Source organism: Dietzia psychralcaliphila (genome assembly GCF_003096095.1).
Taxonomy (GTDB): Bacteria; Actinomycetota; Actinomycetes; order Mycobacteriales; family Mycobacteriaceae; genus Dietzia; species Dietzia psychralcaliphila.
Map to the genome: position 1 here is coordinate 343,179 of NZ_CP015453.1, position 57,671 is coordinate 400,849.

The following is a 57,671-nucleotide window of genomic DNA, read 5'->3' on the forward strand; positions in this document are numbered from 1 at the left end:
AGTTGCTGCCGACGGCGCTGCCCAAGGTGCGGGCGATGCGCGCGGAGTTCCCCGACGCCGTGGTGATCCCCTCGGCCGTGGACCTGCCCGCGCCCTCGGGTGCCCCGGCCGGGATCCACTCGGAGCCCCGGGGCAGGGTCCGCAAGGCCCTGGCCCTGGCCAAGGGGCTCTCGCACACCCTGAGCCGGGACGACAAGGTGCACCACGAGGTGCCGCAGGCGAACTTCCCGCCCGTGGAGGCGCGCTGGTACTCGCTGAGCCGGGTCGACGGCGCCACCGTCACCACCGCCGACGGCCGCGGGGTGGTCTACCGCAAGCGCGACCGTGAGCAGGCCGCGTCCCTGTTCAAGGAGTCCGTGGCCGTACACCGAGAGCTCTATCGCCGGTTCCCGGAGATGCGTCGGCGCTACCGTGACGCGCACACCGATCTCGTGACCAAGGAGGCCTGGGGCCGTGTCTTCGACGCCTGAGACCGCGTCCGGGCCGGCCGGCCCCGACGACACCGGCGGGGCCGGCCCCACGGTCGACATCCCCGTTCCCACCGGCGAGGTCAGGTTGCTGGCCGGGATCCAGCGGCGGCTCCTCGCGGTGCCAGGGTTGCGTGAGGCGGCCGTGACGCTCTCGCACGTCGGTGAGCACGCGCTGGGCTGGATGGCGATCGCCGCGGTCGGCGTGGTGGCCGATCCGGCCCGTCGGAGCCGGTGGGCGATGGTCGGTGTCGGCAGCTTCGGTGCGCACGCCACCTCCGTCGTCATCAAGCGGGTCGTGCGGCGTCGGCGGCCGGACCACCCCACGGTCACCGTGGGGGTGGGTACCCCCTCCTCGCTCAGCTTCCCGTCCTCCCACGCCACCTCGACCACCGCCTTCGCCCTGCTCGCGGGGGCCGTGAGCGGCGTGCCCGTGGCCCCCGCACTCGTTCCCGTCATGCTCGCGTCCAGGCTCGTGTTGGGCGTCCACTACCCTTCGGATGTGTTCGCCGGCGCCGCGGTCGGCGCGGGTTGTGCTGCGCTCACCCGCGCGGTCTGGCCCACGGATCCCGTCCAGCGCGTGCTGCCGGAGGCGCTCCGCGACGGCGCGCCCGGACCGCGCATCACCCCGACCCCCGAGGAGAATCGATGACCGATCAGACCGGAGTCCCGGCCTCCCGGGGCGGGGGCGAGCACCACCTCCTCGGTGCGGAGCCGCACACCGCCAACGAGATCGACCTCGCCGAGGCCGAGGAGGAGGCCCAGGGTTCGCCGCCCAAGAACCTGCTCGACGGCATGATCAAGGCTCTCCGGCCACGTCAGTGGGTCAAGAACGTCCTCGTGGTCGCGGCGCCCGCCGCGGCCGGCTCGCAGACGCTCACCGACACCTCCGTCCTGTTCTCGGTCTTCATCGCGTTCGTGGCGTTCTGCATGGCGGCCTCGAGCGTGTACCTGATCAACGACGCGATGGACGTCGAGGCGGACCGCGCACACCCGACCAAGCGTTTCCGTCCCATCGCGGCCGGTGTGCTCCCGGTCGGGCTCGCCTACGGCATGGCGGTGGTGCTGATCATCGCGTCGATCGGCATCTCGGTGCTGTTCACGCATCCGGCGCTGGCGATCGTCGTGGCCGTGTACATCGTGCTGCAGCTCATGTACTGCTTCGGGCTCAAGCACCAGCCGGTGCTCGACATCGCGTTCGTCTCCTCCGGCTTCCTGCTGCGCGCGGTGGCGGGCGGCGCGGCGGCGGAGGTCGAGATCTCGCAGTGGTTCCTGCTGGTCATGGCGTTCGGTTCCCTGTTCATGGCGGCCGGCAAGCGGTACGCCGAGCTGAACCTGCACCTGAGGACCGGGGCCAAGATCCGCAAGGCCCTGGAGAGCTACACGCCCACCTACCTGCGGTTCGTCTGGACGCTCTCGGCCACGGTCCTGGTCCTCTGCTACGCCCTGTGGGCGTACGACCGGGGTTCCGACCCCACGCAGCCGTCCGGGTCGGCCGTGTGGCTGCAGATCTCGATCGTGCCGTTCACCATCGCGGTGCTGCGGTACGCGGTCGACGTCGATGCCGCCCAGGCCGGCGAGCCCGAGGACATCGCGCTCGGGGACCGCGTCCTGCAGGTCCTGGCCGGGCTGTGGGTCCTGACCGTGGTGATCGGCGTCTACATCGTGCCGTCCATCGCCTGACCGGGGTGGGCTGGTGATGTCGGAGGTGAGAGCGGGGCGTTCGGCAGCGGGAGGTTCGGCGGCGGGGCGTTCGGCGGCGGGGCGTTCGGCACCGGGTGGTTCGGCGGCGAGAGGTGCGGCATCGGACCCGACGCCGACCCCGACCCCGACCCCGACCCTGGCCCGGGCGTCCGGGGCCCCGCGGGACCCGGTGCGGCCCAGGGCCGAGCCGGCGGTGTTCTGGGGCGGACTCGTCGTGGTGGTGGCGGTGTTCCTCGCCGGCGCCTGGCAGCGCCGGTGGATCGCCGACGACGGGCTGATCGTCCTGCGCACGGTCCGCAACCTCATCGCCGGCAACGGCCCCGTCTTCAACGCGGGGGAGCGGGTCGAGTCCAACACCTCCACCGTGTGGACCTATCTCGTCTACCTCACCCACGAGGTGGTCGGCTACAGGCTCGAGTTGATCGCCCTGGCGCTGGCGCTGACGCTGAGCATGGTCGCGGTCGCGTGCGCGATGCTCGGTACCCGCGTGATGTACCAGGGCACCCGGCACGCCCGCGTGGGCGGACCGATGTTGCTGTTGCCCCTGGGTGTGGTGGTGTACATCATGTTGCCGCCCGCACGGGACTTCGCCAGCTCCGGCCTGGAGACGGGGCTGGTGATCTGCTGGATCGGCGTCATGTGGCTGGGCCTGCAGCGGTGGGCGCGGGCCCCGCACCGCGAGGGGCGGTTCGGCCTGCCCTCCGGGGGTACGGCCGCGATAGCGTTCGTCGCCGGGCTCGGTCCGCTCGTCCGCCCCGAGTTGGCGTTGGCCTCCGTGGTGTTCCTGGTACTGCTGGCCGCGTCCCGGCAGTCGTGGCGGCACCTGGGCTGGTTGGTGGTCATCGCGGGAACCGTCCCGGTGGTCTACCAGATCTGGCGGATGTCGTACTACGCCCTGCCCTACCCCTTGACGGCCGTCGCCAAGGATGCTGGCGGGTCCAAGTGGGACAAGGGCGCCGAGTACCTGTGGGACCTGCTGTCGCCGTACGTGCTGCTGTTGCCGCTGGTGGTGGTCCTGATCGCCGGCCTGGTCTCGTGGTGGGCCGTGCGCCGGTCCAACCCCGCCGCGCAGGGAAATCCGCTACTCCGCCTGCCGCTCCGCTACCCGCATCGTGGTAGCGGATCACGCGGGACGGTAGCGGATTCGGGGGATGCGGGTGGGGGCGACGACGACGAGGCGGGCGGCCTGCTCCGCCTGCGGAACCGGGTCCGCTCGACCCCGGTCGTCACGATCGCCTTCCTCGTGGTGGCCGTGATCATGCTGGCCTACGTCACCCGTGTCGGCGGGGACTTCATGCACGGCCGCGTGCTGCTGCCGTCCCTGTTCCTGTTCCTGCTGCCGGTCTCCGTGGTGCCGCTCCCGGTCGGGCCCGCCCGCGGTGCGGATGACGCCCGGGTGCGCCGGGTGGCGGTCCCGGTGGTCGCCGGTGCGTGGCTCGTCGTCGTCGGATGGGCGGTGACCGTCGAGGTGGTCCAGGACCCGTTCCGCGCCGAGCCGGAGTCCATCACGGCGGCGGGGATCGTCGACGAGCGGCAGTTCTACATCCAGCGCACGGGCCATAAGCACCCGCTGCTGGCCGACGACTACCTGGATTTTCCGCGGATGCGGGCCCTGGTGCGGGACGTCTCGTCCAACCGGACGGGGGCGGTGTTCCTGCCGGTTCCCGGCTTCCAGGACCGGTGGGACGTGGTGGCCTACGACCGCCCGATGCCCGGACTGGCGCCGTTCGAGCTCCCCGACGATCCGATGAAGACGGTCGTGTTCCTCAACCTGGGCATGACCAGCATGAACCTCCCTCTCGACGTGGACGTCTACGACACCGTGGGCCTGGCCTCCCCGTTGGCCGCGCACACCGACCGCATGGAGGACGGGCGGATCGGTCACGACAAGTTCCTGCCGTACGACTGGGTGCTGGCGCGCACCGGTGTGGTCGAGGACCCGGTCAATTTCCCGAGATGGATCGACGTCAACTGGGTGAACCAGGCAGAGGTGGCGCTCCAGTGCCCCGCCACGCAGGCGTTGATCGATTCCTACTCGGGCCCGTTGACCCTGGAGAAGCGCTGGTCCAACGTGGTGAATGCATTCTCATTCGCCGAGTACCGGATCAACAGAATCCCTGCGTACGAGGTGCAGCGGTGCGGGTTGCCCATGCCGGAGGAAGTGGAGAAGTACCAGGGCACTCGGTAGGGTGGCGGCTACTGTTGTCTCGAATCGATAACAGTCGGGGATCGATCAGGTCCCCGACCTGTAACACCTGTCCCAGAATGAGCGACAGTAACGATGTCGCAGTTCCGGTCCTCCCCTGGTGGGGCCGGTCCGATGGACGTCACCGATGCCCCGGACACCCTGGGGCACCAGGAACGAACAAAGGAACCCACGAATGTCCCAGACCACCCTCCGGCGCAAGTTCGCCGCCGGGCTCACCGCCCTGGCGACGGCTGCAGGCCTCGTCGTCGGCGCCCCGGCCCTCGTCGGCGCCCAGGCCACCGAGCAGGGCTCGTCGGCCAGCCTCGGTTCCGCCGGATCGGCAGGATCGGCCGGATCAGGCGATGCGCCGAACACCGCCCCCGCGTTCCAGCCGGCCGCCGGCAACGAGAATCCCGTGGGTTTCCGCAACTGGCTGCGCCCCGGGTGTAGCTGGGATCCGGTCGCCTCGTGGGTCCAGCTGTGCGACGTCTGGTCGCCGGCGATGAACCGTCACATCAAGGTCCAGGTCCAGCCGGCCCGCTTCGGCGGCAACGCCGGGCTGTACCTCCTCGACGGCCTTCGCGCGCGGGACGACTGGAATGCGTGGACGCGCGACGCCCAGGCGCAGCGCATCTTCCTCCAGGACAACATCACCCTGGTCATGCCGGTCGGCGGCCAGGTGTCCTTCTACACCGACTGGGATCGGCCCATCAACCTGGGCGGCAACCTGGTCGAGTACAAGTACGAGACCTTCCTGACGGCCGAGCTGCCCGGTTACCTACAGCAGCACTTCGGTGTCCGCACGGACAACAACGCCATCGCCGGCCTGTCCATGGGCGGGTCCGCGGCCGCGACACTCGCCGCCAGGCACCGCGACCAGTTCAAGCAGGTCTCGGTGTTCTCCGGCTACATGAACCCCACCGCCCCGGGCATGTACACCATGATCCCGCTGGCGATGTTCGACCAGTGCAAGTGCGACCCGTTCGCCATGTGGGGCCTGCCGGGCTCCCCGCGCTGGGGCCAGAACGACCCGCTGCTCAACGCGGACAAGCTGCGTGACATCCCGATGTACATCACCGCGGGTTCGGCCATCCCCGGCCGGTACGACCAGCCCTCCAGCCTGCAGGCCGTGTTCAACACCTTCAACGGCATCATCCTCGAGGGCCTGTCCCGCGGTTCGACCATCGCGTTCCAGAACACCCTCAACGCCCGGCCCAACCAGGCCACGTTCGACTACCGCACCACCGGCATCCACGGGTGGGGTTACTGGAACGATGACCTGATCGCGGCCCGCTCGGCGCAGATCCTGCCCGTGATGAACGCCCAGGCGTGGTGATCAGGACCGGTTAGCCGACGAATCGGGCTCCGCTCAGCGAGTCCTCACCCGTCACACCGGGGCCCCGTGCGTAGATTCTCGTGCGGGGCCCCGGTTGCTTGCGTGACCACCGGGTTCGGCCGCGGGAGGGGAGCCCGCGGACGGACGACGGACCAGGGCCCCGGGCAGAAGCTGTCCGGGTCGCGCTCGCGGCCCGTTCACCGAGACGTTCGGCGACGACGCGGCAAGGAAGAGAACCTCACATGGCGACCCCCAGCGCACACGCGAGCCCCCGCACCCGGTGGGCGTCACTCCTGGCGGCCCCACTCGTGGTGGGAATGGTGGGCTCCGGTCTCATCGTCCCTCCGGCTGCGGGCGCTCAGGAGACGCCTGCTCGGGTGACCCCGGCCCAGGAGACCCCAGAACAGGAGGCTCCGGCCCAGGGGACTCCGGCACAGGGTTCCCCGGCCCAGGGGACTCCGGCCCAGACCGGACCCGGCCAGGAGGACCCGGCCCGGTCGACGACCGAGAACCGGGTGGATTCACCGTCCCTGCGTGTGCCGACGACCCTCCCGACGGGAGTCCGTCTGGACAAGGTCGAGTGGAAGGCGGCCAACCGGGTCGCGTTGTGGGTGCAGTCCCCGGCCATGGAGCAGGCCATCCAGGTGCAGCTCATGCTCCCCGCGCAATGGAACGCCGAGCCGGAGCGCACGTATCCGTCGCTGCTCCTGCTGGACGGGCTGCGGGCGCGGAACGACGCCAGCGGGTGGACCCTTGAGACCAAGATCTCCCAGTTCTTCGACGCCAAGAACGCGATCATCGTGCTCCCCGTGGGCGGCGAGTCGAGTTTCTACACGGACTGGGTCGCGGACGCCAACGGTTCTGCGTACCAGTGGGAGACGTTCCTCATGGAGGAGCTGCCGCCGCTGCTGGCGCGCGACTGGCGGGTGAACGACAAGCACGGTGTGGCCGGACTGTCGATGGGCGGGACGGCCGCGATGATGCTCTCGCAGCGATACCCCGAGCACTTCCAGTTCGCGGCCAGCTACTCGGGTTTCCTCGACACCACCAGCTTCGGCATGCCCGAGGCCATCAAGGTGGCCATGCAGGACGCCGGTGGGTACCAGGCGGAACGCATGTGGGGGCCGCTCGGTTCGGCCCGCTGGCAGGAGCAGGACCCCAAGCTCCACGCGGACAAGCTCCGCGACCAGAGCATCTACGTGTCCGCGGGTAGCGGCAACACCGGGCCGTGGGACCAGCCTTCGGGGCTGCCGGACATCCCCACCAACTTCCCGGGCTACGGGCTCGAACTGCTGTCGCGGATGACCACCCAGACCTTCGTCAACAAGGCCCGCGGGGCCGGCGTCGAGGTGACGGCCAACTTCCGGCCCTCCGGAACCCACACGTGGCCGTACTGGCAGTTCGAGATGATGCAGGCCTGGCCCCAGTACGCCGGCGCCGTCGGGATCGAGAACGTCGAGGCCCCGTGCGCGGCGGAAGGGGAGATCGCCCGGGTCGCCGAGCGTCAACCCGGCCTCGGCCCGTGCCTGACCGGCGAGTACGACGTCAAGGGCGGCAAGGCCACCGACTTCCGTTTCGGCCGCGTCTTCTGGTCGCAGCAGACGGGCGCACACTCGGTGCTCGGGGCCATCGGCGCCGCCTACCAGGCCGAGGGCGGACCGGACGGGCCGCTGGGGCTGCCCACCTCCGGCGAGACCACCACTCCCGACGGCAGGGGCCGGTTCACCCAGTTCCAGAACGGCGTCATCTACTGGTCGCCGACCACCGGGGCGCACGCGATCCGCGGGGCGATCCGGTCGATGTGGCAGGAGCGTGGCGCCGAGCGCGGCGACCTCGGCTACCCGACCACCGACGAGATCACCAACCCGAACAAGCCCGGCGTGGTCCAGGGTTTCCAGGGCGGCACCGTCTACTGGTCCTCTGACACTGGCCCGAGGGTCGTCGAGGGCGCCATCCTGAGTACCTACCGGGAGGCCGGCGCGGAGAACTCGGAACTCGGGTACCCCACCACGGACGAGATCTCCCTGACCACCCGCGGCGGCGCGTTCAGTCGCTTCCAGGGCGGGGCGATCTACTGGTCCCTGCGCACCGGCGCGCACGCCGTCCCCCGCGGGCCCGTGTTCGACGCCTGGGGCACGGTCGACTACGAGCGCGGCCGGCTCGGCTACCCCACGAGCGAGCTGCGTAACACCCGGGACGGCCAGGTCATGGAGTTCGAGGGCGGCCGGATCACGGTGACCGGCGGCCGGGCGGAGATCTCGTGACGCGCAGGGCGGCGGCGCTCGGAACGGCACTGGTCGTGGTCGGTGGGATGCTGACCGCCTGCGGCGGCGGCGACTCCACGGTGTCGGGCGTCCCCGACTCCGAGACGTTGGCCCCGCCCCCCGGCGGCGCCGCCACCTCTCAGGCCCGCGTGCCCGCCAGCGAGGACTCGGGGCGCTTCACCGAGGCACCGGCGCCGGTGGACTCGGACTCCCCGGGGTACACGGCCCCGGTCGTGGGCGCGCGGGAGCGCGGCTACCTCGCGGCCCTGGAGGCCCAGGACATCGAGACCACCGAATTGTCGGACTCGCTCGTGGCCGCGGGCAACACGATCTGCCGGATCCGGACCACCGGCGGGGCCGCGGGGGAGACCACCACCATCGCCGACGCCGTGGCGGGCCAGATCTCGGTGGGCGACTACTCGGATCGTGACGTGGACGAGATCTCGCGGATCGTCGTGGACGCCGCCGCCGGGCAGCTCTGTCCGTGAGGCAGCGCTGCTCGTGAGACAGCTCCGCCCCTGAGGCGGCTCTGCTCGTGAAGCGGTTGCTCCCCGGGGCGACCCGGGGTGAGGCGTGACACGCCCTACGGCCCCTCCGGAACCCGGCGGCCCTGTGGCACGTTGGACGTGTCGTCGGCCGCCCGCTGACTCGTGTCGGGCGCCCGGGAAGGAGTTCGTATCGTGGCTCGTGGATCGCGTCGTGGAGGTGGCCGCCGTCTCGGGTGCTCGCTCGGAGCGCTCGTCATGGTGGTCCTGCTGGTGCTGGGGATCGGCTGGTGGATCGGGAACCAGGGACTGCCCACCGGCCCCGGTGACGGGCCGGGCCGCGAATCGGACGAGCCGGAACTGACCCAGCCCGCGGACTGCCCGGACGTCCAGATGCTCGCCGTGCCGGGCACCTGGGAGAGCAGCCCCACCGACGATCCGTACGCGCCGTCGTTCATGCCCAACGCGCTGCTCAAGTCGATCACCGACCCGCTGGGGCAGGAGTACCCGGCCGAGCGTCTCGAGGTCTTCACGGTCCCGTATGTCGCGCAGTTCCGGAACCCGCAGCGACCCGACGAGATCACCTATGACCAGAGTCGGGCCGAGGGCACGGATCGTGCGCGGGCCGAGCTCGTCGCGATGCACGCCCGCTGCCCGTACACCTCCTACATCCTGCTCGGCTTCTCGCAGGGAGCGGTGATCGCCGGCGACCTCACCAGCGAGATCGGTACCGGCAACGGGCCGGTCCCGGCGGACCTGGTGCGGGGTTCGGTCCTCATCGCCGACGGGCGGCGCCTGCCCGGCGAGGGCCAGTCGCCGGGGCTGTCCCCGGGGACGGGTCAGGGGATGGAGATCTCGCTCCAGCCGGTGACGGGCTTCACCCAGCTCATCGCGGGTGCCACCATGACCGGGCCCCGGCCCGGGGGCTTCGGGGAACTCGCCGACCGGACCGCCCAGATCTGCGATTCCCGGGACCTCATCTGCAACGCCCCGCTCAACGTGGTGGACGGAGCGGCCCGGTTCCAGGAATTCGTCGCCAACAACGCCATCCACGCCATGTACGCGACCAACCCGGACGTGATCATGGGGACCACGGTTCCGGAGTGGACCATCGGACACACGCGCGAACTCGTCGACGCGGCACCGGAGATCGCCCACGGCTGACGGCCCGACCGCGTACCGTGCATGGGCGCGACACGCCTGGCCGGGTCGGGGATTCGGAGTTCGGATGTGCGCCGGGGCACGCTGTAAGATCGACCAAGCTTGTCGCCCGGTATGTCCGAGGTCGGCGACGTCGACCATCCAGTCATCGGTTCGGAACGGAGCAACGTGGAGTTCGAGCAGTACCACGACGCCAGCGGGGCGATCGTCATCCCTGATCGCACCACCCTGGTCGACTTCGTCGAATCCAACGTCTCCGCAGCACGCCGGGACCCCGCGGCGGACGGGCTGATCTATCGCTACATCGACTACTCGTCGTCGCGCCAGGGCGAGGTCGCCGAGCTCTCGTGGTCGGACTTCGGTGACCGTCTCTACGCGATCGCCGCACGACTGCAGCAGGTGGCGGAGCGGGGAGACCGCGTGGCCATCCTCGCGCCCCAGGGGCTCGACTACATCGTCTCGTTCTTCGCCGCCATCCACGCCGGACTCACCGCCGTCCCGTTGTTCGACCCGGACGAACCCGGTCACCACGACCGACTCCACGCGGTCCTCGGCGACTGCACGCCGTCCGTCATCCTCACCTCCACCGAGTCGGCGGCGGGGGTCCGCAAGCTCTTCCGCGACCTGCCCGCCCGGGAACGACCGCGCACCGTCGCCGTCGACGCGATCCCGGCCGAGCTGGGCTCGGGGTGGACGCGCCCCGAGCTCGGCGCGGACGACATCGCCTACCTGCAGTACACCTCCGGTTCGACCCGCGTCCCGGCGGGCGTGGAGATCACGCACCGCAACGTCGTCACCAACGTCATGCAGCTCTTCGACGGTCTGGGCCTGACCCGGGCCTCCCGCGGCGTCACCTGGCTGCCGCTGTTCCACGACATGGGTCTGCTCACCGTGATCCTGCCCGCGATGGGCGGCGCCACCATCACCGTGATGAGCCCCCGGGCCTTCGTCCAGCGGCCCGGCCGCTGGGTCACCCAGCTGGGCGCCATGTCGGACGGCGACGGTGTCTTCGCCGCCGCACCCAACTTCGCGTTCGAGCACGCGGCCCGCCGTGGCCTACCCCGGGAGGGCGAGTCGCTCGACCTCTCGGGCGTCACCAGCATCATCAACGGTTCCGAGCCGGTCACCCCCGCCTCGATGCGCGCGTTCAACGAGGCGTTCGCCCCGTACGGACTGGCGCCGACCGCGATCAAGCCCTCCTACGGCATGGCGGAGGCGACGCTCTTCGTCTCCTCCCCCCGCAAGGACGACGAGGCGATCGTCATCCACGTGGACCGGGAGGATCTCAACAAGGGCGTCATGACCGTTCTCGATCCCGACCGGGTGGAGGGCAACGAGGACGCCATCCCACAGGTGGCGTGCGGGTACGTGGCACCCAGCCAGTGGGCCGTCATCGTCGAGCCCGGTGTCGACGAGACGACGGGCGAACACGACGGCAGGGGACGCGAACTCCCCGAGGGGCGGGTCGGGGAGATCTGGCTGTACGGCACCAACGTCGGGCGGGCCTACTGGGGCCGGCCGGACGAGTCCGAGGCCACGTTCGGGAACATGCTCTCGGAGCGACTCCCGGAGCACTCGAGGACGGTGCGCGAGTTCGGCACCGTCCCCGAGGACGCCCGGTGGCTCCGCACCGGTGACTTCGGCGCCTACGTGGACGGGCAGCTCTACATCACCGGGCGGGTCAAGGATCTGGTGATCGTCGCCGGGCGCAACCACTACCCGCAGGATCTCGAGAACACCGCCCAGGACGCCTCCGCCTCGCTGCGTCCGGGATTCGTTGCCGCGTTCTCCGTCCCGGCCAACCAGCTCCCGATCGACGCCCGTAACGGCGCCGTGATCCCCACCGATGACTCCTCGGAGACCCTCGTGGTGGTGGGCGAGCGCGCCCCCGGCGCGGGCAAGGCGGATCCCGGCCCCATCGCGGACGCCGTCCGCTCGGCCATCTCGGCGAGACACGGCGTCACGGCCCAGGACGTGATCCTGGTGCCCGCCGGGTCCATCCCCCGTACCTCCAGCGGCAAGATCGCCCGCCGCGCCTGCAAGACCGCCTACGTCGACGGCACGCTGCGGGGAGGTCACCAACAGACCGCCTTCCCCGACGAGCCGGCGGAGTAGTTTCGGGGCCGGTTCACGGCACCACAAGTGCTCGGCGGCGACGGGCGGGCACTCCGGACGAGACCCGATGGAAAGGCGATCCCCACGATGGCACAGAGCGAGATGACCGTAGTAGAGCTCCGCGACTGGTTGCGGGGTTGGGTCTCCCGGGCCACCGGGCTCGACGTCGCCAAGGTGACCGACGATCGCTCCCTCGAGGAGTTCGGACTGTCCTCCCGCGACGCCGTGACGCTGTCGGCGGATCTCGAGGACCTGCTCGGTCGCCCCCTGGACGCCACGGTCGCCTACCAGCACCCCACCATCGCCTCCCTCGCCGAGTACGTGGTCAACGGACCGGCCGAGCTCGACGAGCCCGCCGACCTGCACACCTTCCGCCACCGTGGGGCCGGCATGGAGTTCGACGTCGCCGTGATCGGGTTCGCCACCCGGTTCCCCGGGGGTGCGGACTCGCCCGAGGCCACGTGGGAGCTGCTGGCCGAGGGTCGGGACGCCACCAGCCCGCGCCCGGCGACCCGCTGGTCCGAGTGGGCGGGTGACGCCTACGTCCAGCAGGTCCTCGCCGAGGCCCCGGACCGGGGCGGGTGGCTCGACGACACGGAGGTGCGGGACTTCGACGCGGAGTTCTTCGGCATGAGTCCGCGCGAGGCCGAGATGGTCGACCCGCAGCAGCGTCTCGCGCTCGAACTCACCTGGGAGGCCCTCGAGCACGCGCACCTGCCCGCGAGCAACCTCAAGGGCCACGAGGTGGGTGTGTTCATCGGCTCGTCCTCCAGCGACTACCAGGTGTTCCTCACCTCCGATTCCGCCGCCGCCTCCCCGTACGCGGTCACCGGTGCCTCCAACTCGATCATCTCCAACCGTGTCTCGTACACGTTCGACTTCCGCGGCCCCTCGATGACCCTGGACACCGCGTGCTCGACGTCGCTGGTCGCGATCCACGAGGCCGTCAACTCTCTGCGGCTGCACGAGTCCGACCTGGCCGTGGCCGGGGGCGTCAACATGATGCTGGCGCCCGCCGCCACCATGGGTTTCGCCAAGACCGGCGCCGCGCTCAGCCCGGACGGCCGCATCAAGGCCTTCTCCTCCGACGCCAACGGGATCTGCCGCGCGGAGGGTGGGGGACTGTTCATCCTGAAGCGCCTGTCCGAGGCCGAACGGGACGGGGACGAGGTCCTCGCCGTCATCAAGGGGTCCGCCGTCAACTCCGACGGTCGTTCCAATGGCATGACCGCCCCCAACCCGGACGCCCAGGTCGCGGTCCTGCGCCAGGCCTACGCCGACGCCGGAGTGGACCCGAGGGACGTGGACTACATCGAGGCCCACGGCACGGGCACGATCCTCGGCGACCCCATCGAGGCCACCGCCATCGGACAGGTGCTCGGCCGCGGCCGTGACGCCGACCGGCCGACCCTGCTGGGGTCGGCCAAGACCAACTTCGGGCACATGGAGTCGGCGGCCGGCGCCGCCGGACTGGCCAAGATCATCCTGGGGATGGGTCACGATTCGCTCCCGCCCACGCTCAACTTCGCCGGCCCCAACCCGTACATCGACTTCGACGCGGCCCGGCTGAGCGTCGTCACCGAGAACCGTCCGTGGCCGCGCTACAGCGGACGGGCGATCGCGGGCGTCTCCGGGTTCGGTTTCGGCGGCACCAACGCGCACGTCGTGGTCTCGGAGTACCAGCCCACCCCGGTCCGGGTCCCGGATGCGCCGGACGCCGAGGTCGACGCGGCCCGGGTCGCCGAGGCCCCGACCGCCGACGCGCAGTCCGCGTCCACGGGAGGCCGGACCGCCGACACCCCGGCCGCCGCGCCGGAGGACGACGTGGCGCGCAGTGTCGCCGAGGCGGTCCGCCGCAATGCCGAGGACCTCGCCACGACCGGCACCTCCGCCCCCGGCCCGTCCGCGACCGTGTTCGTGGTGTCCGGGTCGTTGCCCTCACGCCGCAAGTCCACCGCCGGACAGCTGGCCGACTGGCTCGAGACGCAGGACGACTCCGTGGACCTCGGTGCCGTCGCGCGCACCCTCGCCACGCGCAACCACGGTCGCTCCCGCGGTGCCGTCGTCGGTCACACCCGCACCGAGCTGGTGGCCGGGCTGCGCGCTCTGGCGGCCGGTGACCCCGGCCCCGGTGTCTTCAGCGCGGACGCCCCCGCCGGCACGGGCGACGTCTGGGTGTTCTCGGGCTTCGGCGCCCAGCACCGCAAGATGGCCAAGGAGCTGTACCTGTCCAACCCGCTGTTCGCCTCGTGCCTGGACGCGGTGGACGAGCTCATCGACTTCGAGGCCGGCTACCGGATGGTCGAGATGTTCCTCGACGACTCGGTCACCTACGAGGTGGAGAACGCCCAGGTCGGCATCTTCGCCGTCCAGGTCGCGCTGATCGACACCCTCAAGGCGCTGGGCGCCAAGCCGGAGGCCGTCATCGGCCATTCCATGGGCGAGGTCGCCGCCGCCTACGCGGCCGGCGGTCTGAGCCTGGAGGACGCGGTGCGCGTGATCTGCGTGCGCTCGCGCCTCATGGGCGACGCCGAGCAGCAGGTCTCAGACGAGGACGCCGGCGCCATGGCGCTGGTCGAGTACTCGGCCGAGGAGATCGCGCAGATCATCGCCGACAACCCGCAGTTCGCCTCGATCGAACCGGCCGTCTACGCCGCTCCCACCCACACCACGGTCGGAGGCCGGGCCAAGCCCGTCGCTGAGTTCGTGGCCTGGGTCGAGGAGCAGGGCAAGTTCGCCCGCCAGCTGCAGGTCCGGGGCGCCGGGCACACCTCCGACGTCGACATGCTGCTGGGCGAGTTGGCCGCCGAGATCGCGGGCCTGGAGCCGCGCGAACTCACCTCCGGTCTGTTCTCCTCGGTGGACCGCGAGACCTTCTACCGCGCCGGCCACGAGCCGATCCACGCGGAGGAGTACTGGGTCAAGGGCATGCGGCACTCGGTGTGGTTCACCCACGCCGTGCGCAAGGCGGTCGAGGCCGGGTACGTGACGTTCCTGGAGTTCGCGCCCAACCCGGTCGCCGCGATGTCCGTGGCGGCGACCTGCTTCGACGCCGGCCTGATGGAGCCCAACCTGCTCCACACGCTCAAGCGCAAGGAGTCCGAGGCCGACACCCTGCTCCACGCGATCGCGCAGCTGTACGTCCACGGCCACGAGGTCAACATGGACCAGGTCGTGGAGATGCTGCACGGCTACGTCACCGGCCCCGGGCGCTACGCGGCGGTGCCGGGCACGGCGTGGAAGCGGCGCACGCTGTGGCCGACCGTCACCGCCGGCGGCGGGTCGGGAGAGGGCCGCATGCCCGGCTCCCACGTCGCGCTGCCCGACGGCCGCCACGCGTGGCAGGTCCGCGCCGAGGTCGTGCCGAGTGTCGACGCGTTGATGACGGCCGCGGCCGCGTCCGTCGTCGAGGGCGCCGTCCTCACCGCCGTCCACCGCCCAGGCGTGCTCCCGGTCGCGGGAGCGGTCACCACCACCATGACGCCGCACCCCGGTGGCGCCTCGCTGCAGGTGCACGCGCACACCGGTGACGGAACCGCGCCGTCCTTCGCCCTGGTCGCCGAATGTGCGGTGAGCGGTGGCACGCCGATCGATCCTGAGGACCGACCGGGGCCGCACTACGTGTCTGCCGAGTCCGACGCGCCGGTGGTGGACACCGATGACGACGACGACGAGTCGGACAACCGCTGGAACCCGGACGGTGACGAGTCGATCGGCGACCGCCTGGCCCGGATCGTCGGTTCCTCGATGGGGTACAGCCCCGACGACCTGCCGCGGGAGCTCCCGCTGCTAGATCTGGGACTGGACTCGCTCATGGCGGTGCGGATCAAGAACCGGGTCGAGCACGAATTCTCCATCCCGCCGCTCGAACTGCAGGCGATGCGGGACGCCTCGATGAACGACGTCGTGCAGATGGTGACCTTCGCCGTGGAGAACCCGGACGAGGTCGGCGAGCTCGCGGCCAAGCAGGCCCGGGGGGAGGGCGTGGTCGACGTCGCCGCCCTGAGAGGCGATGCGCCTGCCGCTGGTGACGCTGCTGAAAGTGACTCTGCTGGAAGTGACTCTGCTGGAAGTGGCGCTGCAGAGGGCGTCGAGGCCGGCGGGTCCGCCTCCGCCGAGGTCGCCATCGCGCCCCGTGACGACACCGAGCGGATGGCCTTCGGCGCGTGGGCCGTGGTCACCGGAGCGGCGGCACCCGGGGTGACCGGGACGCTGCCGGCGCTGGACGAGTCCACCCTGACCGCACTGGCCGAGCGGCTGTCGACCCGCTGTGGCGGCGAGATCAACGCCGGGCAACTGGCCGGGGCGGGGACGATCGCGGAGGTCGCCGACCTGCTGCGCCCGTTCACCGAGGTCGCGGTCGAGGGCAACGTCCGAGTCCTGCGCGAGGGCTCCGCCGACAGCACCCCCCTGTTCCTGTTCCACGCCGCCGGCGGTTCGTCGTTCGTGTACGAACCGTTGGTCGATCGCCTGGACGGTGACACCCCGGTCTACGGCGTCGAGCGCACCGAGGGACCGCTGGAGGAGCGGGCCGCCGGTTACCTGGACAGGATCCGGGAGATCGCCTCGGGGCGTCCCGTCGCGCTCGGTGGCTGGTCCTTCGGTGGGGCCCTGGCCGTCGAGGTCGCCCGCCAGCTGCGGGCCGCGGACGACGTGGTCGCACTGGTGGCCCTCCTGGACACCGTGCAGCCGTCCGACCCGATCCCGGACACGCTCGACGAGGCGGAGGCGCGGTGGAAGCGGTACTCCGAGTTCGCCAAGCGGACCTACGGATTGGACGTGGAGGTGCCGAGGGACTTCCTGGCCGAGCACGGTGAGGACGGCGTGCTGGGGATGCTCCTCGAGGGGCTGGGCGCCGAGGCGAACGCCATGGGCGGCGGGGTCATCGAGCACCAGCGGGCCAGCTTCGTCGACAATCGCATCCTCCAGAGCGCGGACCTGTCCGCGTGGTCCGGGGTGGGCGCCGAGGTGTCGTTCGTGCTCTACCGAGCGGAGCGGATGCACGAGGGCGCGATCGAGCTCGAGCCCCGCTACGCGCACGTCGACCCCGACGGGGGCTGGGCCCGGATCGTGTCCGATCTGGAGGTGGTCCAGCTGAAGGGTGACCACCTCGCGGTGGTCGACGAACCGGTGGTCGGTACGGTCGGTAGGCATCTGGCGCGTCGACTCTCGGAGATCGACGCGGGAGTACTGAAGGGATCGGACGCGTGACGGCTAGGACCACCGCGGAGAAGCTCGCGGAACTGCGGGTCAAGACCGAGCAGGCCCGGGACCCGGGCAGCGAGCGGGCCAGGGCCCGGCGTGACGCCGCGGGCCACACGCCGCCGCGGGAGCGCATCGCGGAACTGCTCGATGCGGGCAGCTTCGTGGAGATGGGCCAGCTGGCCAAGGCGCCCGGGAGCCCGGACAACCCGTTCGGCGACGGTGTGGTGACCGGTCGCGGCACCATCGACGGCCGACCCGTGGTCGTGTACGCGCACGACAACACGGTGTTCGGCGGGTCCGTGGGCGAGGGCTTCGGTAAGAAGGTCTGCGCGATCATGGACTTCGCCCTCAAGGTGGGGTGCCCGATCATCGGGATCAACGACTCCGGTGGCGCCCGGGTCCAGGACGCGGTCACCTCGTTGGCCTACTACTCCGAGATCTCCAAGCGCCAGTACCCCGCGTCGGGGTACATCCCGCAGATCTCGATCATGCTGGGCAAGTGCGCCGGCGGCGCCGTCTACGCCCCCGTGACCACGGACTTCGTGGTGGCGGTCAAGGACCAGGCGTATATGTTCGTCACCGGCCCGGACGTGATCAAGCAGGTCACCGGCGAGGACATCTCCATGGAGGACCTCGGCTCCGCCCTGCAGCAGGCCAAGAACGGCAACGTCAACCACGTGGCCGTGAACGAGCACGAGGCCTTCATGTACGTGCGGAACCTGCTCAGCTTCATGCCCTCCTCGGCTGCGGAGAAGGCGCCGCGGATCAACCCCGGCCTCGAACCGGCACCCACCGGGTCCGACCTGGAACTCGACTCGATCATCCCGGATTCCGACAACGCGGCATACGACATGCACGATGTGCTCATCCGGATGTTCGACGACGGCGAGTTCGTCGAGACCTCGGGACAGTTCGCGCCCAACATCATCACCGGGTTCGCCCGGGTCGACGGTGAGTCGGTGGGCGTGGTCGCCAACCAGCCTCTACATCTGTCAGGTTCTTTGGATATCGACGCCTCGGAGAAGGCGACGCGGTTCATGATGCTCTGCGACGCCTACTCGATCCCGATCGTCTACGTGGTCGACACCCCCGGGTACCTTCCGGGCGTGCAACAGGAGAAGCTCGGCATCATCCACCGTGGCGCCAAGATGGGCTACGCGGTCGCCGCGACATCCGTACCCAAGGTGACCTTCGTCGTCCGCAAGGCCTACGGCGGCGCCTACGCCGTGATGGGGTCCAAGAACCTCGGCGGCGACCTCAACTTCGCCTGGCCCACCGCGCGCATCGCGGTGATGGGGGCGGAGGGCGCGGTGGACCTGCTGCAGCGTCGTCAGATCGAGGAGGCCGGCCCGGAAGAGGGTCCCAAGCTCCGCAGGCAGCTGATCGACATGTACAACGAGTTCATCGCGACGCCCTACTCGGCCGCCGAGCGTGGGTACATCGACGCGGTGATCGAGCCGTCGCAGACCCGCCTGGTGCTCCGCGGCGCGTTGGCCCAGCTGCGCGACAAGGTCCGCAACGAGCCCCCTCGCAAGCACCCCATCGCCCCGCTGTAGTCCTCGGCGACGCAGCTGTCGTCCGACCGGCCCGCCCTCGCTGAGGGCGGGCCGGTCCTCGTCTGTGGCCATCCGCAACACGGCGTGTACTGCCGCGTTCTCCTCTGGGTGCTGCCCCTTCGGCTTGCGATGGCCGTATGCGCTTAGTCGGAGGGATCACGCTGGGGGAGTGGTCCATTCCGCCAGCGCACCGCAGCGGGACTGCGGACAGCGGGACTGCGGACAGAGGGACTGCGGACAGAGGGGCAGCGCGCAGAGGGGCAGCGCGCACACGGGCAGCGCAAGACAGCGGGGCAGCGCACCCGGCGTCGGATGCGCTGCCCCTTCGTCCCGGCAGGTCTCGGCTGGTCCCACGGGCCCCCGCCGGTAGCCCGGCCTAGGTCTCCGGGTCGGTCACCAGTATCGGGCCCTCGGGCTGCCACCATCCCCAGCGGGTCTCGGTCCCGGTGGTCACCTCGGCCGGGGCCGGAGGATCGTCCTGGTAGGTCCCCAGTGGCGTGTACGCCTCGATGGAACCCCAGTCGCGGTTCCAGTCGTGACGCAGGTACGAGGGGATCGTGCGGGCGCGCTGGGCGACCTCGATCCACCCGAGCGGCCCTCCCGACTCGTACGACTGCCACGTGCTGGTGGCGCTCACCGCGAGTGGGCGGTCCGGCAGGATCCGGTACTCCGGCAGCTCGGCGACGCCCGCGTAGTGCGAGAACGGCCGCTGACACGGGAACTGCAGGCTCACCGCCCAGTCCAGCATGACGGGCGACTCCGACCCGACCATCTCCTGGATCGTGACGAGTTCGGGCGCGCGCGGCGGGGTGATCGCGGCCCACTGGTCGGGGGTCAGGTCGTCGTCGTCGACAAGGATCCGCATGACGTCGGCCTCGGCCGGCACGTCCTGCATGTCGACCCGGAGGTTCCGCCAGGTGGGGGCGGGGCCGATGTCGTACGGTACGACGGGCGCTCCCACCACGTCCGCGCCGCCCTCGGTGGCGCGACCGAACTCGACGATCACCTCCTGCCCGTACTTGTACAAGCCGTCGGCGTCGTAGCGGCCGATCCGACCGGCGGCGGAGATGACCAGGAGCGGATGGGTCTCGCGGTTCTCCGGCAGCCGGTACCAACCGGTCTCGAGGTTCGCCTGCCGCTGGGGTCCCACCAGGAACGAACCGAGGACCGGTGTGGTGGCGGGATCCAGACCGAACGGCAGGGCCACCGTGGACTCGTTGACACCTTCGGCGCCGCTACCGCCGCCGGTGCCGGCGCTCTCGCCGGTGCTGACGGTGGGGCCGCCGCCGGGCTCCTGGGTGGTGTTGGCGGCACCGGGATCGGCCACCACGGCGTCCGCGGACAGGTCGGGTGCGACTCCGTCCGGGGTGAACCCCGAGTTGGCCCCGGCCTCGATGGCCGCCGCGCGGTCCGCGGGGTCGATCGACCCGTCCGGTCCGGGGGTCGCCGCGAGCGGGGTGAGCATGCCGTCGTTGGCGTCGGGTTCCACCAGGACGCGGTCGGCCAACATGCACGGATTCCCGGCGAGCGCCGAGAAGTTGCCGGCCGCGATCGTGTACGCCGGGTACTGCTTGTGGACCCCCTTGGCGAAGGAGGCGACGGAGAACACGACGAGCAGCCCCGCGACCACCGCGATGGGGGCTGCGGCGATGGTCCGGATCCGTCGCCGGCCCTCGCGGGTCCTGGGCGCCTGCGTCCCGACGTAGTCCTGCCGGAGGTGCTGCCAACCGGCGAAGGCGAAGGTCAGCACCGCCAGACCCAGGAGCACCGTGGCGGCGTCGATGCCGCGGACACTGGGTGCCTTGTCCCACCAGGGGATGCCGTAGCTCGAGACGTACCACCAACCGTTGGGGCCGGCGAAGGCCAGCGCGAGCACCACCAGGATGACCCCGAGGAACACCGTCCGGTTGCGGGTGGTGCGGACCGCGGACGCGGAGATGGCCATCGCGCCGAGCGCCGCGATCGCGGCTCCGATCCCCGCGTAGACGCCGAAGTGGTGGGTCCACTTGGTGGGGGAGAACATCATGAAGAACGCGGTGCCCACCACCACGCCGACCAGGCGCCAGACGGGGCCGGAGGCCGCACCCGGGATCTTGCCGCGGCGCAGCAGGGTGCCGATCACCATGATCAGGCACAGCAGCACCAGCAGGACCGGGAGTCGACGCGACAGCGAGCCGTCGACCGTCGGGATCATCAGGTAGTAGTAGCGGACGAACTCCTCGAACCAGTTCAGGTTGGGGCCGATCTCACCACGCACCCGGATCGCCTCGAGCACCGAGGCCAGGGACTGGATGCCGAAGACGCTGATGAGCACCATGGTCCCGGCGGCGAGCACCGGGGCGACCAGCGCGAGGTGTGAACCGACCTCGCGCCCACGCACCACCACGGTGCGCAGGACCGGTCGGAGCCCCATCACCAGCGCGGCGACGGCCATGAGCCCGGTGGGGCCGGTGGCCAGCGAGAACGAGGCCAGGATCACCGCTATCGCATACGGCAACATGCGTCGGGTCGCGATGGCGCGTTCGACGGAGACCCAGGTGAGCAGCGCTCCCAGGGCGATGACGGGCTCGGGCCGCAGGCCGTTGTTGAAGGCCATCCAGAAGGCGAGGAACACGGCGGCGGCGCTCCACACGACCACCGGGGTGGTGCGCGCGGCGCGGCCGAGCCGCGGCAGGACCTCGCGGCTGATGACGAGCCAGCACAGGATCGCTGCGATGAGCGCGGGAAGCCGCATCCACGGGCTCGCGGTGGACACGTGCGCGAGCATCGTGAGGAGGTCGTAGTAGGGGGAGCCGAACGGCGACTCGGGTACCCCGTACCAGCGGTAGTAGTTGGCCATGTAGCCGGCGGGGTCGGCGGCACGGGCCATCGACAGGATGTACCCGTCGTCGGAGGTGTTGCCACCCACGAAGTGCCACACACCGAGCGTGCCGATCACGGCCACGTCCGGTAGTCGGATCCTGAACCAGCCGCGGGGCAGGAAGCGGCGGGACCGGCGACCGTCGGTCTGGTCGAGTCCGTGCAGGGCCCACAGGGCCACAGCGGTGGAGATCAGCCCGATCACTATCGCGGCCCACTTGAGGGCCGTCGGGTCGGTGGTGAAGCGGGAATCGACCTCTACGGCCACCTCGAGGCCGTCGGGGACCACGGTGTCGGAGGGCAGGTCGGTGTAGATTCCCACGACCATCGGCCGTAGGTCGTCGGCCTCGACGCGTCTGGCGGCGTCAGGGTCGTCGATACCGTCGAACGCCGCCTCGACGTAGGTCGGCGCCGCGACCACCCTGAGCTGCGTGCACTCGCCACCGGCCACCTGGTCGCGCGGTGCGGAGACGATGACCCGGTTGCGGGAGACCACGTCCACCGTGTCCCCGGAGGCGCGGACGAACAACGCCCGGTCACCGGCCTCCTCGCCACCCGCCGGGGCGGTCGACAGCAGGATCCCGCCGTCGGCGGGCAGGTCCGCGACCAGGGAGCAGGGCACGGTGGCGCTGAACTGCTGCGGCGAGTGCGCCATCAGCGGCGCGGTCACCGAGTCGACCGACCCGTTCTGCGGCCACTGCACGGTCGAGGTGGTCTGGGTGACCGGCAGGAACGGCAGGGAGAGGAAGCACAGGGTGCCCAGGAGGCCGCTGACGATGGCGACGAGGCGGAGCCTCGCGACACGGGCGTCGGCGGCGACCGGGCCGGAAGCAGCGGTGGAGTCTGACACGACGCCCGATTCTAGGCGACGGTCAGTTCATGGGACCCGGCGTGGTCCAGCCCCATTGGACGGAACTGCGTCGAACGAGGTCCGCGGGCGTCGCCTCGGGGTCGAGGGGCTCGAAGCGCTGGAGTGAACCCCAGTCCCTCGACCAGTCGTGGTCGAGGTAGGTGGGGACGGTGACGGCCTCCACCGTCTGGCTGGTCCACAACAGTGGTCCGCCGCCGCCAGCGCTCTGCCACCAGTTCGCGGCGGACGAGGACTCGCGGTCGGCGAGGATCCGGTACCGGGGGATCTCGCCGACCCCCCCGTTGTGGACGAACGGGCGCTGGCACGGGAACGCCAGGGCCACGACCCAGTCGATGAGCACCGGGTCGGTGTGGCCGACGACCTCGTCGAGGGTGCGCAACCGTGGGTTCCGGGGCGGGGTCACGGCGAGCCACCAGTCGGGGTCCAGGTTGCCGTCGGTCGCCACCACGCGCACGACCTCGGCGTCGGAGGGGATCGACTCCAGGGGGATCCTGAGGTTGCGCCAGGCGGGGGCCGGACCGATGTCGACGGGGGCCATGGAGCCCATGACCTCGAAGTCGGTGGGACCCGCCGCACCGACCCGGCCCGGCCGACCGTATTCGATCTTCAGGTCACCCGGACCGATGCGGCCCGCGGCGGCCATGACCAGGAGTGGGCTGTTGGGGCGGCGGGCGGGCAGTTCGTACCAGGCCGACGTGAGCTCGGCGGCGACCTGGGGGCCGCGGCGGTAGGAGCCCAGGACCGGTGTGGTGTCGGGGTCGAGGCCGAAGGGAAGTGCCACGGTGGAACCGTTGACGGTCACCTCACCCCTGCCGCCGGTGGTGCCGGCGTCGACGCCGTCCCCCGGCTCGCGCTCGCCGGAATCGGACAGGGCCAGCGAGCCGGAGGACTCCGTGCTGTCGACGGTGATGGTGTCGGGCAGGCCGTTGGGCGCGAATCCGTTGACCACGCCCGCGCCCAGTGAGATCTCGGGCCCGGCGCCCACTGCTCTGAGCAGGCCGTCGTTGGAGTCCTCCTCGACCAGCACCGAGTCGGCGAGAGAACACGGCTCGCCGCTGAGGGCGCGCAGGTTGGCGCGTCCGACCGTGTACGCCGGGGTCTGGACGAACACGGCGGTCACGGCGGAGAAGAGCTCGAAGATCACGACGGAGAACGCCACGATCGTCAGCGGGGCGCCGTCGATGCCGGGGCCCCGTCCGGACCCGACCCGGCGGCGATCCCGGGCCCGTGCGGCGGGGGTGTCGGGACCCGACCGGCGGAAGGGCAGGGCGCGGGAGAACCTGCGGGCGACCGCCCCGTCGGGCGAGTCGGGGAGGATCCCGGCGTGGATGAGCCCGGCCACCAGCAGGCACACCAGGCCGCCGATGAACGCGACGTACTGGATCTGGACCCCCGCCACGTCGGGGAAGGTGTCGGAGAACGGGATGCCGTAGTCGGAGACATACCACCAGGTGTTGTTGGTGGCGGTGGACAGGCCCACGACGAGGCACAATGCCGCCCCGACGAGCCAACGACTCCGGCGCAGCGAGACGGTCGAGGACCGCAGCGCGATCACGGCGAGGACGGCCAGGGCCCCGGCGAGCCCGGCGAACACGCCGAAGTGGTGGGTCCACTTGGTAGGGGTGAACACCAGGAACAACAGGGATCCGGCGATCACGCCGATGAGCCGGCGGGAGGGGCCGGCGGCGGCCCCGGGGATCCGACCGCGGCGCAGCATCACGGCCGTGACGAGCGCGAGGCACATCAGCATGAGCAGGACGGGGAAGCGCCGGGCCACACCGCCGTCGGCGGACACCCCGAACAACGCCTCCCAGCGGTCCTTCTCCCCGTACCAGGGCAGGCTGGGGCCGAGCTCGGTGCGGATGCGGGTGGCCTCGAGGACCGCGGCGAGTGTCTGATCGGCGAACACGGTGTAGAGCAGTGCCAGCCCCACCGCCAGGACCGGGCCGAGGATGGGCGCCCAGCCGACCACCAGGGCGCGCCGACGGACCATGCGGACGAACTCGCGTGCGCCGGCGGCCAGGGCGGCCACGCACATGAGCCCGGTGGGTCCGGCCCCGAGGGAGAACGCGGCCACGCCGATCGCGGCGACGCCCGGGACGAGCCTGCGCGTGGCGATGGACCGCTCCACGAGCGACCAGGTGAGCAGCGCGCCCAGCGCGATCACTGGCTCGGGCCGCAGCCCGTTGTTGAACGCCATCCAGAAGGCCAGGAACAGGGCGGCGCCGGTCCACCGGGGCCGGTGCCAGGTGCGCGCGAGCCTGCCCAGGCGCGGGACCACCTCCCGGCTGATGATCAGCCAGGCCAGGATGCCGCACGCCAGGGTGGGCAGGCGCATCCACGGACTCGCCGTGGACACCTCGGCGAACAGCCGCAGGATCTCGTAGTACCACCCCACGGGAGACTCGGGGGAGCCGAGCCAGCGGTAGTAGTTGGCCATGTAGCCGCTGGGTCCGGCGGACCGGGCCATGGTGAGCAGATAGCCGTCGTCGGAGGTGTTGGCGCCCACGAGGTGCCAGAACCCCAGGACGCTCACCACCACTCCGTCGACGGCCGACAGCCGGGTCCATGAGCGGGGGACGAACCTCCGGTCGGACCGCCCGTCGATCCCGTCGAGGCGGTGCAGGAACACCACCGAGGCGAGGGTGGCCAGGATGCCCAGCACCATCAACGCCAGCTTGAGCACCGTGGGACTGGACGAGTAGCGGGAGTCGACGGTGATCTCCACGGTCGACTCGCCCAGGCCCTCGGGCGCGGTGAGGGGAGTCAGGTCCGTGAACACCCCCGTGACCTGTGGTCGCATGGTGCCCGGGACGGCCGCGCGGACGGGGTCGTCGGCGTCGTCGGCGACGTCCCCGTTCTCGCTGAGGTTTCCGTCCTCGGACAGGCCGGTGAGCTCGGCCACCAGCACCCCGACCTCGGCCCGGACGCTCAGCGATTCACAGGCCGGGTCCCGGAGGGTGGACAGGGGGACCGAGAGCAGGGTGGTGTTGCGGACCGCCACCTCGATCGCCGGGTCCCCCGCGGCGTCGGCGGAGCGCTGCACCACCAGGCCGTCGGAGATCCGCCCCGGCGCGTCCTCGGGCAGGGTCGAGAACACGATCGTGTCGTCGGGAACCTGCGACAGCGGGCCACAGGGTGCGGTGATGGTCAGGTCCAGCGGCCTCCCGGAGACCAGTGGGGCCGTGACGGAGGCGTAGTCGGGCCCGGCGGTCCAGCGCACCTCGGTGGTGTCCTGGTGGACGGGCAGGAACCCGGCCAGGATCGCCAGGAACGCGCCGAGGAAACCGGTGATCACGGCCAGCCGTCGGTCCCGGTCCATCCCCGGGTACGGGTGCAGCCCGAGGGGGCGCCCACCGTTCGTCGTCACAGTGCGGTCACCTCATCGCACCACGATCACGGCGAACGGCCCGACATCGTGGACCTCGAAATGCGGGCCGGTGACGGCCTCGGCGGGGATGGTGGTGCCGAACCGGCGCACGTTGGGGTCGTTGGGGTAGGTGTCCTCGGCCAGGCGCAGCGAGTACCCGGATCCCGAGGGTCGGGCGACGATGGCGTCCGGACGCCGCCACGGCGTGTCGTTCATCATGGCGTACAGCTCGTCGCCACTGGTGGCGTCCTCCCAGCCGATCATCGCCTCGTTGCGTTCGGCGTAGCGACCGAGCGGGTTGGCGTAGTGCGAGGTGACGGCCTGGTAGGCCAGGTACGGGTGGAAGGCCAGGAAGGCGTCCGCGGTACTGGCGACGACGAGGTCGGTCTTCTCGCGGCCGGGGAACGCCTCGAGGATCACTCTGTCGACCTCGGCGTAGTGGGACTCCGGCCCGGGCGGGTAGCGGTCGGCGCGCTCGCCGTCCCCGTCGGTGTCCGTGTAGGCCAGCCGGATCTCCTCGTGCAGGTGATCGGGGATCCCCTGCACGTGGGCCAGCCCGGCGAGGGTGGCCACGACGCCCACTACGGCGGTGGCCCGACGACGCCGGTCGGCGGCCTCGGCCGCGGGTCGGTCGGCGCCGCCCTGGCGTCCGGCGGCTCGCACCGCGTATCCGGCCAGGTCGGCGATTCCGAATACCCCGGCCACCACCAGCAGGAGGATGAGCACCGGCTCGAGGCGGAAGCCCAGCATGGTGGTGCCCAGGACGGTGACCGCCATGGATGCCAGGCTCCACAGGTAGACGGTCACCACGCCCAGGCCGAGTGCCTGCGCACGACGCGAGGTCCACGCCCGCGCGACGATCCACACCAGTCCGGCCAGGCACACCCAGCCGGTAAGGCCACCTGCGGTCATGGGCAGCGGCAGGCGTGCCCCCGCGTCGGGCAGGTAGTGCAGCGCCGTGCCCGAATCGGCCGGCGCGCCGCCCAGCGCGGCGATCAGGTAGGGCGCCCACACCACGAGTGCGATCGCAATGGAGCCGAAGCCGATCGCCGCGAGTCGTGCCGCCGGAAGCCACAGTGGAGTCGAGTGCAGTGGGGCCGGCCGTTCCCGAGCGTCCCCGACGCCCCGGCGCGCGAGGGAGGCCACGGCGGTGGCCACCACGGCCATGAGCACGACGGTCCCCGCCGCGAGGCCCGTGTACAGGGTGTAGGTGCTGGCGGAGGCGCCCAGGTAGAGGGTCGTGGCCAGGGTCGCACCGCGCCCACCCCGAGGGGAGGTGGGTGCCACGGCGTGCCAGGCGAGGATGAGAACAGGCGGGAGGAACAGCGCCACCACGGCGCCGTAGGGTTCCGGGCTGCCGTAGGCCAGCATCACCGCAGTCGAGGCCACTCCGACCACGGCGCCGAGGTCGGTGCGCAGCAGGCGGGTCCAGAGCACGGTGACCAGTGCGGCGGCGACAGCGAGCGACAGGATCGACCACGGCTTGTACGCTGCCCAGCCCTCGAGTCCGGCGAGGTCGGCGAACCGCCCACCCAGCCAGAACCACCCCGACGGGTAGAACGACGGCAGGTCGGCGTAGGCCATGTCGGGCAGCCCGAGCGAGGTGGCCGAGCGGCCGAGGAACTGGGTGCGGAACTCCTGGTCCACGCTCACGCCGTGCAGGTAGAGCCTGGACGCGGCGAGCGGGATGCCGAGGGTCGTGGCCACCAGCAGCGCCGACCCGGTCGGGGCGGCGAGCTTCCCGGCCCGCACCAGCGCGGGCCTCCCGCCCGGGCGCTCGCCGGCGCGCGCACACAGCACCCCCAGCACGACCAGTGCGACGGCGGCGGTCTGACCCACCACGGTCAACGCCCGCAGGACGTTGGAGTTGCCGTAGGCGGGGAAGGAGACGAGGGAGAAGCCGACCAGGACGACGGCGGTGACGGCCGCGGCGAGCAGCGTCGCCGCGGCCGCGAGGCCCGGCCCCCGGAGAGCCACCGGCATGGTCAGAAGGGGAGCTTGCGGAAGATCGGGCGCGGCACGTGGGTCAGCACGGCCATGACGCCGCCGAACGCGGCGGGGGCGAAGACCGCTCCCTTGCCCGCCCCGGAGTTCTTCACCGCGATGCGGGCCACGTCGTCCTTGTTGACGGTCAGCGGCGCCTCCTTGACGTGCGCCGACATGCGCGTCCGGACCTGCCCCGGACGGATCACCAGGACGTCCACCCCGTGCTCGTCGAGCGCGTAGCCCAGGCCGGTGTAGAACGAGTCGAGGCCGGCCTTGGTCGAGCCGTAGACGAAGTTGGAGCGACGGGCGCGGAGTCCGGCGGCCGAACTCATCGCGATGATCCGGCCGTAGCCCTGGGCCTTCATCCGCTCGGCGAGCAGCACGCCCACGGAGACGGCGCCCGTGTAGTTGACCTGGGCGATCTGCACGGCCTTGCGCTGATCGGACCAGAGTTCCTCGTTCTCCCCGAGCAGGCCGAAGGCCACGATCGCCACGTCCACGTCGCCTCCGGCGAAGATCTGCTCGAAGGCGGCCGGATGGGAATCGGTCGCGGCGGCGTCGAAGTCCACCACGTCGACAGCGGTGGCCCCGGCGGCCGTCATCTCGGCCCGCGCGTCCTCGATCCCCGGGTCCCCGGGAAGACAGGCCAGCACCACGCGCATCGGCCCCTGCTGGAGGTACTCCCCGCAGATGGCCAGGCCGATCTCGGAGGTGCCTCCGAGCAGGAGCAGGGTCTGGGGGACGCCGACGGCATTGATCATGCGCAGGAGTCTACCGAGGCGCCCCCGTCAGACCGGGAAAGGTGGCTGGGCCGGCCCGGGCGCGGGCCGCGTGGAGGTGGACGGCCCGCGGGTGACGACGGACCCGGCGCTCGCGGAGACCTTTTCCACACTGTCGAGGGCGGGGAGACGGCGACGAGGACGACTGCGGCGGCGACGGTGCGGAGGATCATGGCGAACTCCCGATTCGGCCTCCGGGCGACCCTCGTCGTCCGGGGTCACCCTATTGTGGGCCCGCCGACGACGGCTTGTACAGCCCCCGTCCGGACTCGCCCGCCGGGGCGCTCCGGGGGCACAGCGGTGGTGACGCGGTCCGGCGGGTCAGAGCAGCTCGAGGCGGCGGCCCATGTCGGAGACGAAGACCCCGTTGGGGTCGATCCCGCGGCGGGTGGCGATCCAGGAGTCGATCTCCGGGTACATCGCGTGGAAGCGCTCGGCCGGGACCCTCGAGTCCTTGGCCGTGTAGAGCCGGCCGCCCATCGACATGACCTTGGCGTCGAGCTCGTTGACGAACGCGTTGAGTCGGTCGTTGATGGGGAAGTCCACACACACGTTCCACCCCTCCATGGGGAAGGAGAGCGGTGCCTGGTTCCCGGGCCCGAAGAGCTTGAACACGTTGAGGAACGAGTAGTGCCCCGAGCGCTGGATGTCGCCGATGATCTCCTTGAACCCGTCGACCGCCCCGGGCGGGACGATGAACTGGTACTGCAGGAAGCCGTCGGACCCGTACGCCCGGTTCCACTCTCCGAAGAGATCGAGCATGTGATAGAAGGCCGGGAGGGTCTTGATCTTGTTCCGCGAGGTGCCGCCGAGGCGGTAGTAGACCTCGCCGATGGGGCCGAAGGTGAACTTGTTGGCCAGACCGTTGGGGAACACGTCCGGGAACGTGACCAGCGGCTTGGCGTTCATGGCCAGCGGGTCCTTGGCGAGCTTGGGCGCGTATTCCTCGAGCTGGGCGAGCGTGGCCAGGGACCCGCGGGAGACCGCGGCGCGGCCGAGCTTCGGCGGCGCGCTGATCGCGTCGAACCACGCTGAGGAGTAGGTGTACTTGGCCTCGGACCCGTCGGTGTGCAGGGCGATGGTCTCGTCGAGCGAGGCGGTCTGGTCCGAGTCCGCGAGGAAGAAGGCGGTCTCGGTGCGGGTCATGGCGATCCACGCCTTGAGGACCACGCCCGTGAGGCCGTTGCCTCCGATCGTGGCCCAGAACAGCGTGCCCCCCGGGTCGTCGGACGTCCCACCGGGCTCGAGCGTGAGGACGCGGCCGTCCGCGACGAGCAGCTCCATTCGCGTCACGTGGTTGCCGAACGACCCCGCCGAGTGATGGTTCTTGCCGTGGATGTCGTGCCCGATGGCGCCACCGACGGTGACCAGACGCGTGCCCGGCAGCACCGGTACCCACAGCCCGAACGGCAGTGCGGCGCGCATGAGTTGGTCCAGGTTGACACCGGCGTCGACCACCGCGAGCGCCTTCTCGGCGTTGAGCTCGTGGATACGGTTGAAGCGGCTCATGTCCAGCACCAGACCGCCGGAGTTCTGCGCGCTGTCCCCGTACGAGCGGCCGAGTCCCCGGGCCACCACCCCGCGTTGCAGGTGAGCGGGGCCGGAGGCGTTGGCGTCGTTGACCGCCGCGACGGCCGCCGAGATCTCCTCCACCGAGCGCGGGGTGAGCACGTGGCTCATGGCCGGCGCGGTGCGTCCCCAGCCGGTGAGGCGCTTGAGTTCGGTGTCCAGGGAGGACTGGGCCGGGGTGGTCTGCTGCGTGGTGCTCACCCGGTCGAGGCTACCGCCCGTGGGGGCGGAGTCGTCGTCACGACGCCCGGGTGTGATGTGCCCGACGACAACGTGCGCACCTCCGGTGGCCGATCCGCCACCCGGGGGCCGGATCAGCGGCACCCCGTGGTGAACGGCACGCCGCGGGCTCGGGCGTCGACCCAGTCGAGCGCGGGGCCGACCGCCGTGTAGGCGCCGGTCACGTGTTCACCGGCCACCGGCGTGTATTCCACGTCCGCACCCGCCGCGCACCACTCGTCGACCAGCCTGTGGGCGGTCCACTCCGGGACGAAGGTGTCCCCGGGGCCCTGTGACGAGCCCGGACCGGGGCCCATCGGGACGGTCGCGTCGGCGTGCCACACCTGCACCGGCCCGGAGGGGACCTCACGTGGATCCGCTCCGCGGGCGGGATCCGCCCGCCCCAACCTGTTCCGGGCCATCACCTCGATCACCGTGGGATCGGTGCGGGGGTCGACGTCGGTGATCGCCGACAGCGGGAAAGGGGCGAGTCCGCCGACCGTGTTGGTGGACGCGCAGGCGTCGCGGAGCTGGTGTGCCACCACGTCGCCGGTGTCGTTGAGCAGCGGGTACAGCTGCGGGTACTCGCGGGCCAGCCCCAGCACGGCGGCGCGGTAGAGGCCGGAGGCGAGCGTCCCGTCCATCGTGTCGAACAGGTCCGCGTAGTCGGCGGGGACCCCGCCCACGGAGGACCCGACCAGCACCCCGGTGAGCTCGGGTGCGTACACCGGCTGCAGCTGGGCGGCCCATCCCGTGGCGATTCCCCCACCGGAGTACCCCACCTGGACCACGCGCGACGCGGAGAAGATCGGACCCGGGTCACCGGCCGGGGTGAAGGCGCGGGCCGCGCGGACCCCGTCCAGGACGGCCCGGCCGTTCGCCCGTCCCGCCGCGTAGGCGGCCCGTGGGCCCTGGAAGTCCGTGAGCACGAGCCCGTAACCACGGTCGGCGAGGATCTGCAGGAAGGGCGGCAGTTCCATGTTGAGCTTGTGGGGCAGGACGTGCGAGGGCATGCACGTCAACCCCAGCGAGTCGATGGTCACGTTGAACGACACCAGCGGCCTGGGACCCGGGCCGGGCCACGGCGTGGCCGGCTCGATGATCGTGGACACGATCTGCTGCGGTCGGTCGTGGGAGTCGGCGCTCTGGACCAGGACCTGCCATCCACGCCCGAAGTTGCGGACGTTGTGCGGCGGGATCGACACCGGGCGGGTGGCCAGGATGGTGCCGGGAGCCGTGTCGGCGGCGACGTCGGGTGGGGAGGAGTACCACGGGTCCGGTGATGGGCTCGGGAGGTACCGCTCCGGCGTGCGCTGCTCGGGTGCGGCCGGCCGGAACGCCGCCAGGGGGTCGGGTAGATCGGCCGCCAGGGGGGCGGGCAGATCGGAGGACAGGGGGCTCGGCAGATGGGTGATCGGCTCGGGCTGGGCTCCGACGGGGGAGCCCGCGACCGTGCACGCCAGGGCGAGGGCGCCCGCCATGACCGCGGTTCCGGGACGGAAGAGGCGTCGCGAGAACATCGGCGTACCGTATCGCGATCAGCCTGGGAGGACCGAGGATACGTGCGCCGGGTGGGCGCCGGGCGGCCCGCGGCGGATATACGCTCGTGCGCGTGGGCCCCACGATGATCGAGCTCGGCCCCGCCCTCGCGGTGGCTGTGGTGCTGTTCGTCGTCATCGGGACGGCGGCCGCCTGGCTGGGGCGGACGGGACTGGAGCGCGAGGTCCCGTGGGCCTCGATCCGCGCCGCCGTGCAGCTCATCGTCCTCGCGCTCGTCATCGGCTACGTGGCCGACCGGGCGTGGCTGGTCGGGGTGTTCGTCGTGGTGATGGCGACGACGGCGTCGTGGGCGGCGGCAGGGAGGCTCGCCCGGCGCAGCAACCCGCAGGCTCGGATGGCACGGGCGTCGGGGACGCAGGCGCCGAAGACGTGGGCGCTGGGGATGCGGGCCAGGGTGCGCGACGCGCTGTGGTGCGCGCTGCCCGTGGCCGTGCCGCCCGTCGTCGTGGTGGCCGGCCTGATCGCCGCGGGGGTGGTGCGCCCGAACGGCCTGTCCATCATCCCCGTCGTGGGGATCTTCCTGGGCAATGCCATGGCGATCACCGGGCTGGCGGGGCGGCGGGCGCACGACGAACTGGAGGTGCGCCACGGAGAGGTCGAGGCCGCGTTGTCACTCGGGTTCACCGACTACCCGGCGCGGATGATGGTCTGCCGCGAGGCGGCCGCGACCGCGCTCTCCCCGTCGCTGGACCAGACGCGGACGATCGGCCTCGTGACCATCCCGGGTGCCTTCGTGGGCATGATCCTCGGCGGCGCCGAGCCGTGGCAGGCCGGCGTGATGCAGTTGTTCGTCTCGACCGGGATCCTCGCCTGCGGGGCGATCGCCCTGGTCGTCACCACCCTGCTCGTGGCCGTCGATCGGCTGTAGCGGACCGGCGCCGGGTCTGATCAGGCGGAGCCGCGCGTGGTCGGCGTCGAGAGGACCACCCGACCGGTGGGGGTGCACGACGGCGCTGCCGGGCGACGGTGGGGCGCGCGCAGCGGCGATGACGGCGGGATCGCGCGGCCGGTCGGCGTGTACGAGAAGGCGGTCGGCGCGCTGTTCAGGGCGGGGTTGCGGTACTGGGACATGGGATTCCTCCTGGTCGTCGAAGAGAAGGAACAACGACGGACCGCCCGGGGCGGCGCCGACGTGTCCTGCTCAGATGCGTTGCGGAGGCGACGACGACTCACCCGGAGGAGTGGCGCGAACCTGGTGGTGTGGACGCCGTGTGGAGATGGGGTGGCCGGAACTGATCGCTCCCGCGGAATCGAACGCACTCGGCGGATACGCCGTTGTCAGTTCGACCAGAAACGCGCTGGTATGCGCGCGATGGAAGAACAATGGCACGTCCGCGGGCGGAGGGCAAGTCTCGTGACGATCTTCACGCTATCCACACGAATCGCCGGCGGATGCTTCACACCCGAACGGTGGAATCGAGGTGTCGGAGAAAGCAGTATGCGAGGCCCCCACGGTGGGGCCGGGACGAGGTGAGAACGATGAGGACGAGCTCGAACAGGACCATCCGTCGGACGATGGCGGCAGTCGCCGCGGCCGGGGCGGTGGCCGCGGCCGCGGCCGGGGGGTACGCGCTGGCCGGGACCGACGGGCCCGCCGGGGACACCCGGGTCGCGATGGTCGCCGCCCAAGAGCAACAGGGTCACGGTGCGCCCGGTGAGGGCGGCCCCGGACAGGGCCGACAGGGCGACGAGCCGGGTCGGCAGGGTCAGCCGGGTCAGCAGGGTCACCGCCAGCAGGGGCAGGGTCACGACCAGCAGGGCCAGGGTCACGACCAGCAGGGCCAGGGCGGGCAGGGCCACCAACTCGAGATCCCGGCGCCCGCCGGCACGCTGTCCGCGAAGGAGGCCGAGACGCTGTCGATGATGCGAGAGGAGGAGCGGCTCGCCCATGATCTGTACGTGGCGCTGGGCGAGGCGTGGCCGGACCGTCGGTTCGAGAACATCTCCGCCGCCGAGACCAGGCACGGCGACGCGACGGCCACGCTGCTCGCCAACCACGACCTGCCCGATCCGTCCGTCGGGTCCACTCCGGGCGAGTACGCCTACCCTGAGCTCCAGGAGCTCTACGACGGCTGGCTGGCCCGGGGACTGACCTCGAAGTCCGAGGCGCTCGCCGTGGGCGCGGAACTGGAGCGGCGCGACATCGCCGACCTCGAGGCCGCGATGGAGGCCACCACCCAACCCGATCTGGACGCCGTCTACGACCACCTCAGGGTTGGTTCGGAGAGGCACCTGCGGGCGTTCGAGCGAGGCTGAAGACGAAGGTTGATCCCTGGCCCGGGCCCCGGGAGGTGACCGTGAGGTCGCCCCCGTGGGCCCGGGCCAGTTGGCGTCCGATGGTGAGCCCGAGACCGGACCCGCCCGAGTGTCCGCCGGGGCCACGGTGGAAGCGCTCGAAGACCTGCTCCGAGGCCTCGGCGTCCAGGCCCAGGCCGGTGTCGGACACGGTGATCTCCGCGCCGCCCGGGGTGCCCCGGACCGAGACCGCGACCCAGCCGTGCTCGGTGGCGGCGAGGGCGTTGACGACGAGGTTCTCGAGGACCTGCGCGACGCGGTCGGGGTCGACGACGAGGACCACCTCCCCGACCGGTGGGTCCATCCGGAGCTCGACGTCCGTCGCGGCGAACCCTGGTCTCAGCCGGTCGACGGTGCCGCGCACCAGCGCGGCGAGATCGGTCTCGGTCGACGCGAGCTCGAGCCTGCCCTCGACGCCCCGGGACAGCGTCGACAGATCCTCGGACAGTCGCCTGAGCCGGGCGCTCTCGGCGCGGACGTGCCGCAGTTCCTCGACGCCGAACACGCCGTCGGCGATGCCCTCCACATACCCGTCCACCACGGTCAGCGGCGTCCGCATCTCGTGCGCGACCTCGGAGATGAGGCGCATCCGGCGTGCCTCGGTCTCGGCGATCGTGCGGGCGAGGGTCGTCACGTCGTCGGCGAGGGCGGCGATCTCACGCTCGGGGGGACGGGTGATCCGACGGGTGTAGTCCCCCGCGGCGATCGCGGTGGTGGCGGCACCCACCTCCGCGAGGGAGCGGAGCAGGCGGCGGCCGACGATCCCGGCCGCGAGGAGGGCGACGGTCACGCCGGCGACCGCGCCCCACACGGTGGCCGTCGTGACGGCGTCGGCGACGGTCGCGCGGAGGCCCGGTCCGGCCCCGCGGACACCGTCTCCGCCGGGTCCGCCGGGCCGGAGGGAGTCGTCGAACAGCATCGGCGCCGTCAGCCGCACCACGAGCAGGACCACGACGACGCCGGTGACCGCCACCGCGAGGTGGGACAGGAACAACCGACCGCGGAGGGTGCGGATCATCGCGCACCCCCGTGGCCCGCGGGCCGGAGGACCTTATACCCCGCGCCCCGGACGGTGGCGACGAACCGGGGCGTCGCCGGATCATCCGCCAGGGCCCGGCGCAGGCCGCGGACGTGGACGTCGACCACCCGTTCGTCCCCGAAGTGCCCGTCCTGCCACACCGCGTCGAGCAGTTGCCGCCGGGTGAACACCTGGCCCGGCGCGGCCGCCATGGTGGCCAGCAGGTCGAACTCGATCGGGGTGAGCGGGACCCCCGCCCCGTCGACGCTCACCTCACGGGCCCCGACGTCCACGGCCAGCCCGCCGACGGTGAGCGGCGCCGCGCCGACCGGCCCGACCTCACGCGCTCGTCGCAGGACAGCGCGTACGCGGGCGGTGACCTCGCGGGGGCTGAAGGGCTTGACCACGTAGTCGTCCGCCCCGGCCTCGAGGCCGATGAGCCGGTCGACCTCCTCCGCGCGGGCGGTCACCAGGATCACGTACACCGGGGATATCGACCGCAGGTCGCGCAGAAGGTCGAGACCGTTGCCGTCGGGCAGCCCGATGTCGAGGAGGACGAGGTCCGCTGTTGCGGCGAGTCGCCTTGCCTGGGCGGCGGTGCCCGCCTCGTCGACGCCGAAGCCGTCCGCCTCCAGATAGCCGCGCAGGACCCGGCGGATGTGCGGTTCGTCGTCTACCACGAGGACGCGGCGGCGGGTGACGTGGTCGGGAGAGGACACCTGCCCAGTGTCCCTCTCGGCGGTGCGCGGCGCGGTCGGGATCGTCCGGGATCTACCCTGGTCGAGTGACTTCATCCAGCGGCGCAGCACCCGACGGGGCCCGAGCGGACATCCCGGACGATTCCGTCCTCGACTCCCTGCGTGGGGCCGTCGACCCGCTCGAGGCCCGACACGAATCCGATCCGGCACGACCGACGGACTTTCGGACCCAGGTCACCCGGTTCTTCCTCACGGGCGTCCTCTCGGCGGTGGTCGACTACGGCCTGCTGCAGCTGTTCATGCTGTTCGGGCTGGGGTACGGCCCGGCCAAGGCGCTGTCCTTCGTGGCCGGGACCCTCACGGCGTACTCGCTCAACCGTCGGTGGACCTTCCAGGCCGAGCCCTCCCGCGCCCGCTTCGTCGCCACGATGGGCCTGTACGCGGTGATGTTCGGCGTGCAGTGGGGCCTGTTCATGCTGCTGGTGCCGTGGTTCCACGACCTGGGCTGGAGCACGTTCTGGGCCACGACGATCGGATTCGTCATCGCGCAGGGCGTGGCCACGGTCACCAACTTCATCGTCCAGCGGACCGTGATCTTCCGGGTCCGCTGACCGCCTCCCGAGATGCTGCCCGGCCGGGGGATAGCCTGGACGGCGCGACCGGGATCCAGCCGCCCGGGCGTGAGACGACCTCCGCACCGACTCCCAGGAGCACCCGCCACATGGACGCCACCACCGTGACAGCCGCAGGTGCCGACGCCGGTTCCGCCCTCGTCGAGCGCGACCTGCTGGTGCAGCGCACCCTGTTCTCGGGCCCGCGCAGGTGGGTCAACGACGACCTGTACTCGCGGATCGTTCGCGGGGTCGTGCGCCGCACGCGAGCCGAGCTGCACCTGGACGCCGGCGCCGTGGTCGACACCAACACCTACTTCGGCCGGTTCGAGGCCTCCTACTGGCAGCGCTGGACCTCGGTCACCAGTCTCACCGTGCGGGTCGCGGTGGAGTCCGAGGGCCGCCTCGACGTGCTGGTCCGCGCCTCCGACATCGGGGCCCACGTCCGCACCGTGGACGTGTTCCACCACCAGGGGGACGGCATGGCGGTGTTGCACGTGCCGGTGGACACGTTCGTCGACGGTGGCGCGATGTGGCTGGAGTTCCACGCCGTGGACGCGGCGGCGACCGTGTCCGAGGTGACGTGGAGTGCGACGACGACGAGCCCGGCGCGCCGCGCGGCGGTGGCCATCTGCACCTTCAACAGGGCGGACGACTGCGCCGCCACCGTCGACTCGCTGGCCTCGGACCCGTTGGTGGCCGAACTGATCGACGATCTCTACGTGACGGATCAGGGCACCGACCTGGTCGAGACGCGCGAGGCGTTCCGGCATGCCGCCGGTGAGTTCGGCGACCGGCTGCACTACCTGCGCCAGCCCAACCTCGGCGGCGCCGGCGGGTTCAGCCGGGGGATGTTCGAGGCCACCGCGCCCGGGTCCCCCGGGCCGGTGGACGTGCTGCTGATGGATGACGACGTGCGGGTCGAGCCCGAGACGGTGTTGCGGCTGTTCGCCTTCGCCGCCGTGACCCGCGAGCCGATGCTGGTGGGCGCGCAGATGCTGTACCTGTTCAACCCCGACTACCTGCTGGTCTCGGCCGAGCGCACCCAACTCGATCAGCTCAAGGGCGGACTGGACGCCGACGAGTTCGCGCTGCGCGACGAGTCCGTGGTGGATCACCGGCAGGAGCGCCGGATCGACGCCGAGTACAACGCCTGGTGGTCCTGCCTGGTGCCGGGGGAGGCCGTGGAGCGCGTCGGGCTGCCCATGCCGTACTTCTTCCAGTGGGACGACATCGAGTACGGGTTGCGGTGCCGCCAGGCCGGGATGCCCACGTGCACCCTGCAGGGTGCCGCGGTGTGGCACGCCGACTTCTACTGGAAGGACGGCGACGACTTCGGCCAGTTCTTCTCCCAGCGCAACTCTCTGGCCAGCGCGGCGATCCGGCAGGGGATCGACCCTCGCGCGATGGCCAAGAACCTCGGCCGCAGTGTGCTGCGCGCCCTCGTGGGCATGCAGTACGGGCTGGCCGCCACGCGGATGCGGGGGATCGAGGCGTTCCTCGACGGCCCCGAGGGGCCCCACGGCGTGGGCGACGGCGGGCAGGCCGCGCTGGCGGCGATCCGCGCCGAGCGCGCGGGATACCCCGAGACGGCCAAGCTCGCGGTTGACGCCCTGCCCGCGGGGATCAAGGTCGAGCGCAAGGTGGGCATCCCGCGCGAGGACCGCGAGGACCAGGTGCTGGCCAAGCGGCTGCTCGTGCAGAAGCTCGGTCGCCAGCGCCGCGGCGTCGTGGCGATCCCGTACGAGGACGCGGCCTGGTGGCACGTCTCGCTCTTCGACGAGGTGTACGTGACCGACGCGTCACAGACAGGTGTGCACCACCGCAAGGTCGACCCGCGGCGCGCCGCCGAGCTGCAGAAGCGACTGGGTTCGCTGATGGCGCGGTTCGTCCGCGAGGCCCCGGAGGCCCAGGAGCGGTGGCGTGCGGCGCAGGCCCGCCTCACCACGCGGGAGAACTGGGCACGGTTGTACGGGGAGTAGACGCGGGATCAGGGTGGCCCCGCGGCACCGCACCTCGTCCGCCATCGGCGGGCGGCCGCACCTCGTCCGCGATCCGCGGACGGCCGCACAGGCGTCAGGCGTGCATGCCGGCGGTGAACCAGCGCGTGGCCTCGTTCACGATGTCCCCGATGTCCGCGCTGGTCTCGGCCTGAAGCCACGCGGTGATGAGTTCGCCCAGGCCCCCGACGAGCAGGCGTGCGCTGATCTCGTCACGCGGAGCGGGCAGTGCCTGATCCCCGAACAGGGTTCGCGCCTGTGACACGACCAGGGCGGCGAAGTCGCGGAACAGTTCGTGCCGGCGCTTCCGCAGGTCGGGGACTGCCGCCGACTCGATGATCGCCACCCGGCCCTTGCGGGGGTCGTCGGTCAGTATCGCGGCGAACGCGGCGATCGCGGCGTGCGCCCGGACGGTGGTGTCGCCATCGGTGTCCGACAGGGCGGACAGGACGGCGGTCCGGACCTGTTCGGCGATCTCATCGACCAGAGCGAGTAGCAGCTGGTCCCGGGCGCTGAAGCTCTCGTAGAAGTAGCGCTCGGTGAGGCCCGCCTGGGCGCAGATGGCGGTCATGGTGGTCCGTTCGACCCCGCGGGTCCCCGCGATCTCCAGAGCCGCGTCGAGGAGTTGGCGACGGCGCGCGGACCGGCGTTCCTCGGCGCTGACGCCGCGGTACGGGCGAGGGGTCGAGGCCATACCCAATCTTGACAGGACGCCCTGTCTAATTCAAACTCTAGCCAACTGACAGGACCACCTGTCAGAAAGCCCCTCGGGCATCGTGCGGTGAGCGCGGGGTCAGGGGAGATCAGGAGCACCGATGACGAGGACGCTGGCGCCCGCGCCCACAGGCAGTGAGTTGACCCCGGTCCCGGGGGATGGCGGACTACCGCTTCTGGGCCACGGCCTGGAGTACCTGCGGGATCCGATGCGGCTGTGGGAGAGCCGCTATCGGCGCTACGGCCCTGTCTCGTGGTTCCGGGCCTTCGGCACGAGGGTCGTGGCACTGCTCGGACCCGAGGCCTCCGAAGTGGTCCTCACCAACCGGGACAAGGCATTCGCCAGCGGTGACGGTTGGCAGTTCCTGATCGGGCCGTTCTTCGAGCGGGGGCTGATGCTGCTGGACTTCGACGAGCACATGTCGCACCGCCGTCTGATGCAGCAGGCGTTCACCTCGGACCGCCTCGCGCGCTACTCGGCGGCGATCGATCCGGCCGTCCGTACGGCGATCGGGCAGTGGCAGCCGGGCGAGCGTGTGGAGGTCTACCCCGATCTGAAGAAGCTGACGTTGAACCTCGCGGTCGAGGTGTTCATGGGCGGCGCGCCGGGGACCAGCCAGCAGCGGCTCGACCAGATCAACTCCTCCTTCATCGACTGCGTCCAGGCGGCGACCGCACTCGTCCGGTATCCCGTCCCGGGCGGACGATGGCACCGCGGCCTCGTCGGCCGACGTCGCCTCGAGGAGTTCCTGCGCGAGTATCTGCCGGCCCGGAGAGCCGGAGGGGGTGACGACCTGTTCTCGGTGTTGTGCAGCGTGGAGGTCGACGGAGAGCGGTTCAGCGACGACGACGTGGTCAACCACATGATCTTCCTGTTGATGGCGGCGCACGACACCTCCACCATCACCCTCTCGACGATGATGCAGTATCTCGGGCAGCATCCGGAATGGCAGGAGCGCTGCAGGGAGGAGTCGCTGGCGATCCCCACGGATTCGATCGACTACGACCAGCTCCCACGACTGCGCTCCCTGGACCTGGTCATGAAGGAGTCGCTGCGGCTGGTCTCGCCCGTGCCGACCATCGTGCGCAAGACGGTCAAGGACACCGAGGTGATGGGGCACTTCATCCCGGCCGAGACCATGGTCGCGATCGCCCCGTACTTCACGCATCACCTCGATGAGTACTGGCCCGATCCGGAGGTGTTCGATCCCGGACGGTTCTCCGAGGAACGCAGGGAGGACAAGACCCATCGCCTGGCGTGGCAGCCGTTCGGCGGCGGCGTGCACAAGTGCATCGGCATGCACTTCGCCGGTGCCGAGGTGAAGATCGTGCTCCACCACCTGCTTCGCACTTTCCGATGGGAGGTCGACCCGGACTACCGCGCGCCGATGGACATGAAATCGTTGCCCTTCCCCAGAGACGGGCACCCCGTCCGCCTCACCAGGCTCTGACACCCCTACTGCCCGGAGACTCCCTTCTGTCCTGGCAGCGCTACCGCCCTGGCACCGGGTCTCAGGTCGTCTTCCACAGCCCTCGTCTGTCCACAGGCGCCTCCGCCCGGGCGCGTCCTGGGTCCGGATCCGAAGGTCTCGTGCCGCACTGTGTTCGGTATGGACACTCCCACTCCGATCCGCACGCAGAGCGCACGCCTCCGGGACCGCGTCGCGATCGCCTCCGCCGCTCACGGTCCCACCCCGGATAACCCCGGCGGGTTACCGGCGGGGCCGTTGACCACCGCCGAACTGGCCGCGGCCGTCGCCGATCCCCGGGACCGTGGTCGCTACGTACGGATCTGGCACGGGTTCTACCGCCGGGACGACCAGGTCGACGACCTCCGATTGCGCAGCGTGGCGCTGGCCAGGGCCTGGCCCGAAGGGGTCCTGCGCGGTCGGAGCGCCGCACTGCTGTGGGGGGACGACTCCACCCCGGCCGATGCGCTGCCGGAGATCTGGCTGCCCTCCACCCGGCGATCCCGCCAGGGGAGGGTGTACCGCTATGGCGCGATGCCTCCGGCCGCCGTCACCGAGTTGGGCGGACTCCGGGTCACCACCCCGCTGCGCACCTGCCGGGACCTCGCCTGCGACCTGGATCTCGAGGACGCGGTGGTGGCGGTGGAGCGGTTGTGCGCGGCGGTCCCGGGGCTCGCGGGGCGACTCGGGGCGGCGGCAGAACACCCGGCGGGCCGAGGTGCCCGCCGGTTCGCGGAGGTCGTCGCCGCGGTCGAGCCGGGATCGGCGTCCGCGGAGTCGACCCGCGCCCGGCTCCGGCTGGCGACGGCGGGGTTCGGCGGGTTCTCCGAGGGGAACCGCATCAGGATCGCCGGTCGCTGCGTGTCGCTCCCGCTGGCCGACCCGGCCGCCCGGTGTGTGGTGATGTTCCCGGGAGGGTCGACGGGCCCGCTGGACGGGGTCGGGTCAGAGCACTACCGGGCGGCGCTCCGCCGTGCGGGCTGGACGGTCATCGTCGTTCGGGGCCCGTCAACATCCGGGAGCACCCCTCGCCCGGCCGGCGACGGCGCGCAGCCGCGCGGGCAGGCCTGCGACCCGGGTGCGGGTGGCGTGCTTCTGGCGCTACGTTCACTCTGGCCGGGCGCGCGGCTGTTCCCGCCGCTGGTCGGAGAACCCGTTGCCGATCCACTCGGGATGTGGGCCGGTCGGCGCCCGTAGTCGCCGATCAGCGGGTGTAGTCGGTGGCGCGTTCGTAGCGGGCATGATCGTCCCAGACCCGGCGCAGCAGCTGTTCGAGCTCCCAGACGTCGCCCTCTGAACCGAAGTACTTCCGGTCGATCGTCTTGAGCTTGTCCTCGTTGTCGAGGATCTTGGCCCACAGCCTGGCGCGCTCGACGGGGTCGTCGGTGAAGTTCTTGTTGAGGTACTCGTGGGAGTGCCGCTTGAGGTTGCCGAGCACGGTGAGCGCCTTCCCCGCCGGGCTCACCAGCGAGCCCACGACGGTCACCACGAGGATGGCCACGATGACCCCGAGCGACAGGTAGGTGGGCACCTCCACCACGGCGACGTGCTCGCCCTGGTTGATGAACGGCAGGTTGTTCTCGTGCAGGGCGTGGAGGATCAGCTTGACGCCGATGAAGCCGAGGATCGCCGCCAGGCCGTACTTGAGGTAGACGAGGCGGTCGAGCAGGCCGTCCAGCAGGAAGTACAGCTGGCGCAGGCCGAGGAGCGAGAACGTGGTCGCGGTGAAGACGATGAAGACGTTCTGGGTGAGGCCGAAGATCGCGGGGATGGAGTCCAACGCGAACATGATGTCGGTGCCGCCGATCGCCACCATGACGATCATCATCGGCGTCATGACCTTCTTGCCGTTCTCGATGGTGAACAGCTTGTCGTGGTCGTAGTGATCGGTTGCCGGGATGAACTTCTTGGCCAGGCGCACCACGACGTTGTCCGCGTCGTCGTCCTCGTCGTCCTCGGCCAGGAGACGGCCCGCGGTGACGATGAGGAACAGCCCGAAGACGTAGAACAGCGCGCTGAACGCGTTGAGCAGAGCGGCTCCGACGAAGATGAAGCCGGTCCGCGCGAAGATCGAGAAGACGATGCCGAACAGCAGGGCCTTCTGTTGCCCCGCCCGCGGCACCTTGAAGCTGGTCAGCAGGAGCAGGAACACGAACAGGTTGTCCACCGAGAGCGCCTTCTCGGTGATGTACCCGGCGAAGTACTCGACGCCCATCTGGGTGCCACCGAAGATCCACACGAGGAAACCGAAGGCGATGGCGATGCCCACGTAGAGGGCGGACCAGATCGCCGACTCCTTCAGCGTCGGGATGTGCTCCTTGCGCACATGGAAGAAGTAGTCGAAGAGCAGCAGCGCGACGATGAGTGAGACCGCGAGGGTCCAGGCGAGCGGGGTGGCTCCCAACTGGGTGTCCTTTCCGAGGACGGCCGAGTGACCGGATAATCCTACGCGCCTCCGGCGATCGTGCCTCCGGTCAGCTCCTCCGCCGGATGAACATCGTGTGCTGCGCCTCCACCACCGTCGTGCCGCGGCTGTCGGCGATCACCGCGGTGTGGACGACGCTGGTGCTCGGTTGTTGGCCGAGTTGCTCCCTGATGGCGTCCGCCTCCGGGGCCGGAACCTCCACCACGCATCGCAGCCGGCCCCGGCCAGGAGCCCGGAAGTCGATCGTCGCGCGCTTGGTCCACACCTGGTAGCCGCCACCGAGTTGCCCGGACAGCAGCGCCCCGTAGAGGACGTCGGTCGCGGCGAACAGTGCTCCGCCGAACGCGGTGCCGTTGGTGTTGGCGGTCCACGGCGCGACGTGCATGCTCAGTTCCCCGCGGCTCCAGTCCGGGGCGATGTGCCGGATGCGGATCCCCGAACCGAGGAGCGGGGGGTACAGCGAGGCCAGGAGGGGGAACGCCCGGGGGCTGGAGGTGTATCGGTGCAGCATCGTCTTGGGCACCGGCCGATCCTAACTTACCCGCGAGTCAGTTCAGTCCCGCGACGGATCCTGGGCGCCCGGAGGTGGGCTGCCGGAAGGCCGCAATGGACAAAGAGCCACCCCGTGTCTAGACAAACCGTCTCCGTTTGTCTAGATTTGAGCCACTAGGTGGCGTGCGACACACGCCGTCAGGCTCGATCAAGGGAGTTTTCGTGATGCACACCGACGTTCAGGCGGGGGAGGCCGCAGCGCAGCCGTACCCCTGGACTGATGGCAAGCGGTACCTGTGGATGCTCGGGCTCATCCCGGCCGGCGCACTGTTCATCTCTCTCGGGTTGTTCTCGTGGTTCTCCCACGCCGGGTGGGATACCGCCGCGGTCGTGGCGTGGTTCGTGGCGCCCTTCGTCGTGTTCGTGTTCATCCCCCTGCTCGACATGGTCGTCGGGGTGGACGGGCGGAACCCACCGGAGGAGGTCATCGAACGTCTCGAGGCCGACCCCTTCTACCGGTGGTGTACGTACCTCTACATCCCGGTGCAGTACGCCGCCCTGGTCGTCGCCTGCTACCTGTGGGCCGCGGACGACCTGTCGTTCTTCGGGCACGAGGGCGGGCTCGGCCTGGTGGCCAAGATCGGCGTCGCCTGGGCCGTGGGGATCGCCGGGGGTATCGGCATCAACACCGCCCACGAGCTCGGCCACAAGATCGAGAACTCCGAGAAGTGGCTGTCCAAGATCGCCCTCGCCACCACCGCCTACGGCCACTTCTACATCGAGCACAACCGCGGTCACCACGCCCGCGTCGCGACCCCGGAGGATCCGGCGAGCTCGCGACTGGGCGAGTCGTTCTGGGCCTTCCTCCCGCGCAGCGTCGTCGGCTCCATGATCTCGGCCTGGGAGCTGGAGAAGAACCGCCTCGAGCGTCTCGGCAAGTCCCCGTGGACCCTGCGCAACGACAATCTCAACGCCTGGCTCATGACGGTGGTCCTGTTCGGTGCCCTCACCGCGGCCTTCGGGCTCGAGGTTCTGCCCTGGCTCATCCTGCAGGCTGTGTACGGGTTCAGCCTGCTGGAGGTCGTCAACTACCTCGAGCACTACGGACTGCGTCGCAAGAAGCTCGACAGCGGCCGCTACCAGCGGTGCCGGCCCGAGCACTCGTGGAACTCCGACCACCTGGTCACCAACATCTTCCTGTACCACCTCCAGCGTCACTCGGACCATCACGCGAATCCGATGCGCCGCTACCAGGTCCTGCGCACCACCGACGACGCCCCGCAGTTGCCCGCCGGGTACGCCGCGCTCATCGTGGTGGCCTACTTCCCGCCGATCTGGCGCAGGATCATGGACCACCGCGTGCTGGATCACTACGACGGCGACGTCACCCGGGCCAACATCCAGCCCTCGAAGCGGGAGCGGATCCTCGCGCGCTACGCCGCCCCGGCGGCCACCGGCACGGGCGCCGCGTCGAGCGCGTCCACCACTCCGGCCGCCACGGCGACCGCAGTCCTCGATCCCGAGCCCGACGTGGACATCGTCCGGGACGCCGTCTCGCCGATCGGCACCTACGCCTGCCCCAACTGTGGTCACCACTACGTGGAGGCGCTCGGCAAGCCGCGGGAGGGCTTCGCACCCGGCACTCCGTGGTCGGAGATCCCGGACGACTGGCAGTGTCCGGACTGTGGTGTGCGGGACAAGGTCGACTACCTTCCGGTGAGCTGACCCCAGATGACCGTGTCGAGCGTGTACCGAACGTTCCTACCAGGAGGTTTCTCGTGAAGATCTCGATCGATCCGGACCGGTGCGAGGGGCAGGCGGTGTGCGTCGGCCTCGCCCCGAAGGTTTTCGCCCTGGGCGACGACGACGAGGTGGTGCGCCTCCTCGTCGAGGAGGTCCCCGAGGATCTCCAGAAGAGGGCGCGCAAGGCCATCGAGAAGTGCCCCATGGCGGCGCTCCGCGAGGCCGGGTAGGCCGGGGCCCCGCGCTGGGTTGACCCGCGCTGGGTGGACCCGCGCTGGGTGGATCGGCGCAGGGTGGATCGGCGCTGAGTGGGCCCGCGGGCCCGCGTTGGTCAGGACGCCGGCCAAGCGGAGGGGTCCCGACCGGTACGCGCGAGAGCAGCGTGCCGGGGCGGGACCCCTCCGCCGTCGAAGCCCGGGACCGGGCCTGCGAACAACTCCGGGGCCGGGTCGTCGGAGAGATCGGCGCGGACGAAGTCGAGCACGGCGCGGTCGAGCTCGTCGCCCCACGAAAGGTCGACTCCCTGCGAGACCGACAGGTCCCAGGCGTGGACCGCCAGGTCGAAGGTCTGTTGCGCGAGGTAGTGGACCACCGGGGCCCGGCCGTAGGACAGGTGGACCTCGTCGTCGGGCGGGGTTCCCCGCCACGCGGCGGCCACCGGCGCGCGGAGGGTGTGCCAGTAGGCCACGAGGTCAGGCCCGGTGGCCTCGGCGAGCCGACGGAGCGCGTCCTCGAGGTCTCCGGCCACCTCGTCGACCGTTCCGCCGGCCAGCAGTCCCGGGACCCACATCTGCTCGTCCACGACGTGGGCCAGCACCTCACGGGCGGTCCACTCGGTGCACGGGGCGGCCGCGTCCCAGTCGGTGATCATCGGCAGGACATGGTCGTACAGGTCGACGGCGCGGGACTGCAGGGTGATCCAGTCGGTCATGGGGTCCATCATGCCCCTCACCCCGAATCCGCTGTTCCCCCGCAGGATTCGCCACCCGGAATCGAGTAGCGAATCGAACGGCCGAGTCGCGGATTCCGGGTGGAACGACTGCTCAGGGCTTGTCGAACCGTTCGCCCGCGCCCAACCGCTGCAGGCGCAGCCATTCGCGCAGGCCGGCCGGGTCTCGTCTGGTGACCAGGAAGTACCAGCCGAAGCGCAGGATCTCCTGCGGGATGAGGCGCCGGTTGCCGGGCTGGGTAAGCACGTAGCCGCGGTTGCGGTAGGTGAAGTGCCGCTTGACCGGGTCGTCGGGGAACTGCGTGTGCATGCGCCCGCCGAGGATCGGCTTGAACTCGTCCGACCCCTGCGGGTGCAGGTACGCGGTCGTCAGGCACGTGCCGAAGGGCAGTCGGGAGCGAACCAGGCGCCGGTGCATCTCCACCTCGTCGCCGCGGATGAACAGCCGCAGGTCCGGAACGCCCACTCGGTCCAGGCAGTCCGCGGTGAACAGTGCGCCGTTGAACAGGGAGGCGATGCCGGGCAGCAGGTCGGAGTCCGTCCGGGAGGGGTCAGCGGCACCATTGTCAGCGGCACCAAGGTCAGCGGCACCAGGGTCACCGGCACCGCGGTCGCCGCCCTCGCCGTCGGCGAACAACTCGCTGCGCCAGCGTCGCCACACCACGCCGCGTCGCAGCGGGAAGGCGAGGCGGTCGGGCTCGGCGAGGTCGCACACCACCGGCGAGACCTCCGCCAGCCCGTGGCGGTCCATGCAGGCCATCAGCGTGGCCAGGACCTCGGGCCCCTCGGGCCTGCCGTCGTCGTCAGCGCACCACACGAGGTCGGCGCCGGTGGCCAGCGCGTGCAGCATCCCCAACGCGAATCCGCCGGCGCCGCCGAGGTTGTGCTTGGAGCCCACGTAGGTGGCCTCCACGGGCTGCGATTCGACCAGTTCGCGCACGGCCCGCTCGTCGGCGTTGTCCACCACCACCAGGTGGTCGATCGGTCGGCTCTGCCCGCACACCATCTCGAGCGAGGCGCGGAGCTGCTCCAGCCGGCGGTGGGTGACGACCACGGCCACGACCCGCCGTGCGTCCCCGCCGCCCGCGCCGACTGCGTCAGCCCTCACGCTTCATCCTCTCCATGTACTCGGAGATCGACCGCCCGGCCTCGGGGCCCTCGTAGGCGGTGACGATCTCCTCGATGCTGCCCCGTTGCCGGATCCGGCCGTGGTCGATCCACATCGCCGAGTCGCACAGTTGCGCCAGGAACTCGTTGGAGTGGGAGGCGAACACCAACATCCCGGACCGGGAGACCAGGTCGGCCAGCTTGACCCGCGCCTTCTTCATGAACTCCGCGTCCACGGCGCCGATGCCCTCGTCGAGCAGCAGGATCTCCGGGTCGATCGAGGTCACCACGCCCATCGCCAACCGGACGCGCATGCCGGTCGAGTAGGTGCGCAGCGGCATGTCCAGGTAGTCGCCGAGCTCGGTGAAGTCCGCGATCTCCTCGATCTTGGCCTTCATCTGCTTGCGGGTCTGGCCCAGGAACAGGCCGCGGATGATGATGTTCTCGTACCCGGTGATCTCCGGGTCCATCCCCACGCCCAGGTCGAACACCGGCGCCACGCGACCCCGGATCCGTGCGGCCCCGCGGGTGGGTTCGTAGATGCCGGACAGCAGTCGGAGCAGCGTCGACTTGCCGGCACCGTTGTGCCCGACCAGGCCGATGCGGTCCCCCTCCCGGAGGGAGAGGGTGATGTCCTTGAGGGCCTCGACGACGACGACGTTGGACGAGTTCCGGCCGATCGCACCTCCGGCGGAGCCGAGGACGGCCTTCTTCAGGGATCGCGATTTGGCGTCGAAGATCGGGAAGTCCACGCACGCGTCCACGCAGTCGATGGACACGCCTCCGGCGGTGGGGGCAGCGGGGCTCATGGAATGTATCTCCTACACCCAGTACGGGACTCGGGAGCGGAACTGGCGCAGCGCGACGAAGGCCAGGGTGAGGCCCACGGCCGTGCAGGCCAGGACGATCCACCAGTGGTATGCGGCGACGGGCTGGCCGAGCATGGGGGCGCGCACGATTTCCAGGTAGTGGTAGAGCGGGTTGAGCTCGGCGATGCGGGCCCGGTCGGCGATCTCCCCGCCCTGCTCGTACAGCGTCTGCGTGGTCCACACGATGGGGGTCATGTAGAACAGCAGCTGCACCATGGAGTCCAGCAGGGGGGCGATGTCGCGGAAGCGGGTGGCCAGGATGCCGAACAGCATGGCCACCCAGACGCCGTTGAGCATGAGCACCGCCAGGCCCAGGACGGCCAGCAGCAGGTCCCACCCCAAGGGCCGCGGGTAGATGAGCATGAGCACCACCCAGATCACCAGGTTGTGGCACAGGAACAGGAACTGCCTCCACACCAGGCGGTAGACGTGCACGCTCAGCGCGCTGGGTAGCTGCTTGATCAGGCCCTCGTTGGAGATGAAGACCTCCGAGCCCTCCTTGATGCAACCGGAGATGAAGCCCCAGAGGATCAATCCCACGGTGACGTGCGGGAGGAACTCGGCCAGCGGGATCTGGAAGAGGATCGAGTACAGCAACCCCAGGGCCGTGGCCATGACGCCGGTGGCGATGGTGATCCACAGCGGGCCCAGTGTGGAGCGTCGGTAGCGCTGCTTGATGTCCTGCCAGCCCAGCGAGAGCCACAGTTCCCGCTGGCTCAGACCCTGGCGGAGGTCGGCCACGGCCCGGCGGAAGGTGTGGGAGTCGTTGACGATCTCGCTGCGGACGCGCTCGTCGGGGAGCATCGCCGAAGCGGGGTCGGGAGTGGGCTGGTCCTGCACGAAGGCGAAGCCTACTAGAGGTGCGGCCGGTGGCAGCCCCGCAGACGGGGCGCGTACACATGAGAGATGACGACAAGCACCCAGATCCAGCTCATCAGCCGTCCCCGCGGCTGGCCGACCCATGACGACTTCCGCTCCGTCGTCGTCGACCTCCCTGACCTCGCCGATGGCGAGGTGCGCGTGGCCAACGAGTACCTCTCCGTGGACCCCTACATGCGTGGCCGGATGAACGAGGGCCGCTCCTACATCCCGCCGTTCGAGCTCAACGAGACGATGACGGGCGGAGCCGTCGGGCGTGTCGTGGAGTCCCGCTCGGACGCCCACCCGGTCGGCTCGGTCGTGATGCACGACCTCGGCTGGCGGGACGTCGCCCAGGGCGACGGCCGGCAGTTCCGGGTGGTGCAGGAGATCGAGGGAGTCCCGGTCTCCGCGTACCTGGGGATCCTCGGGACCACAGGCCTCACGGCCTACGTGGGGCTGTTGCACATCGGGCGCTTCCAGAAGGGCGAGTCCGTCTTCGTCTCGGGTGCCGCCGGTTCGGTCGGTTCGGCCGTCGGGCAGATCGCCAGGTTGATGGGCGCCTCCAAGGTCGTCGGTTCGGCCGGCAGCGCGGAGAAGGTCGAGAAGGCCACCTCGAGCTACGGATTCGACGCGGCCCTCAATTACAAGGACGGCCCGGTCCGCACGCTCCTGCGCGAGTACTTCGGTCGCGAGGACGGCGAGGGCATCGACGTCTACTTCGACAACGTCGGCGGCGACCACCTCGAGGCCGCGCTGGACCTGATGAACGATGACGGTCGCCTGGCCCTGTGCGGCGCGATCAGCTCGTACAACGCCACCGAGCGCGCGCCCGGCCCGGACAACATGTGGCACGCCATCACCCGTGGGCTCACCCTGCAGGGCTTCACCGTGAACAAGTACATGCACCTGTTCAAGGAGTTCGCGGAGAAGGTCGGGCCGTGGGTGGCCTCGGGCGAGATCGTCTTCGACGAGACTGTGGTCGAGGGCATCGACAACTCGGTCGACGCGTTCCTCGACCTCATGCGCGGGGCCAACGTCGGGAAGATGCTGGTCAAGATCTGATCCGCGGGGCCGGCCCGGGTGCGGTCACGCGGTGGGGCAGGGTGGACGCATGACGTCGACTCCTCGAGCCGCGCCCGCCTCCCGCCTGCGTCGACGGGCCCGCCGACGGCTCGACGCCACGAGGGCCGCGGCGGACGCGCGCTGGGGTCGACCCCGTGAGGTCCACCGGCCCGTCTACCTGATCGCCCCGGCCGGCCACCCCAACCACGGCGACGAGCAACTGCTGGCGGGGTGGCTGCGTCACCTCCGTCACAGTCTCCCCGGCACGCCCGTGGTGGTGGACTGCCACACCCCGGGGCAGGCGTCGGTCCTCCACCATGGCGAGCACCCGGACGTGCTGTTCACCGACACGCTGTGGCGCCTGGCGGGGGAGCACTCGGGCGCGGTCGACGCCATCGGGTTCTGCCGCCGCGCGGTGGGCGACCTCGGGGTGCGACCGGCGCTCGCGTCGGGCATCGACCTGCTGCGCAGCGCGTCGGTCGTGCACCTGATCGGCGGCGGGTACGTCAACGACCTGTGGCCGCACCACCTCGGCGTGGTCGCGGCGGCGGGAGAGGCCGGCCGGCTGGCCGGTGCGCGCGTGGTGGCCACGGGGCAGGGGTTCGTGCCGTGCGACGACGCCGAGCGGCTGGCGGGGGCGTTGCGCGACTACCACCTGGTCGCCGTCCGCGACGCCGCCTCGCTCGACCTCCTCGCCGGCACCGGGGTGCCCGTTCGCCACGTGGCCGACGACGGGTGGCTGGCGCTGTCCGGCGCGGGGGGAGTGGAGGCCGGTGACCACCCCGTCTACTCCTCCGATCCCGACGCCTGCCGCGATCTGGTGGTCTGTGCCCAGTCCGATCTGGTCGAACCGGAGGAACTCGCCGACACCGTCGGGCGTGTGCTCGCCGCGTGGGCGGTGCCGGGAGAGCGGATCACCGTGGTCGAGTCGATCCCCGGAGGTGACCGGGTGGTGTGGGACATGCTGTGTGACCGCGCCGAAGCCGCCTCCGGCGCTGGTGGTGACGACGACGAGGTGGGTCGCGCCCTGGCGGCCCTGCACCTGCCCCGCGCGCGCGTCGTGCCGTTCCAGGAACTCTGGTCCACGGGTCTTCCCGCCCGGCCCGGACAGGTCTGGCTGACCAGCCGTTTCCACCCGCATCTCTTCGCGGCGGCCCGCGGCGCCTCGGGTGTGGCCCTGCGGACGGGGTCGGCCTTCTACGACGTCAAGCACGGTTCGTTGCGGGCCGCCGGGTCGCCGTGGAGCTCGGCGAGCACCGGGGAGGGTCTGCCAGCCGAGACCGCGGGGGCCGAGGAGCCAGACGCGGCCGGGTCGACGAGGATCCCCGCGATGCCCGATACGGCCTGGCCAGCAGGGATCCCCGCGGTGCCCGATACGGCCTGGCCAGCAGGGATCCCCGCGATGCCCGTGGCGGGCGGCTTCGCTCCCGCGACGGTCGCCATGCTCGTGTCGGGGGCGGAGCGGTTGGCGGAGGAGATCTATCCGACCGGGTCACGATGAGGTGATCAGGCCCGGCCGCCGATCTTTGTGCAACTAGTTGCATGAAAGCGTGGGTGGCCGTACGGTCGGGGAAAGTCGACCTCATCCCGGTCTCGAAAGGACTGCTCATGGCCCTTCCCTCCGTCCTCGCCGGCCCGCTCACCGTGCCGGTGGTCGCCTCGCCGATGTTCATCTACTCCGGCCCCGAGCTCGTGGCCGCGCAGTGCCAGGCCGGGGTCATCGGGTCGTTCCCGGCGCTCAACGCGCGACCGCAGTCGGTCCTGGGGGAGTGGCTGGACCAGATCACCGAGAGCAACGCGGCCTACGCCGCGGCGAACCCGGACCGGTACGTGGCGCCGTTCGCCGTCAACCAGATCGTCCACCGGTCCAACGACCGGCTCGAGCAGGACCTCGCGACCGTCGTCGAGCACGAGGTGCCGATCGTCATCACCTCTCTCGGTGCCCGTACCGAGGTCAACGACGCCGTCCACTCCTACGGCGGCATCGTGCTGCACGACGTGATCAACGACAAGTTCGCCCGCAAGGCCATCGAGAAGGGTGCGGACGGGCTCGTGGCGGTGGCCGCCGGCGCCGGAGGCCACGCCGGGACGCAGTCGCCGTTCGCCCTGATCCAGGAGATCCGCGAGTGGTTCGACGGCCCGCTGCTGCTGTCCGGGGCGATCGCGCACGGTCGGTCGATCCTCGCCGCGCAGGCCGCCGGCGCCGACCTGGCGTACGTGGGTTCGGCGTTCCTCGCGACCGAGGAGTCCCGCGCGGCCGCGGAGTACAAGCAGATGATCGTCGACAGCTCCGCCTCCGACATCGTCTACAGCAACCTGTTCACCGGGATCCACGGCAACTACCTGCGCGGCAGCATCGAGGCGGCCGGGCTGAACCCCGACGACCTGCCCGTCTCGGATCCCACGGCGATGGACTTCGGCTCCGGTGGGGGCGCGGATTCCAAGGCGTGGCGCGACATCTGGGGCGCGGGCCAGGGAGTCGGCGCGGTCACCTCGACGGGCTCAGTCCGAGACCTGGTCGAGCGGTTCCGCGCGGAGTACGAGCAGGCGGCCTCCGCGCTGGCAGTGCGCTGAGCCCATGTCACTGAAGTTCGCGATCCTCACCTCGCTGACCGAGCGGGCGGGGAGCGGGATCGAGCTGGCGCGACGGTTCGACAAGTCCATCGGCTACTTCTGGCCGGCGACCCACCAGCAGATCTACCGGGAGCTGGATCGACTGGGGGAGTCCGGACTGATCCGGGAGCTCCCCCTCGTCGGCGCCCCCTCGCGGGGCAATCCGCGTCGTTTCGAGGTCACCGAGGACGGCCGGACGCTGCTCACCGAGTGGATCTGCGAACCGGACGAGCCCGATCCGATGCGGTCCACCATGGCGGTGCGGGTGCGAGCCGCAGCCGCGACGGGGGCGGTCCACGAGGTCCGGAAGGCGCTGATGCACCACCGCGACCAGCGGGCCGCCAACCTCGGCCGGTACCGCGAGATCGAGGATCGGGACTTCGCCCGGACCGACCCCGGGGACGCCCGCGACCTGCTCCAACACCGGGTGCTCAGGCTGGGCATCGAGGTGGAACAGGCGTGGGTGAGCTGGTGCGACGAGGTGCTCGAGATGCTGGACCGCCTACCGGCGAGCTGACCGTCGTACCCGTTCATCGCACAGGCTCATCGCACGGGCTCAGTTCACCAACGCCGCCTCGAGAGAGGCCAGCGACGCCTCGAGGAAATCGCGCCCGAACGGCGGCATCCCACCGATCTCGGCGGCGAACTCCTCACGTGTGCGGGACCAGTCGTACCGGAGGGTGACCTCGGTGGACGCGCCCGCGGGGGACAGGTCGTATCGCCAACTCCACCCGCCCGTGGAGAGGTGACCGGTCTCGTCGGTTCGGCCGGGCTCCCATTCGATCGTGCGGTCCGGCTCGAATGCCGTGACCACGTTGTGTATGACGTAGTCACCGCCCCCGGCCTCCCTGTACATGTTGATCGCGAAGACGTCCCCGACCCCGCTGATGGCCTCCGTCGTGACCGCGTCGCGTACCCAGTCCCCGGGTTCGGTGTCTTTGTGGCGGGCGGGGTCCGCCAGCAGCGAGAAGACCTCCGACGCAGACGCCGGGATCGTTCGGCTCGCGGTCATGAAGGTTGCGGACCCGTGCTCGGTACCGGGGTCGTCGGCGTCCTCGAGGGTGGCCATCGTCAGTTCCTCCTCGGTCACTCGACGGTCAGCAGGATCTTGCCGTGGCTCTCGCCCGACTCGAGCAGGGCCAGCGCCTCCGCGGCCCGCTCCAGTGGGATCTCACGCGAGACGCGGGTGGTCACGTCCCCCGCCGCGATCATCGGCCAGACGTGGTCCACCACCTCCCGGCAGATGCCGGTCTTGCCGCCGGGGCCGTCCACGGGGCGGGCCCGGAGGTTGGTGGCCAGCACTCCGGCGCGACGCGGGAGTAGGGCGCCCAGGTTCAGCTCACCCTTCATCCCGCCCTGCATGCCGATCACGATCAGTCGGCCGTCCGGGGCGAGTGAGGCGATATTGGGCTCGAGGTACTTCGCGCCCATCACGTCGAGGATCAGGTCGACGCCACGGCCTCGCTCGTCGTCGTCGGTCCACTCCCTGACCCGGTCGGGGAAGTCCTCGTCGCGGTAGTCGATCACCAGGTCGGCCCCGAGGTCACGACACTTCTGCGTTTTCTCCGGACCGCCGGCGGTGGTGGCCACGCGGGCGCCGAGCGCACGGCAGACCTGGATGGCGTGGGAGCCGATCCCGCCGGCCCCGCCGTGGATCAGCACGCGCGGCGCGCCGAGTTCGGTGTCTCCCCACCGGGCGTGCGCGGTCAGGACGCCGCGGCCGAGTCCGCCCGTCATGACAAGGTTGGACCACACCGTGCACGCCACCTCGGGCAGCGTCGCCGCCTCGTGCAATGACACGCCCGTCGGCACCGGCATCACCTGCCCGGCCGGCACGGCGACCTTCTCGGCGTACCCGCCGCCGGCCAGGAGGGCGCACACCTCGTCGCCTACTGCCAGTCCCTCGACTCCCTTGCCCACGGCCGAGATCCGACCGGAACACTCGAGGCCGAGGATCTCCGACGCGCCGGGCGGCGGCGGGTAGTGACCCTTCGACTGCAGGAGGTCGGCGCGGTTGACGGCCGTGGCCGCGATGTCGACGAGGACCTCGCCGGGACCGGGAATCGGATCGTCGACCTCGGTCAGCCGCAGGGAATCGGGACCGTTGCGGTATTCGATGGCCTTCATGCCCTCGACCGTAGCCGCGATGTCCCTCGTCGGCAGCCGGGCTGGGTGCGAGCGGGAGGGGTCCACTACGATGAGCAACGTCGTCAGCGCGTGTTCCACGTGGAACCACGCGGCCGAGCGTGTCGTGGCGGACGACGAGGAAGTGTGGCAGAGCGGCCGAATGCACTCGCCTTGAAAGCGAGCGTGCCTCAACAGCACCGGGGGTTCAAATCCCTCCACTTCCGCCCCGTGAGGGCTCAGGCGTAGAAGCCCTCCCGCAGGTTGATGCCGTGTTCGACCCACGCCTTGAGCGCGGCGAGCATCCCCGTCCACCCCGCGCAGTTGCCGAACGCGTTCTCCGCACCGCCGGGCGTCAGTCGCCACGACCGCTCGGTGATGGTGACCAGGGTGCGCGCCCCGTCGTCGATCGGCTCGAACTCGAAGACCGTGGTGGTGTCCGGTTCGGAGGAGTCGACTCCCTCCCATCTGATGACCAGGCGTCGGGGCGGGTCCGCCTCGACCACCGTCACGGGGAAGCGTCCGGGGAAGTCGGCGAAGTCCCACGACACCTGGGTGCCCGGTTCGAGCCGGCCACGTGCGCCTCCGGTCGTGAAGTAGCGGGACAACTGCGCGGGATCGGCCACAGCCTCGTAGACGTCGTCGACGGGTCGCCCCACACGTCCCGACACGGTGAAGGACAGGTCTTTCAGCTCCTCGGTCATGTTGTATATTTACAACATGTCTGCCGGTGAGCGCAAGGGTCCGGGCGATGATGACGCCGTGTTCAAGGCGCTCGCCGCTCCGATCCGGCGGCGCATGTTGGACGCACTCAAGGACTCGCCGCGCACCACCGGCGAGCTCTGCGCCCTGTTCCCCGAGAGCGACCGCACCACCGTGCTGCAGCATCTGCGCGTGCTCGAGCGGGCCGACCTGGTGACGGGGCGCAGGATCGGCCGCGAGCGCCACCTGACGCTCGCGCCGCTCCCGATCAAGCGCATCCATGACCGGTGGATCGGCGACTTCGCGCGGGCAGCGGTCGATCTCCTCGACGAGCTCGACCGCTGAGTGCGGGCCCCGGCTCTGGTGACGCCGGTTCCTGCGGCGATCGGAACCACCTGCGACAACCGGGACACTGTGGATAATGAACTGTTTACAAATGGCTTCCCGACTGCGATGATCGGCGACATCATCATGGTGAGCGTGCGGTTCCACCTGCCGCTGTCGATCGGCGCCCTGGCCCCCACCGCACCATCCGTTGAGCGTGACGAGATACCGGGGGGCCGCCATGGCCGGGACCAGTTCCACTGCGAGGGCCCTGCGCCGGGGCGTCGCATCCGCTCTCGCCGCCGTGGTCCTCTTAGGTACGAGCGTTGGCCTGGGGGCGGGATCGGCCGCGGCGCAGTCCGCCGCCCCGCCACCCGTGCCCCTCCCGTCCGCCGACCCGTTCTACACCCCCGACGGGCCGATCACCGATCTCGCGCCGGGGACGGTGATCGACAGCAGATCGATGACCTACGGCTCGCTCGAACGCGCCACCCCGCTCGCCAGCACCCAGGTGCTCTACCGGACGACCGACCAGGCGGGCGCCCCGAGCGCCACGGTCGCGACGATCCTCAGGCCCCTGGTCCCGGGGCCGCCGAGGGTGATCTCGTACCACATGGCCTACGACGCCCTGGGCTCCCAATGCGACCCCTCTTACACCCTGACCGGCAACGGCACGCCCGGCCAGGCGGGGATAGCCGAACAGGGCGTCATCGCCGGGTACCTCGCAGCGGGATTCACCGTCGTGGTCCCCGACTACGAGGGCCCCGACCTGGAGTGGACGATCGGGCGACAGTCCGCCTACGCCGCACTCGACGGCGTCCGCGCGACCATCGACCACCTCGGTCTGCCCGCCTCGACCCCGGTCGGGCTGGCCGGATACTCCGGTGGGTCCGTGCCCACCCAGTGGGGTGCCGAGATGGCGCCGACGTACGCGCCGGAGCTCAACATCGTCGGCGCGGCCGCCGGAGGGCTCCCCGTGAACGTCGCACACAACCTCCCGTATGTGAGCGGGAGCGCCACATGGGCCGGGGTCATCCCCGCACTCGTCGTGTCCTATCAGCGCGCATATGGAATCGACACCGGCAGTTTCCTGTCCGACTACGGCCGACAGCTCGTCGACACCGTCAGCTCGCAGTGCATCAACGCCTTCGCCGCCGACTACCCCGGACTCACCGACGCCCAGATGGTCCGCGCCCCGTACACGTCCCTGCTGGACATCCCGGCGGTGGTGAGCGCGATCGGGGACAACGTGATGGGCACGACGGGCACGCCACGGGTTCCGATGCTGCTCGCCGTGGGCAACGTCGACGGGATCGGCGACTCGGTCATGGTGACCGCGGACGTGGCCGGCCTGGCGTACGAGTACTGCACCCGCGGGGTCGCCGTCACCTACGCGCAGTACGACCGTCTCAGTCACTCCGAGGCCTTCGTGCCCTTCCAGGCGCAGACAGCCCAGTTCCTCGCCGACCGGTTCGCCGGGGTCGCCCCCACCTCCAACTGCCAGGGGACGTGACCATGTCGACCTTCTTCTCGGCGCGGCCACACCGCGCACTGAGCAAGGGTTTCTACAAGGATCCCGACTTCGACTACGAGGTGCGGTGTCTTCTCGGCGCCGTCGCCTACGGCGCCGCCGAGGCCGGCGAGGTACTGGCGACCGTGGACGGCGTCGGCGACGGCGATCACGAACACTGGTTCCGGGCCTGGCACGACCTCGGGAGCAGGGTCCGCGCCGCGGCGGAGCAGGAGGCGGCGGCAGGGCGGACGGTGACCGCCTCGACGGCCTACCTGCGCGCGGCCACCTACCTCGCGGTGGCGGTGAACGCGGCGAGCGGCCTGCAGTCCGAGGACCAGCTGACGTCCACCTTCCGCCTGCAACGATCGAGCTGGGAGGGCTTCGTCGA

Annotated in this window: 45 protein-coding genes and 1 tRNA gene (2 of these 46 cut by a window edge); 27 read left to right on the plus strand and 19 right to left on the minus strand. The window is 70.8% G+C overall.

All coding sequences use genetic code 11. From position 1 onward, the window contains the following. The 11 genes from A6048_RS01480 to A6048_RS01530 form a co-directional block, all read left to right on the plus strand. Positions 1-470, plus strand: the 3' portion of a protein-coding gene (locus A6048_RS01480; protein WP_107747920.1) for a glycosyltransferase. 1,537 nt of this gene lie to the left of the window's left edge; the window shows 470 of its 2,007 coding nt (coding positions 1,538-2,007); its start codon lies off the left edge, out of view; the stop codon is at positions 468-470. Beyond that, positions 454-1,119, plus strand: a complete 666-nt coding sequence (locus A6048_RS01485; RefSeq protein ID WP_200837357.1) for a phosphatase PAP2 family protein — start codon at positions 454-456, stop codon at positions 1,117-1,119. The genes A6048_RS01480 and A6048_RS01485 overlap by 17 nt, the downstream gene beginning before the upstream one ends. Continuing rightward, on the plus strand, positions 1,116-2,150 hold the full coding sequence (locus A6048_RS01490; protein WP_107747921.1) for a decaprenyl-phosphate phosphoribosyltransferase: 1,035 nt from the start codon (positions 1,116-1,118) through the stop codon (positions 2,148-2,150). The genes A6048_RS01485 and A6048_RS01490 overlap by 4 nt, the downstream gene beginning before the upstream one ends. Before the next feature lie 16 nt (positions 2,151-2,166). Then, positions 2,167-4,359, plus strand: coding sequence for an arabinofuranosyltransferase AftB family protein (locus tag A6048_RS01495; RefSeq protein WP_244911036.1), 2,193 nt, complete (start codon positions 2,167-2,169; stop codon positions 4,357-4,359). A 193-nt stretch (positions 4,360-4,552) separates the two neighbouring features. Continuing rightward, positions 4,553-5,695 carry an alpha/beta hydrolase gene (locus A6048_RS01500; protein ID WP_107747922.1) on the plus strand — a complete coding sequence of 381 codons (1,143 nt, stop codon included), beginning with the start codon at positions 4,553-4,555 and terminating at the stop codon, positions 5,693-5,695. A gap of 242 nt (positions 5,696-5,937) precedes the next feature. After that, positions 5,938-7,959, plus strand: a complete 2,022-nt coding sequence (locus A6048_RS01505; protein ID WP_107747923.1) for an alpha/beta hydrolase-fold protein — start codon at positions 5,938-5,940, stop codon at positions 7,957-7,959. Next, a complete protein-coding gene (locus A6048_RS01510; RefSeq protein WP_107747924.1) occupies positions 7,956-8,447 on the plus strand; it encodes a DUF732 domain-containing protein in 492 nt (163 codons plus the stop codon). Before A6048_RS01505 ends, A6048_RS01510 begins: the two co-directional genes overlap by 4 nt. Before the next feature lie 192 nt (positions 8,448-8,639). After that, on the plus strand, positions 8,640-9,608 hold the full coding sequence (locus A6048_RS01515; RefSeq protein ID WP_107747925.1) for a cutinase family protein: 969 nt from the start codon (positions 8,640-8,642) through the stop codon (positions 9,606-9,608). A gap of 111 nt (positions 9,609-9,719) precedes the next feature. Then, a complete protein-coding gene (gene fadD32, locus A6048_RS01520; RefSeq protein WP_107747926.1) occupies positions 9,720-11,720 on the plus strand; it encodes a long-chain-fatty-acid--AMP ligase FadD32 in 2,001 nt (666 codons plus the stop codon). An 87-nt stretch (positions 11,721-11,807) separates the two neighbouring features. Then, positions 11,808-16,931 carry a polyketide synthase Pks13 gene (pks13, locus tag A6048_RS01525; protein WP_107748087.1) on the plus strand — a complete coding sequence of 1,708 codons (5,124 nt, stop codon included), beginning with the start codon at positions 11,808-11,810 and terminating at the stop codon, positions 16,929-16,931. After that, complete coding sequence (locus tag A6048_RS01530; RefSeq protein ID WP_107747927.1) at positions 16,928-18,481, plus strand: acyl-CoA carboxylase subunit beta; 1,554 nt, start codon at positions 16,928-16,930, stop codon at positions 18,479-18,481. Before pks13 ends, A6048_RS01530 begins: the two co-directional genes overlap by 4 nt. A 376-nt stretch (positions 18,482-18,857) precedes the next feature. On the opposite strand, the gene A6048_RS01535 is transcribed toward A6048_RS01530, so the two are convergent. The 6 genes from A6048_RS01535 to A6048_RS01560 form a co-directional block, all read right to left on the minus strand. Then, on the minus strand, positions 18,858-22,190 hold the full coding sequence (locus tag A6048_RS01535; RefSeq protein ID WP_107747928.1) for an arabinosyltransferase domain-containing protein: 3,333 nt from the start codon (positions 22,188-22,190) through the stop codon (positions 18,858-18,860). Between the two features lie 22 nt (positions 22,191-22,212). Then, complete coding sequence (locus tag A6048_RS01540) at positions 22,213-25,581, minus strand: arabinosyltransferase domain-containing protein (RefSeq protein ID WP_235027584.1); 3,369 nt, start codon at positions 25,579-25,581, stop codon at positions 22,213-22,215. Between the two features lie 12 nt (positions 25,582-25,593). After that, positions 25,594-27,564: an arabinofuranosyltransferase gene (locus A6048_RS01545; RefSeq protein ID WP_107747929.1), complete on the minus strand. Its 1,971-nt coding sequence runs from the start codon at positions 27,562-27,564 to the stop codon at positions 25,594-25,596. A 2-nt stretch (positions 27,565-27,566) separates the two neighbouring features. Beyond that, positions 27,567-28,328 (minus strand): decaprenylphospho-beta-D-erythro-pentofuranosid-2-ulose 2-reductase, encoded by a 762-nt coding sequence (gene dprE2 / locus A6048_RS01550; protein WP_107747930.1) that lies wholly within the window; start codon positions 28,326-28,328, stop codon positions 27,567-27,569. 339 nt (positions 28,329-28,667) lie between these two features. Then, on the minus strand, positions 28,668-30,116 hold the full coding sequence (gene dprE1, locus A6048_RS01555) for a decaprenylphosphoryl-beta-D-ribose oxidase (RefSeq protein WP_107748089.1): 1,449 nt from the start codon (positions 30,114-30,116) through the stop codon (positions 28,668-28,670). Positions 30,117-30,229: 113 nt separating this feature from the next. Further along, complete coding sequence (locus A6048_RS01560) at positions 30,230-31,654, minus strand: lipase family protein (RefSeq protein ID WP_107747931.1); 1,425 nt, start codon at positions 31,652-31,654, stop codon at positions 30,230-30,232. Positions 31,655-31,740: 86 nt separating this feature from the next. On the opposite strand from A6048_RS01560, the gene A6048_RS01565 reads away from it, so the two are divergent. Then, on the plus strand, positions 31,741-32,562 hold the full coding sequence (locus A6048_RS01565; protein WP_107747932.1) for an ABC transporter permease: 822 nt from the start codon (positions 31,741-31,743) through the stop codon (positions 32,560-32,562). A gap of 20 nt (positions 32,563-32,582) precedes the next feature. On the opposite strand, the gene A6048_RS01570 is transcribed toward A6048_RS01565, so the two are convergent. Then, on the minus strand, positions 32,583-32,765 hold the full coding sequence (locus A6048_RS01570) for a hypothetical protein (RefSeq protein ID WP_107747933.1): 183 nt from the start codon (positions 32,763-32,765) through the stop codon (positions 32,583-32,585). 408 nt (positions 32,766-33,173) lie between these two features. On the opposite strand from A6048_RS01570, the gene A6048_RS01575 reads away from it, so the two are divergent. Next, positions 33,174-33,950 carry a DUF2202 domain-containing protein gene (locus A6048_RS01575; protein WP_159110369.1) on the plus strand — a complete coding sequence of 259 codons (777 nt, stop codon included), beginning with the start codon at positions 33,174-33,176 and terminating at the stop codon, positions 33,948-33,950. Here the strand turns inward: A6048_RS01575 and A6048_RS01580 are convergent. Together A6048_RS01580 and A6048_RS01585 are read right to left on the minus strand one after the other, a co-directional pair. Beyond that, positions 33,904-35,007 (minus strand): sensor histidine kinase, encoded by a 1,104-nt coding sequence (locus tag A6048_RS01580; protein WP_107747935.1) that lies wholly within the window; start codon positions 35,005-35,007, stop codon positions 33,904-33,906. The two genes, A6048_RS01575 and A6048_RS01580, sit on opposite strands and share 47 nt — an antisense overlap. After that, positions 35,004-35,726 carry a response regulator transcription factor gene (locus tag A6048_RS01585; protein WP_244911037.1) on the minus strand — a complete coding sequence of 241 codons (723 nt, stop codon included), beginning with the start codon at positions 35,724-35,726 and terminating at the stop codon, positions 35,004-35,006. Before A6048_RS01585 ends, A6048_RS01580 begins: the two co-directional genes overlap by 4 nt. A gap of 65 nt (positions 35,727-35,791) precedes the next feature. On the opposite strand from A6048_RS01585, the gene A6048_RS01590 reads away from it, so the two are divergent. Both A6048_RS01590 and A6048_RS01595 read left to right on the plus strand, forming a co-directional pair. After that, a complete protein-coding gene (locus A6048_RS01590; protein ID WP_107747937.1) occupies positions 35,792-36,316 on the plus strand; it encodes a GtrA family protein in 525 nt (174 codons plus the stop codon). A 110-nt stretch (positions 36,317-36,426) separates the two neighbouring features. Then, entirely contained in the window at positions 36,427-38,298 is a 1,872-nt protein-coding gene (locus A6048_RS01595) for a glycosyltransferase (protein ID WP_107747938.1), read from the plus strand. Between the two features lie 94 nt (positions 38,299-38,392). Here A6048_RS01595 and A6048_RS01600 read toward each other — a convergent pair whose 3' ends face one another. Beyond that, positions 38,393-39,010, minus strand: coding sequence for a TetR/AcrR family transcriptional regulator (locus A6048_RS01600; RefSeq protein WP_107747939.1), 618 nt, complete (start codon positions 39,008-39,010; stop codon positions 38,393-38,395). 121 nt (positions 39,011-39,131) lie between these two features. Between A6048_RS01600 and A6048_RS01605 the strand changes: the two genes are divergently transcribed. Together A6048_RS01605 and A6048_RS01610 are read left to right on the plus strand one after the other, a co-directional pair. After that, positions 39,132-40,481 (plus strand): cytochrome P450, encoded by a 1,350-nt coding sequence (locus A6048_RS01605; RefSeq protein ID WP_107747940.1) that lies wholly within the window; start codon positions 39,132-39,134, stop codon positions 40,479-40,481. A gap of 159 nt (positions 40,482-40,640) precedes the next feature. Beyond that, positions 40,641-41,696: a hypothetical protein gene (locus A6048_RS01610; RefSeq protein WP_244911038.1), complete on the plus strand. Its 1,056-nt coding sequence runs from the start codon at positions 40,641-40,643 to the stop codon at positions 41,694-41,696. 7 nt (positions 41,697-41,703) lie between these two features. Here A6048_RS01610 and A6048_RS01615 read toward each other — a convergent pair whose 3' ends face one another. Both A6048_RS01615 and A6048_RS01620 read right to left on the minus strand, forming a co-directional pair. Then, a complete protein-coding gene (locus tag A6048_RS01615) occupies positions 41,704-42,903 on the minus strand; it encodes a TerC family protein (RefSeq protein WP_107747941.1) in 1,200 nt (399 codons plus the stop codon). Positions 42,904-42,973: 70 nt separating this feature from the next. After that, positions 42,974-43,447, minus strand: coding sequence for a DUF4442 domain-containing protein (locus tag A6048_RS01620; RefSeq protein ID WP_107747942.1), 474 nt, complete (start codon positions 43,445-43,447; stop codon positions 42,974-42,976). 194 nt (positions 43,448-43,641) lie between these two features. Between A6048_RS01620 and A6048_RS18760 the strand changes: the two genes are divergently transcribed. Both A6048_RS18760 and A6048_RS01630 read left to right on the plus strand, forming a co-directional pair. Then, positions 43,642-45,141, plus strand: a complete 1,500-nt coding sequence (locus tag A6048_RS18760) for a fatty acid desaturase (RefSeq protein ID WP_107747943.1) — start codon at positions 43,642-43,644, stop codon at positions 45,139-45,141. A 53-nt stretch (positions 45,142-45,194) separates the two neighbouring features. Next, on the plus strand, positions 45,195-45,389 hold the full coding sequence (locus A6048_RS01630) for a ferredoxin (RefSeq protein WP_107747944.1): 195 nt from the start codon (positions 45,195-45,197) through the stop codon (positions 45,387-45,389). 101 nt (positions 45,390-45,490) lie between these two features. On the opposite strand, the gene A6048_RS01635 is transcribed toward A6048_RS01630, so the two are convergent. The 4 genes from A6048_RS01635 to wzm all read right to left on the minus strand — a co-directional run bounded on the left by A6048_RS01635 (position 45,491) and on the right by wzm (position 48,888). Then, positions 45,491-46,090: a maleylpyruvate isomerase family mycothiol-dependent enzyme gene (locus A6048_RS01635; protein WP_162845706.1), complete on the minus strand. Its 600-nt coding sequence runs from the start codon at positions 46,088-46,090 to the stop codon at positions 45,491-45,493. A 112-nt stretch (positions 46,091-46,202) separates the two neighbouring features. After that, on the minus strand, positions 46,203-47,216 hold the full coding sequence (gene glfT1, locus A6048_RS01640) for a galactofuranosyltransferase GlfT1 (protein ID WP_107747946.1): 1,014 nt from the start codon (positions 47,214-47,216) through the stop codon (positions 46,203-46,205). Then, complete coding sequence (gene wzt, locus A6048_RS01645; RefSeq protein WP_107747947.1) at positions 47,206-48,024, minus strand: galactan export ABC transporter ATP-binding subunit Wzt/RfbE; 819 nt, start codon at positions 48,022-48,024, stop codon at positions 47,206-47,208. The genes glfT1 and wzt overlap by 11 nt, the downstream gene beginning before the upstream one ends. Before the next feature lie 12 nt (positions 48,025-48,036). Then, positions 48,037-48,888, minus strand: coding sequence for a galactan export ABC transporter permease subunit Wzm/RfbD (wzm, locus tag A6048_RS01650; RefSeq protein ID WP_412523674.1), 852 nt, complete (start codon positions 48,886-48,888; stop codon positions 48,037-48,039). A 102-nt stretch (positions 48,889-48,990) separates the two neighbouring features. On the opposite strand from wzm, the gene A6048_RS01655 reads away from it, so the two are divergent. The 4 genes from A6048_RS01655 (at position 48,991) to A6048_RS01670 (ending at position 53,137) form a co-directional block, all read left to right on the plus strand. Beyond that, positions 48,991-50,007 (plus strand): NADP-dependent oxidoreductase, encoded by a 1,017-nt coding sequence (locus A6048_RS01655; protein ID WP_107747949.1) that lies wholly within the window; start codon positions 48,991-48,993, stop codon positions 50,005-50,007. A 49-nt stretch (positions 50,008-50,056) separates the two neighbouring features. After that, entirely contained in the window at positions 50,057-51,508 is a 1,452-nt protein-coding gene (locus A6048_RS01660) for a polysaccharide pyruvyl transferase family protein (RefSeq protein ID WP_244911039.1), read from the plus strand. Positions 51,509-51,615: 107 nt separating this feature from the next. Next, positions 51,616-52,581, plus strand: coding sequence for an NAD(P)H-dependent flavin oxidoreductase (locus A6048_RS01665; protein ID WP_107747950.1), 966 nt, complete (start codon positions 51,616-51,618; stop codon positions 52,579-52,581). Positions 52,582-52,585: 4 nt separating this feature from the next. Continuing rightward, positions 52,586-53,137 (plus strand): PadR family transcriptional regulator, encoded by a 552-nt coding sequence (locus tag A6048_RS01670; protein WP_107747951.1) that lies wholly within the window; start codon positions 52,586-52,588, stop codon positions 53,135-53,137. A 39-nt stretch (positions 53,138-53,176) separates the two neighbouring features. On the opposite strand, the gene A6048_RS01675 is transcribed toward A6048_RS01670, so the two are convergent. After that, a complete protein-coding gene (locus tag A6048_RS01675; protein ID WP_107748092.1) occupies positions 53,177-53,632 on the minus strand; it encodes an SRPBCC family protein in 456 nt (151 codons plus the stop codon). 74 nt (positions 53,633-53,706) lie between these two features. Beyond that, positions 53,707-54,747, minus strand: coding sequence for an NAD(P)H-quinone oxidoreductase (locus A6048_RS01680; RefSeq protein WP_107747952.1), 1,041 nt, complete (start codon positions 54,745-54,747; stop codon positions 53,707-53,709). 138 nt (positions 54,748-54,885) lie between these two features. On the opposite strand from A6048_RS01680, the gene A6048_RS01690 reads away from it, so the two are divergent. Continuing rightward, positions 54,886-54,971 (plus strand) — tRNA-Ser (locus A6048_RS01690). Positions 54,972-54,983: 12 nt separating this feature from the next. Here the strand turns inward: A6048_RS01690 and A6048_RS01695 are convergent. Beyond that, positions 54,984-55,448 carry an SRPBCC domain-containing protein gene (locus tag A6048_RS01695; RefSeq protein ID WP_107747954.1) on the minus strand — a complete coding sequence of 155 codons (465 nt, stop codon included), beginning with the start codon at positions 55,446-55,448 and terminating at the stop codon, positions 54,984-54,986. Positions 55,449-55,464: 16 nt separating this feature from the next. Between A6048_RS01695 and A6048_RS01700 the strand changes: the two genes are divergently transcribed. From A6048_RS01700 to A6048_RS01710, 3 genes are all read left to right on the plus strand, one after another. Further along, positions 55,465-55,791 carry an ArsR/SmtB family transcription factor gene (locus tag A6048_RS01700; protein ID WP_235027383.1) on the plus strand — a complete coding sequence of 109 codons (327 nt, stop codon included), beginning with the start codon at positions 55,465-55,467 and terminating at the stop codon, positions 55,789-55,791. Positions 55,792-56,011: 220 nt separating this feature from the next. After that, the gene (locus tag A6048_RS01705; protein WP_200837321.1) at positions 56,012-57,283 is read left to right on the plus strand and encodes a lipase family protein; all 1,272 of its coding nucleotides are present in this window, start codon (positions 56,012-56,014) and stop codon (positions 57,281-57,283) included. Positions 57,284-57,285: 2 nt separating this feature from the next. Next, positions 57,286-57,671, plus strand: partial view of an alpha/beta hydrolase family protein gene (locus A6048_RS01710; protein ID WP_107747956.1) — the 5' end (the start) only. Its footprint extends 850 nt past the window's final position; the window shows 386 of its 1,236 coding nt (coding positions 1-386); its start codon is at positions 57,286-57,288; its stop codon lies beyond the right edge, outside the window.

Coding starts and splice junctions, on each gene's coding strand:
- A6048_RS01680 (WP_107747952.1), bottom strand. CDS start 54,747: ATGAAGGCCATCGAATACCGCAACGGTCCCGATTCCCTGCGGCTGACC.
- pks13 (WP_107748087.1), top strand. CDS start 11,808: ATGGCACAGAGCGAGATGACCGTAGTAGAGCTCCGCGACTGGTTGCGG.
- dprE2 (WP_107747930.1), bottom strand. CDS start 28,328: ATGATCAATGCCGTCGGCGTCCCCCAGACCCTGCTCCTGCTCGGAGGC.
- A6048_RS01635 (WP_162845706.1), bottom strand. CDS start 46,090: ATGACCGACTGGATCACCCTGCAGTCCCGCGCCGTCGACCTGTACGAC.
- A6048_RS01600 (WP_107747939.1), bottom strand. CDS start 39,010: ATGGCCTCGACCCCTCGCCCGTACCGCGGCGTCAGCGCCGAGGAACGC.
- A6048_RS01505 (WP_107747923.1), top strand. CDS start 5,938: ATGGCGACCCCCAGCGCACACGCGAGCCCCCGCACCCGGTGGGCGTCA.
- A6048_RS01580 (WP_107747935.1), bottom strand. CDS start 35,007: ATGATCCGCACCCTCCGCGGTCGGTTGTTCCTGTCCCACCTCGCGGTG.
- fadD32 (WP_107747926.1), top strand. CDS start 9,720: ATGTCCGAGGTCGGCGACGTCGACCATCCAGTCATCGGTTCGGAACGG.
- A6048_RS01570 (WP_107747933.1), bottom strand. CDS start 32,765: ATGTCCCAGTACCGCAACCCCGCCCTGAACAGCGCGCCGACCGCCTTC.
- A6048_RS01670 (WP_107747951.1), top strand. CDS start 52,586: ATGTCACTGAAGTTCGCGATCCTCACCTCGCTGACCGAGCGGGCGGGG.
- A6048_RS01610 (WP_244911038.1), top strand. CDS start 40,641: ATGGACACTCCCACTCCGATCCGCACGCAGAGCGCACGCCTCCGGGAC.
- A6048_RS01705 (WP_200837321.1), top strand. CDS start 56,012: ATGGCCGGGACCAGTTCCACTGCGAGGGCCCTGCGCCGGGGCGTCGCA.
- A6048_RS01700 (WP_235027383.1), top strand. CDS start 55,465: ATGTCTGCCGGTGAGCGCAAGGGTCCGGGCGATGATGACGCCGTGTTC.
- A6048_RS01545 (WP_107747929.1), bottom strand. CDS start 27,564: ATGCCGGTGGCTCTCCGGGGGCCGGGCCTCGCGGCCGCGGCGACGCTG.
- A6048_RS01575 (WP_159110369.1), top strand. CDS start 33,174: ATGAGGACGAGCTCGAACAGGACCATCCGTCGGACGATGGCGGCAGTC.
- A6048_RS01665 (WP_107747950.1), top strand. CDS start 51,616: ATGGCCCTTCCCTCCGTCCTCGCCGGCCCGCTCACCGTGCCGGTGGTC.
- A6048_RS01660 (WP_244911039.1), top strand. CDS start 50,057: ATGACGTCGACTCCTCGAGCCGCGCCCGCCTCCCGCCTGCGTCGACGG.
- A6048_RS01560 (WP_107747931.1), bottom strand. CDS start 31,654: ATGTTCTCGCGACGCCTCTTCCGTCCCGGAACCGCGGTCATGGCGGGC.
- A6048_RS01655 (WP_107747949.1), top strand. CDS start 48,991: ATGACGACAAGCACCCAGATCCAGCTCATCAGCCGTCCCCGCGGCTGG.
- A6048_RS01695 (WP_107747954.1), bottom strand. CDS start 55,448: ATGACCGAGGAGCTGAAAGACCTGTCCTTCACCGTGTCGGGACGTGTG.
- A6048_RS18760 (WP_107747943.1), top strand. CDS start 43,642: ATGCACACCGACGTTCAGGCGGGGGAGGCCGCAGCGCAGCCGTACCCC.
- A6048_RS01490 (WP_107747921.1), top strand. CDS start 1,116: ATGACCGATCAGACCGGAGTCCCGGCCTCCCGGGGCGGGGGCGAGCAC.
- A6048_RS01595 (WP_107747938.1), top strand. CDS start 36,427: ATGGACGCCACCACCGTGACAGCCGCAGGTGCCGACGCCGGTTCCGCC.
- wzm (WP_412523674.1), bottom strand. CDS start 48,888: ATGCTCCCCGACGAGCGCGTCCGCAGCGAGATCGTCAACGACTCCCAC.
- A6048_RS01675 (WP_107748092.1), bottom strand. CDS start 53,632: ATGACCGCGAGCCGAACGATCCCGGCGTCTGCGTCGGAGGTCTTCTCG.
- wzt (WP_107747947.1), bottom strand. CDS start 48,024: ATGAGCCCCGCTGCCCCCACCGCCGGAGGCGTGTCCATCGACTGCGTG.
- A6048_RS01495 (WP_244911036.1), top strand. CDS start 2,167: ATGTCGGAGGTGAGAGCGGGGCGTTCGGCAGCGGGAGGTTCGGCGGCG.
- A6048_RS01500 (WP_107747922.1), top strand. CDS start 4,553: ATGTCCCAGACCACCCTCCGGCGCAAGTTCGCCGCCGGGCTCACCGCC.
- A6048_RS01605 (WP_107747940.1), top strand. CDS start 39,132: ATGACGAGGACGCTGGCGCCCGCGCCCACAGGCAGTGAGTTGACCCCG.